The 45,348-nt window shown below is 64.2% G+C and carries 36 protein-coding genes; 7 read left to right on the top strand and 29 right to left on the bottom strand.

What is annotated here, in order from left to right; all coding sequences use genetic code 11:
* Positions 1-1,155: radical SAM family heme chaperone HemW (gene hemW / locus Cte04_RS20450; protein ID WP_066483560.1), on the top strand; the 1,155-nt coding region annotated here is incomplete at its 5' end.
* Positions 1,156-1,217: 62 nt separating this feature from the next.
* On the opposite strand, the gene Cte04_RS20445 is transcribed toward hemW, so the two are convergent.
* Together Cte04_RS20445 and Cte04_RS20440 are read right to left on the bottom strand one after the other, a co-directional pair.
* Positions 1,218-1,574, bottom strand: a complete 357-nt coding sequence (locus tag Cte04_RS20445; protein WP_066483559.1) for an I78 family peptidase inhibitor — start codon at positions 1,572-1,574, stop codon at positions 1,218-1,220.
* A 164-nt stretch (positions 1,575-1,738) separates the two neighbouring features.
* Complete coding sequence (locus Cte04_RS20440; RefSeq protein WP_066483557.1) at positions 1,739-3,091, bottom strand: SPOR domain-containing protein; 1,353 nt, start codon at positions 3,089-3,091, stop codon at positions 1,739-1,741.
* 215 nt (positions 3,092-3,306) lie between these two features.
* On the opposite strand from Cte04_RS20440, the gene Cte04_RS20435 reads away from it, so the two are divergent.
* The 4 genes from Cte04_RS20435 (at position 3,307) to Cte04_RS20420 (ending at position 7,820) form a co-directional block, all read left to right on the top strand.
* Positions 3,307-5,556 carry a hypothetical protein gene (locus tag Cte04_RS20435; RefSeq protein WP_066483555.1) on the top strand — a complete coding sequence of 750 codons (2,250 nt, stop codon included), beginning with the start codon at positions 3,307-3,309 and terminating at the stop codon, positions 5,554-5,556.
* 105 nt (positions 5,557-5,661) lie between these two features.
* Positions 5,662-6,999, top strand: coding sequence for a selenium metabolism membrane protein YedE/FdhT (gene yedE, locus Cte04_RS20430; protein ID WP_281178794.1), 1,338 nt, complete (start codon positions 5,662-5,664; stop codon positions 6,997-6,999).
* Between the two features lie 17 nt (positions 7,000-7,016).
* Positions 7,017-7,256, top strand: coding sequence for a sulfurtransferase-like selenium metabolism protein YedF (gene yedF, locus Cte04_RS20425; protein WP_066483549.1), 240 nt, complete (start codon positions 7,017-7,019; stop codon positions 7,254-7,256).
* A 207-nt stretch (positions 7,257-7,463) separates the two neighbouring features.
* Positions 7,464-7,820, top strand: a complete 357-nt coding sequence (locus Cte04_RS20420; RefSeq protein ID WP_066483545.1) for a DsrE/DsrF/TusD sulfur relay family protein — start codon at positions 7,464-7,466, stop codon at positions 7,818-7,820.
* A gap of 111 nt (positions 7,821-7,931) precedes the next feature.
* Here the strand turns inward: Cte04_RS20420 and Cte04_RS20415 are convergent, their stop codons facing one another.
* The 6 genes from Cte04_RS20415 to Cte04_RS20390 all read right to left on the bottom strand — a co-directional run bounded on the left by Cte04_RS20415 (position 7,932) and on the right by Cte04_RS20390 (position 18,080).
* Positions 7,932-8,969 carry a DNA/RNA non-specific endonuclease gene (locus tag Cte04_RS20415; protein ID WP_066483544.1) on the bottom strand — a complete coding sequence of 346 codons (1,038 nt, stop codon included), beginning with the start codon at positions 8,967-8,969 and terminating at the stop codon, positions 7,932-7,934.
* A 147-nt stretch (positions 8,970-9,116) separates the two neighbouring features.
* Entirely contained in the window at positions 9,117-12,215 is a 3,099-nt protein-coding gene (locus Cte04_RS20410) for a bifunctional diguanylate cyclase/phosphodiesterase (RefSeq protein WP_306302933.1), read from the bottom strand.
* Positions 12,216-12,477: 262 nt separating this feature from the next.
* Positions 12,478-13,557, bottom strand: a complete 1,080-nt coding sequence (locus Cte04_RS20405) for an XdhC family protein (RefSeq protein ID WP_066483541.1) — start codon at positions 13,555-13,557, stop codon at positions 12,478-12,480.
* A 274-nt stretch (positions 13,558-13,831) separates the two neighbouring features.
* Positions 13,832-15,127 carry a c-type cytochrome gene (locus Cte04_RS20400; RefSeq protein ID WP_066483539.1) on the bottom strand — a complete coding sequence of 432 codons (1,296 nt, stop codon included), beginning with the start codon at positions 15,125-15,127 and terminating at the stop codon, positions 13,832-13,834.
* 23 nt (positions 15,128-15,150) lie between these two features.
* The gene (locus Cte04_RS20395) at positions 15,151-17,466 is read right to left on the bottom strand and encodes a xanthine dehydrogenase family protein molybdopterin-binding subunit (RefSeq protein WP_066483537.1); all 2,316 of its coding nucleotides are present in this window, start codon (positions 17,464-17,466) and stop codon (positions 15,151-15,153) included.
* A gap of 2 nt (positions 17,467-17,468) precedes the next feature.
* A complete protein-coding gene (locus Cte04_RS20390; protein ID WP_066483535.1) occupies positions 17,469-18,080 on the bottom strand; it encodes a (2Fe-2S)-binding protein in 612 nt (203 codons plus the stop codon).
* A 386-nt stretch (positions 18,081-18,466) separates the two neighbouring features.
* Here Cte04_RS20390 and Cte04_RS20385 point away from each other — a divergent pair, with 386 nt between their 5' ends.
* Positions 18,467-18,976: a hypothetical protein gene (locus tag Cte04_RS20385; protein ID WP_083526780.1), complete on the top strand. Its 510-nt coding sequence runs from the start codon at positions 18,467-18,469 to the stop codon at positions 18,974-18,976.
* Positions 18,977-18,992: 16 nt separating this feature from the next.
* Positions 18,993-20,315, top strand: a complete 1,323-nt coding sequence (locus Cte04_RS20380) for an EAL domain-containing protein (RefSeq protein ID WP_066483532.1) — start codon at positions 18,993-18,995, stop codon at positions 20,313-20,315.
* A gap of 153 nt (positions 20,316-20,468) precedes the next feature.
* Here the strand turns inward: Cte04_RS20380 and Cte04_RS20375 are convergent, their stop codons facing one another.
* From Cte04_RS20375 to Cte04_RS21845, 21 genes are all read right to left on the bottom strand, one after another.
* Positions 20,469-21,722 carry a glycosyltransferase gene (locus tag Cte04_RS20375; RefSeq protein WP_066483530.1) on the bottom strand — a complete coding sequence of 418 codons (1,254 nt, stop codon included), beginning with the start codon at positions 21,720-21,722 and terminating at the stop codon, positions 20,469-20,471.
* Positions 21,723-21,766: 44 nt separating this feature from the next.
* The gene (locus Cte04_RS20370; RefSeq protein WP_066483526.1) at positions 21,767-23,158 is read right to left on the bottom strand and encodes a sigma 54-interacting transcriptional regulator; all 1,392 of its coding nucleotides are present in this window, start codon (positions 23,156-23,158) and stop codon (positions 21,767-21,769) included.
* 43 nt (positions 23,159-23,201) lie between these two features.
* Positions 23,202-25,058: a pilus assembly protein TadG-related protein gene (locus Cte04_RS20365; protein ID WP_169798072.1), complete on the bottom strand. Its 1,857-nt coding sequence runs from the start codon at positions 25,056-25,058 to the stop codon at positions 23,202-23,204.
* An 84-nt stretch (positions 25,059-25,142) separates the two neighbouring features.
* Positions 25,143-25,616: a TadE/TadG family type IV pilus assembly protein gene (locus Cte04_RS20360; protein ID WP_157082213.1), complete on the bottom strand. Its 474-nt coding sequence runs from the start codon at positions 25,614-25,616 to the stop codon at positions 25,143-25,145.
* Entirely contained in the window at positions 25,613-26,146 is a 534-nt protein-coding gene (locus Cte04_RS20355) for a TadE/TadG family type IV pilus assembly protein (protein WP_066483502.1), read from the bottom strand. Before Cte04_RS20355 ends, Cte04_RS20360 begins: the two co-directional genes overlap by 4 nt.
* A gap of 38 nt (positions 26,147-26,184) precedes the next feature.
* Positions 26,185-26,598, bottom strand: coding sequence for a DUF3613 domain-containing protein (locus tag Cte04_RS20350; RefSeq protein ID WP_157082211.1), 414 nt, complete (start codon positions 26,596-26,598; stop codon positions 26,185-26,187).
* 9 nt (positions 26,599-26,607) lie between these two features.
* Positions 26,608-27,576 carry a tetratricopeptide repeat protein gene (locus Cte04_RS20345; protein WP_066483490.1) on the bottom strand — a complete coding sequence of 323 codons (969 nt, stop codon included), beginning with the start codon at positions 27,574-27,576 and terminating at the stop codon, positions 26,608-26,610.
* Between the two features lie 2 nt (positions 27,577-27,578).
* On the bottom strand, positions 27,579-28,592 hold the full coding sequence (locus Cte04_RS20340) for a type II secretion system F family protein (RefSeq protein ID WP_066483488.1): 1,014 nt from the start codon (positions 28,590-28,592) through the stop codon (positions 27,579-27,581).
* A 55-nt stretch (positions 28,593-28,647) separates the two neighbouring features.
* Positions 28,648-29,634 (bottom strand): type II secretion system F family protein, encoded by a 987-nt coding sequence (locus Cte04_RS20335; RefSeq protein WP_066483482.1) that lies wholly within the window; start codon positions 29,632-29,634, stop codon positions 28,648-28,650.
* Positions 29,631-30,950, bottom strand: a complete 1,320-nt coding sequence (locus Cte04_RS20330; protein WP_066483477.1) for a TadA family conjugal transfer-associated ATPase — start codon at positions 30,948-30,950, stop codon at positions 29,631-29,633. The genes Cte04_RS20335 and Cte04_RS20330 overlap by 4 nt, the downstream gene beginning before the upstream one ends.
* A 7-nt stretch (positions 30,951-30,957) precedes the next feature.
* The gene (locus Cte04_RS20325) at positions 30,958-32,271 is read right to left on the bottom strand and encodes a CpaE/TadZ family protein (RefSeq protein ID WP_066483472.1); all 1,314 of its coding nucleotides are present in this window, start codon (positions 32,269-32,271) and stop codon (positions 30,958-30,960) included.
* A 262-nt stretch (positions 32,272-32,533) separates the two neighbouring features.
* A complete protein-coding gene (locus tag Cte04_RS20320) occupies positions 32,534-33,943 on the bottom strand; it encodes a type II and III secretion system protein family protein (RefSeq protein ID WP_066483467.1) in 1,410 nt (469 codons plus the stop codon).
* A 145-nt stretch (positions 33,944-34,088) separates the two neighbouring features.
* Positions 34,089-35,147, bottom strand: a complete 1,059-nt coding sequence (cpaB, locus tag Cte04_RS20315) for a Flp pilus assembly protein CpaB (RefSeq protein ID WP_066483456.1) — start codon at positions 35,145-35,147, stop codon at positions 34,089-34,091.
* A gap of 111 nt (positions 35,148-35,258) precedes the next feature.
* The gene (locus Cte04_RS20310; RefSeq protein WP_083526778.1) at positions 35,259-35,819 is read right to left on the bottom strand and encodes an A24 family peptidase; all 561 of its coding nucleotides are present in this window, start codon (positions 35,817-35,819) and stop codon (positions 35,259-35,261) included.
* A 9-nt stretch (positions 35,820-35,828) separates the two neighbouring features.
* Complete coding sequence (locus Cte04_RS20305; protein WP_066483446.1) at positions 35,829-36,041, bottom strand: Flp family type IVb pilin; 213 nt, start codon at positions 36,039-36,041, stop codon at positions 35,829-35,831.
* A 91-nt stretch (positions 36,042-36,132) separates the two neighbouring features.
* Positions 36,133-37,824, bottom strand: a complete 1,692-nt coding sequence (locus tag Cte04_RS20300; RefSeq protein WP_066483566.1) for a TolC family protein — start codon at positions 37,822-37,824, stop codon at positions 36,133-36,135.
* Positions 37,824-39,182 (bottom strand): HlyD family type I secretion periplasmic adaptor subunit, encoded by a 1,359-nt coding sequence (locus tag Cte04_RS20295; RefSeq protein WP_066483444.1) that lies wholly within the window; start codon positions 39,180-39,182, stop codon positions 37,824-37,826. Before Cte04_RS20295 ends, Cte04_RS20300 begins: the two co-directional genes overlap by 1 nt.
* Positions 39,179-41,014 carry a peptidase domain-containing ABC transporter gene (locus tag Cte04_RS20290; RefSeq protein ID WP_066483440.1) on the bottom strand — a complete coding sequence of 612 codons (1,836 nt, stop codon included), beginning with the start codon at positions 41,012-41,014 and terminating at the stop codon, positions 39,179-39,181. Before Cte04_RS20290 ends, Cte04_RS20295 begins: the two co-directional genes overlap by 4 nt.
* A gap of 280 nt (positions 41,015-41,294) precedes the next feature.
* Positions 41,295-44,318 carry a UDP-N-acetylmuramoyl-tripeptide--D-alanyl-D-alanine ligase gene (locus tag Cte04_RS20285; protein ID WP_157082207.1) on the bottom strand — a complete coding sequence of 1,008 codons (3,024 nt, stop codon included), beginning with the start codon at positions 44,316-44,318 and terminating at the stop codon, positions 41,295-41,297.
* Positions 44,319-44,356: 38 nt separating this feature from the next.
* On the bottom strand, positions 44,357-44,872 hold the full coding sequence (locus Cte04_RS20280; protein ID WP_066483562.1) for an OmpA family protein: 516 nt from the start codon (positions 44,870-44,872) through the stop codon (positions 44,357-44,359).
* 82 nt (positions 44,873-44,954) lie between these two features.
* Positions 44,955-45,348: hypothetical protein (locus Cte04_RS21845; RefSeq protein WP_176573169.1), on the bottom strand; the 394-nt coding region annotated here is incomplete at its 5' end.

Raw genomic sequence — 45,348 nt, 5'->3', positions numbered from 1 at the left:
CTGCAGCTGGGCAGCCTGCCGCCGCTGTCGCTCTACGTGCACCTGCCCTGGTGCCTGAAGAAATGCCCGTACTGCGACTTCAATTCGCATGCCTGGAGCAAGGGCGACGCATTGCCCGAGGACCGCTATATCGATGCGCTGATGGCCGACCTGGAAAGCGCGCTGCCGCTGATCTGGGGGCGCACGGTGCACAGCGTCTTCATGGGCGGCGGCACGCCCAGCCTGTTCTCGCCGCAGGCCATCGACCGGCTGGTCGCGGGGCTGCGCGCGCGGCTGCGCATGGAGCCCGATTGCGAGATCACCATGGAGGCCAACCCCGGCACTTTCGAGAAGGACCGTTTCAAGGCCTTCCGCGCGGCCGGCATCAACCGCCTGTCCGTCGGCGTGCAGAGCTTCGACGACCGCCATCTGCAGGCCGTGGGCCGCGTGCACGATGCGGCGCAGGCCAGGGCGGCCGTGCGCGAGGCCGCCGACAACTTCGAGACCTTCAACATCGATCTGATGTATGCGCTGCCCGGCCAGACGCTGATGGACCTGCAGCGCGACGTGGACACGGCCCTGTCGTTCGCGCCGCCGCACCTGTCGATCTACCACCTGACCATCGAGCCCAACACCTATTTCGCCAAGTACCCGCCCGTGGTGCCCGAGGACGACACGGCCTACGACATGCTGGATCTGATCACCGCGCGCACCGGCGCGGCCGGCATGCAGCGCTACGAGGTCTCGGCCTATGCCCGGCCCGGCCACCAGTGCTTCCACAACACCAATTACTGGCAGTTCGGCGACTATCTGGGCATAGGCGCCGGCGCGCACAGCAAGCTCAGCTTTGCGCACCGCATCGTGCGCCAGGTGCGCTTTCGCGATCCGGCGCGCTACATGGACATGGCGCTGGCCGGCACGCCGCTGGCGCAGGACAGCGAAGTCCGGCGCGCCGACCTGCCGTTCGAGTACATGCTCAACGCGCTGCGCCTGCGCGGCGGCTTTGCGCTGCAGGAGTTCATGGAGCGCACCGGCCTGCCGCTGTCGGCCATCGCCGGGGGACTGGACCAGGCCCAGGCCAAGGGCCTGATCACGCGCGAGCTGGGCCGCGTGGTGCCGACCGAGCGCGGCTTCGACTTTCTCAGCGATCTGCAGGAATTGTTTCTTGCGGACTGACGAGGCCGCGAAGCCAAGAAAAAAGGACGCCTGGAGCGTCCTTTTTTGTCTGGACCACTGGTTCAGCCGCAGCGCGCCGCCGTGATCTGGCCGGCGCTGTTGACGATGAGGTTGAGCCGCTCCTGGTTGTATTCCATGGTCGTGGGCTGGTTCTCGCCGAGCACGCGGGCCACATAGGAGCCGGACTTCTTGCGCGCGGCTTCCACGGTGGCGGCGGTATTGCTCTTGCCCACGAAGGACTGGGCGGCCTGGGCGTTGCAGACCTGAAGCGGGCGCGGCGGCTGCGAGGGCTGGCCGCCACCCGGGCTGCCCATGTTGGCGCAGCCTGCGGCCAGCAGCGCAAGCGCGCCCAGGGCGGCGGCCCATGCCGCACGTGTTGCCTTGCGGGGCTGCTGGGTAGGGGTGAAGCGAGATGGCATGAATGCTCCTTGAATCGCGGACAGGATCGAAGACCCCGAGCTTAGTGGGCCTGGGCGGCCGGTGCTGTCAGCATTGTTTGCAAGACGCCTTGCGCGCAAAAGCATAAAAAGGGAGCGGCTGACGCTTGCTGCCCCGTCATTCCAAGACGAATGTGCATTGAAAATCAGGATTTGACGGCGCTGCCAGCTCTCTTTTCATGAGCGTCAGGGCTTGCATATTGAAACACCGTCGGCTCCAGCTTGTGCGCGCGCAGCTGCCGGGCGGCCTTCTCGGCCTGCCTGGCCGAGGCAAACGGGCCGGTGCGTATGCGCGTGACTTCGCCCTTATTGCTGTGCAGCGTCTGCGCCATGGGCGTGAGCCCGGCGTCCTGCAGCAGCGCCGCGGTGCGCTGCGCATTGGCCTGGTCGGAGAACACGCCCACATTCAGATAGAAGCGCCCGGGCTGCAGCTGTGCCGCAGGGGCTTGCGCACCGGCCTGGGCGGGCTCGGGTGCTGCGCCGGCCTTCGCCGGTTGCGGCACGGGCGCCTGGGCCTTGGGCGGGGCGGATGGGTGTTCCGGCTGCGGTTTCGATGCGGGGGCGGGATCGGGCGGCGGTTCTGCCGCGGCCTGTGGCGCGGGCTGTCCGGCAGGCACTGCAGGCGGTGCGGGCTCGGCATCAGCCGTGGCAGGCCGGGGCACTGGTGAAGGAGCCGGCGCCGGGGCCGATGCGGCAGGTAGGGCGGCGGGAGCCGGGCTGGCAGGAGAGGGTGCAGTTGGCGGCGCGGCATGCTGCTGCGCCGTCAGCCAGGCCAGGCCGGCGCCGGCCGCCGCGGCGATCGGCAGTGCGGCGACCAGTCCGGCCAGGATCTGCTGGCGGGGCGTGCCGGCCTGTGCGGCCAGCTTCTCGTGCGCTTGGGCGACGGTGGCCGAGCCCGTGATGGCGCGCAGTGTCTGCGCGCGGACCTGGCGCCACAGCCAGCCATTGCCCATGAGCCCGGGCACGGCCACGGCGGCCAGCCATAGCGCGGCGGCCACGCCATAGGCCATGGGCGCAGGCATGGATGGCCGGATGCCCCACCACCAGGCAAGCGCCGCCACGGCCACGCAGCCCAGGTAGCGGCCGGCTTCGGTCCACAGGCCGCGCCAGCAGCACCAGGCCAGGGTGAAAAAACCGGCGGCCGCATTCCAGCTGGGCAGTCCCTTGTCCAGCGCGTCGAAGCGCGCGAACTGGCGCAGGTAGTAGGCGCGCGAAGAAGCGCGCGTGCGCGGCCCCAGGCGGCTGGCATAGAGCTGGGGCAGCAGCCCGGTTTCCTCGTCGTAGGGCGGGCCGGCGGGGGCATCGGATGCCCCTGGCGCGCCGCCCTGCGTGCTGTGCTGCAAGGCATAGGCAGCGGCCGCAAAGGCGCCGGCCACCGAGGGCGGCAGGCGCGAGGTGCCGGACGCCGCGCCGGATGCTGCGGCATGGGCGTCGGCAGCCGTGCCGGAGGCAGGGGGGTGCGAAGAGGCGAGGGAGACGGTGTCCGGAGCGGAGGCCATGGGCGCAGATTGTGGCATGCCGCCATGGCGCCGCCATCGGGGCCGCCCGCAGGGTGGCGGCCGGCAAGCCCTTCAGGATTTCACAAATGTCACCAATTCGGCGGCCGAAATGACTTTTAAACTCTTCGCCTTTTGTAGCACGCGCCCATTGCGGAACATGCCCGGGCGCGATGGACAGGGTCAACAGGGCGACATGCCCGGGAGTTTGGGTTTTCATGCAGCAGCAGTACGAGTGGCAGTTCTTCCGCGCCGGCGAGGTGGACCAGGTGGTGATCCGCACCGGCCAGGACATTGCCCACATAGGAGAGCTGGACCAGAAGCTGTGGGTGGCGCTGGCCTGTCCCACGCGGGGCATCGAGTTCGACAGCGCGACGCTGGATCTGATCGATACCAGCAAGGACGGGCGCATCCGCCCGCCCGAACTGGTGGCCGCCTGCGAGTGGGCCGTGTCCTGCGTGCGCGATCCGCAGGTGCTGGCCGATGGCGGTGATGTGCTGCAGCTGGCCAGCATCAACGCCGACACCGAGCAGGGCGCACTGCTGCTGTCCGAGGCGCAGCGGGTGCTGGCTCTGGCCGGGAGCCCCGAGGCCACGTCGCTGACGCTGGCCCAGGTGCAGGAGCGCCTGGCTTCGCTGCAGGCCCTGCGCTTCAACGGCGACGGCGTGATCAGCGCCGCCACGGCAGGAGGCGACGAAGCGCTGGCCGCGCTGATCTCCCGCATCCAGGAAACCTATGGCGCCGTGGACGGCTGCGATGGCGTGCCCGGCATCGACCGCGCCAAGGCCGAGGCCTTTTTTGCCGATGTGCAGGCACTGCAGGCCTGGTTTGCCCAGGCCGCCGAGCTGGGCTGCCATCTGCAGCCGCGGGCGCGTGCGCTGGCCGCGGCCGAGGCCGTGAATGCAGTGCAGGCCAAGGTGGACGACTTCTTTGCGCGTGCGCGGCTGGTGGAGTTCGATCCCCGGGCGCAGCTGCCGCTCAATCCCACGGAAGAGGGCTATGCGGCCCTGGGCCAGAGCGTGCTCAGCGGCAGCTCCGAAGCGATTGCGGCGCTGCCGCTGGCTTCCGTCACCGGCGAACGCCGCCTGCCGCTGGTGCAGGGCGTCAATCCCGCCTGGGCCGCTGCGCTGCAAGTCCTGCGCGAGCAGGCGGTGGAGCCGGTGTTCGGCCATGCGCTGACGGTGCTGGACGAAGCGCAGTGGGAGCAGCTCAAGGCCAGGCTGGCCCAGTGCCAGCAATGGCTGGCCGCGTGCCCGGCCACGCCGCTGGGCGCGCTGACCGAAGCACAGGTGCAGGAACTGCTGGACAGCGGCCTGCAGGCCGCACTGATGGCGTTGCTGGCGCAGGACGAGGCGGAGAAGGAGCACAGCCTGCAGGCGCAGGCGCTGGAAAAGCTGATCCGCCTGCAGCGCGACCTGCTGGCGCTGCTCAACAACTTCGTTTCGTTCTCCTGCTTCTACCGCCGCGAGGGCGCGGCCTTCCAGGCCGGCACCCTGTTCCTGGACGGGCGCAGCTGCGACCTGACCGTGGAGGTGGCCGACGCGGGTGCGCACGCGGCGCTGGCCGCCATGGCCAAGACCTATCTGGCCTATTGCGAATGCCGGCGCGGCAGCGAGAAGAAGACCATCGTGGCGGCCTTCACGGCCGGCGATGTGGATTTCCTGTTCGTGGGCCGCAACGGGGTTTTCTATGACCGTGCCGGCAACGACTGGGACGCCACCATCGTCAAGCTCATCGACAACCCCACCAGCATCGGCCAGGCTTTCTTCTCGCCGTACAAGAAGTTCCTGCGCATGGTGGAGGAGCAGGTGGCCAAGCATGCGGCGGCCAAGAACGACGTGGTCAATGCCAGCCTCGGCGACAGCGCGGCCAAGCTCGCGACGGCGCCCAGGGACCTGGCGCCTGCGGCCGCGCGCAAGACGGACGTGGGCACGGTGGCCGCCATCGGCGTGGCCCTGGGCTCGCTGAGCGCCGTGGCGGTGGGCATCTTCGGCAAGTTCATCGAGCTGGGCCCGTGGATTCCGGTGGCCCTGCTGGGCATCATCCTGGCTATCTCCGGCCCCAGCATGATGATCGCCTGGCTCAAGCTGCGCCAGCGCAGCCTGGGCCCGATCCTGGATGCCAGCGGCTGGGCCATCAACGGCCGCATGAACATCAACCTGAGCCTGGGGCGCAGCCTGTCGCAGACGGCCAAGGTGCCCTTGAACGCGCGCCGCAGCCTGGCCGATCCCTATGCCGACAGGCACGGCCTGCGCAACACGCTGTGCGCGCTGGCCGTGCTGGCCGCGGCCCTGCTGCTGGCCTGGCGCATGCACTGGCTGGACGGCGTGCTGCCGGCGGGCTGGCAGCACGGTGCTTCCACCGCCGCGGCTGCGCCCACGGCCGAGCCGGCGCCGGCCGCTTCTGCGGTATCAGTTGCACCCGCTGCAGCGGCTCCGGACGCCGCCGCGGCACCCGCTTCTAAGTAAGGCAATTTGATAAGGCAAGTTCTTCGCCGGCACGATGGCGGACCTGCCGGCGGATAATGGCCGCTCATGTGAGCCGAGGGTCCGCAAGGGCCGGGCTCGCAGCCCATGGATGGGCACCTTTTGGTAGCCGTTCGCCAGAACCTTGAAAGCGCAGAAATCTCCGTGGTTTTTGCGTTTTTTCTCTGGTGCTTCGGAAAATGCGCCGCGCCCACCCGCGCGGCGGGAAAGCAAGGCATGAGCTGGCAAGACTTCAAACACCAATACCTGGTGCGCTTCTGGTCGCCCGTACCCGCAGTGATTGCGGCAGGCGTTCTCTCCGCGTACTACTTCGGCATCACCGGCACCTTCTGGGCCGTGACCGGCGAATTCACCCGCTGGGGCGGGCATATCCTGCAGTTCCTCGGCGTGGACCTGTCCGGCTGGGGCTACTTCAAGGTCATCGGCCTGCAGGGCACGCCGCTCACGCGCGTCGACGGGGTGATGATCATCGGCATGTTCGTGGGCTGCTTCTCGGCCGCGCTGTGGGCCAACAATGTCAAGCTGCGCCTGCCCAACCACCGCATCCGCGTGTTCCAGGCCATCGTCGGCGGCATCATCGCGGGCTTTGGCGCGCGGCTGGCCATGGGCTGCAATCTGGCGGCCTTCTTCACGGGCATTCCGCAGTTCTCGCTGCATGCCTGGTTCTTCGCGATAGCCACGGCCATCGGCTCGCTGGCAGGCGCCAAGGTCAGCCTGCTGCCCGTCTTCCGCATTCCGGTGAAGCTGCAGAAAGTCAGTGCGCCGCAGCCGCTGGGCCGGCGCGAAGCCCAGGCCCGGCGCCGCTTTCGCATCGGCATGGCGCTGTTCCTGGCCTTCGTGGTCTGGGCCGTGGCCAAGGTCTTCGACGCGCCCAAGCTGGGTTTTGCCGCGCTGTTCGGCCTGGCCTTCGGCCTGATCATCGAGCGTGCGCAGGTCTGCTTCACCTCGGCCTTCCGCGACCTGTGGATCACGGGCCGCACGCAGATGGCCAAGGCCATCATCGCGGGCATGGCCGTGGGCACCATCGGCATCTACAGCTATGTGCAGCTGGGCATGGATCCCAAGATCTTCTGGGCCGGACCGAACGCCGTGATCGGCGGCCTGCTGTTCGGCTTCGGCATCGTGCTGGCCGGCGGCTGCGAGACGGGCTGGATGTACCGCGCCGTCGAAGGCCAGGTGCACTACTGGTGGGTGGGCCTGGGCAACATCATCGGCTCCACGCTGCTGGCGCTGGTCTGGGACGACATCGCGCCCGTGATCGCCGTCAACTACGACAAGGTCAACCTGCTGCGGGAGCTCGGCCCCCAGGGCGGGCTGCTGGCCACCTATGCGATGCTGGGCGTGGCGCTGGCCCTGGTGCTGTGGTGGGAAAAGCGCTTCTTCGCCCAAAAGCAGCGTGCGGCCGCCGCGCTGCAGGCAGCCTGAACAACCAAGGAATCCTCATGAGCCAACCGCAATACGTGCCCGATTTCCGCCTCGACATGGTGGGCGAGCCCTGTCCCTATCCCGCCGTGGCCACGCTGGAGGCCATGCCCCAGCTGCTGCCCGGCCAGATCCTGGAAGTGGTGTCGGACTGCCCGCAGTCGATCAACAACATTCCGCTCGACGCCAAGAACCACGGCTACGAGGTGCTGGAGATCCAGCAGGACGGGCCGACCATTCGGTACCTCATCCGTAGATGAGGTTGCTCCCCCGAAGCGGCTTTGCCTGGGCGGCCCCGCCGCTTCCCCCTAGCCGGGCGCTCTCTTTCTACGCGCTGCGCGCTACGGGAGGGGGACGATGCCTTCAGCTAGGCGCCCCCGCCGCGAGGCGGCTCTTGGTCGGCATCTCTGAGTTGGGTCGCGCCGGTTTAAGCGCTGTGCTCTGAATCACCGTTCGAGAATTTCGCCATGACACAAAAAATCGTTGTGATCGTCCATGCCGCGCCTTATGGCAGCGAGCGCTGCCTGTCCGCCCTGCGCGTGGCCATGGCCTTGCGCGGCCACGATGCGCGGCCCGAGGTCAAGCTGTTTCTGATGTCCGACGCCACCGTGGTGGGCCTGCCCCATCAGCACGACGGCGCGGGCAGCGGCCTGCAGGCCATGGTCGAGCAGCTGGTGGCCGAGGGCGTGACCCTCAAGCTGTGCCGCACCTGCGCGCTGGCGCGCGGCCTGGCCGAGCTGACCCTGATCGGGGGCGTGGAAATCGGCACGCTGCCCGAGCTGGCCGACTGGACGCTCGAAGCCGACAAGGTCATCACCTTCTGACCGGTACTCTCAAAAAAGAGAGCTGCCTGCGCCCGTTTCTTCTCGTCTTCGTGGATGAATCCATGCCAACGATCGGGATGAAAGGCGCCGGCAGCTCATTTTTTATGAGCATCAGGCGCGGGGCAAGTGCACGTTGGCCAGCAGCGGCATGCCCGTGCGGCGCGTGAATTCCTCGTAGCTGATCGGCGGACCCATGCGCGTGTCGGCGCTGTTGGCCTGCCAGTAGACCCAGCTGCGGCCCGTGGTGGCGTCGTAGACCAGCTTGAACAGGTAGTCCGGCACATGCACCTGGTTGGCGCCGATGGTCTGGACCGGGCCGCTGAACACCGGGCCCGTGAACACGAACACATCGCCCTGGGCGCGCAGGGCGTACTTGCGCGTGTCCTCCTCCACCTTGGCCCACACGCCGGCGTTGTGCACCTGGTTCTGCGGCACCATGTTGGCCAGGCTGAAGCTCTGGGCCATGGCCTCGGGCGAGGCCATGTCCGCGGCCGGCGCCATGTGGCCGCGCGAGAAGCCCGAGCGCTTGTAGTCGTCGAGCTCCGAGCGTTCCATGCGCGGCAGGCGCGCATCCGCATAGAACTTGTCGGTGCGCTGCAGCCCCTGGCCCTGCAGCAGCAGCTGGCGGTTGAGGCGTTCGGCCACGAAGACCGGCGTCTTGGTCAGCCCGCTGTGCAGCACGGCAAAGCCGCTGAAGCATAGCTCGCGCTGCTGGGGCTGGACCTGCAGCGACGGCGCGCGGCCGCCGGGAAAGAACTGCGGGCAACTGGCGAAGGAAGTGGCCGACGAAGCGGCCGTGCGCGTGGGCTGGCCGGCCGTGGTGCCCGACGGCCTGTGGTGGCCCGCGCTTGCCGTGCCCTGGCCGGCGTGGCCTGGTGCAGGCCGGTGCGTGTTGCCGGTGTCCGCAGGCCAGCCGGATTTGCGCAGGCTTTCGAGCGCCGGAATATGGATGGCCGAAAGCGCGGCGGCGCCGAGCTGGCCAAGGCTCCAGTGCGGATTGAAACTGCAGCTGGCAATCTGGAAGCTGGCCAGCGCCGCGGCCAGCGCCGAGGCGGAAAACTTCTGGAAGCGGCTGAAACCCGAGCGGGTTTTCTTCTTGGCGGAACTGCGCTTGCGCGCTGGCGTATTTTTGTTCTTGGCGGTCGTCATGCAGTCGGCGATGGTACGCCGACAATGCCTGTGAAAACCGCTGCTGCGCCTTTGCAGACGCAGTTTGTTGCTATGGTTATGAAACCGTGTGTTTCATCGGCCGCCGCGGGATGCCGGCGGCGCACCGCCCGGCTGCGGCATGCTCCGTCAGCGGGCCCCGCTTTCGCGCAGCCGGGCCTGGACGGGCAGCCCGTAGGTCAGCGGCAAGGCCCCGAAGCGCTCGGCCGAAACGGGCGGGCTCAGCAGGTAGCCCTGCCAGGCATGGCAGCCATGGGCCTGCAGGAACAGGCGCTGCGCCTCGGTTTCCACGCCTTCCGCGATCACATGCAGGCCCAGGCTGGTACCCAGCGCGACGATGGTGCGCGCAATGGTGGCATCGTTGGGATCGGTGAGCACGTCGCGCACAAAGCCCTGGTCGATCTTGAGCTGGTCCAGCGGCAGGCGCTTGAGATAGGACAGCGAGGAGTAGCCGGTGCCGAAGTCGTCCAGCGCAAACCCCACGCCATGGGCCTTGAGCTCGCCCATCTTCCGGATGGTGTCCTCGAGGTTGTCCAGCAGCAGTCCTTCGGTGAGCTCCAGCTTGAGCTTGTGCGGGCGTGCGCCGGCGCTGGCCAGCGCGGCCAGCACCTGGCCGACGAAGCCCGGCTGGCGGAACTGGCGCGGGCTGACGTTGACGGCCAGCGTGAGATGGGCCAGCCTGGGCTCCTGCGCCCAGGTGGCGAGCTGCCGGCAGGCGGCCTGCAGAACCCATTCGCCCAGCTGCAGGATCAGCCCGGTTTCCTCGGCCAGCGGAATGAAGACCGCCGGTGAGACGTAGCCTTCGCGCGGATGGCGCCAGCGCAGCAGCGCTTCGCAGCCGCAGACGGAGTTCCCCTCCACCTGGGGCTGGTAGAACAGCTCGAACTGGCCGCCGGCAATGCCGGCGCGGATGTCCGCCACGAGCCGGGCCCGCGCCCGCACCACGGCCTGCAGCTGCGGGTCGTAGAACTCCAGCGCATTGCGTCCCGTGGCCTTGGCCTGGTACATGGCCAGGTCGGCGCGCTTGAGCAGGTCGGAGATCTGTTCCTGCGCTCCCGAGAAGACCGTCACGCCGATGCTGGCCGTGGCATGGAAGGCCTCGCCCTCGAGCGGATAGGGCTCGCGCAGCAGGGCCAGGATGCGCGAGCCTTTTTCGCGCGCCAGCGCCTGGGCCTGTCCGGGGCTGTCGGCCAGGTCCTCGAACACGACCACGAACTCGTCGCCGCCCAGGCGCGCCACCATGTGGCGGCCGGCAGTCCCGTTGCGCAGCCGGCGCGCCACCTCGCACAGCAGCGCATCGCCCTGGTCATGGCCGCGCGTGTCGTTGAGTGTCTTGAAGTTGTCGATGTCCAGCAGCAGCAGCGCCCCCCAGCCGTTGCGGCGCGCCTGGGCGTCGAGCACCTGCTGCAGGTGGTCGCGCAGCATGCGGCGGTTGGGCAGATGCGTCAACGGGTCGTAGTAGGCCAGGTGGCGGATCTTGTCCTCGGCGGCCTTGCGCTGGCTCAGGTCCACCATGGTGACCAGGTAGTCTTCGTCCAGCGCTATGCCGGCGATCTCCACCAGCCGCATCTGGCCGTTCTTGCAGCGGATCTCGTATTCGCGGGCGGGAATGTGGCCGTTGCTCTGGCGCGCCTGCATGCAGTCGGCGAGCCAGCTGCGGCGGGCGTTCTCGCGCACCTGCGGATCGGGATAGACCTGGCGCCACCATGCCTCGGCATTCGGTATGTCCTCGACGCTGTAGCCGCAGATCTGGACATTGCAGTCGTTGCTGAAGGTAAAGCGGCCGTCCTCTCGCACGATGCTCAGTCCCACGGGCAGATGGCGCAGGATGTTGCGCAGATAGCGTTCGCTGTCGCGCAGGGAGTCCTCGAGCAGCCGGCGCGCCGTGATGTCCTGGACCACGGCAATGTAGTACAGGCCTTCCTCGTCCTGGGCGCCCATCGACGAGACGGAAAGGTCGATCCAGATTTCGCGCCCGTCCTTGCGCCGCAGGCATTTTTCGAGCTGGTATTCGCGGATCTCGCCGGACTTGAGCCTTTCCAGCTGTTCCAGGTCCCTGTCCAGGCCCTGGACATGGGAAAGGTCCAGGAAGCTCATGGCGTAGAGCTCTTCCAAGGTATAGCCGAGGATGGTGCTGTAGCGCTCGTTCATGCGCACGGCCCGCCCCGTGGCCATCTGCACCTGGGCGACCCCGACGGCCGCCTGGTTGAAGATGGCGCGCAGGCTGCTTTCGCTTTGCTGCAAGGCCTCGCTGGAGATTTCCGCTTCCTGCAGGGCCTGCATGCGCAGGCGCACCAGCAGCGTGACGAGGGCGGCAAGCAGCAGGGAGATCGCCATGCCCATGCCCGCGATCCAGTGGGGTGCGAATTTTTCCGTCGTGGACAGCGCCACGCCCACGGGCCTGAACACCAGGCGCCAGCGCCGGCCATGCAGCTGCAGCTCCTGTGTCTCCTGCGGTCCGGCAGCGGGCCAGTCCGCAGAGGCATACAGCGGCTGGGGCGGCGCATGCGGCCGGCCCATGGGCCCTGTGTCGTCGATGCGCACCGCGACGTTGTTGAGAAAGCCGTTGGCATGCACGGCGCGGACCATGTCGGCGACACGGATGCTGACGGCCGCCGTGCCGAGGAAGTCTTCGCTGAGGCTGGCTGCATTGCCGGTCTTGAAGACCGGTGCCCTGAGCACGATGCCGGTGGGAAGATCGCTTTCCTGCACCAGCGTGAACGGCGCCGACAGGGCGGTGCGGCCGGTGCCGCGCGCCACCAGCTGGGCTTCGAGGTTGGCCGGCTGCGACGTGATGTCCAGGCCCGGCACGCCGCTGTTGCCTTCCATCGGCCACACATATTCGTTGATGTGGTAGTCGGCATGCCAGTAAGCGGGATGCACGGGATTGAACGCCTCGCCCGCCGGGGCCTGTGCGCGCCGCCGCAACTCGAAAGCGCTCAGTTGCTCCAGCGGAACCCAGCGCGCGAACGAGAGGTTCTTGATTTCAGGATAGTGGCGCTGGAGATTGCGCTCGGCCACGATGCGGTCGAATTCGCGCCGGCTCAGGTGGGGCTTGAGCAGGAACAGGTCCCGCAGGCCGTTGACGACTTCCGTATAGGCATTGAGGCGCTGCGAAAGGGCGTTGGACGAGGCGCGCACCTCTTCGGTGAACCGCAGCTGCGCCAGCGTCTCGCTGGATTTGCGCTGCAGATGAGCGAGCCAGAAAGTCAGAGCCAGTCCCAGCACGGCCACTGCAATACCTGGCAGCCACTGTGTTCGTGCGCGTCTGGAAGTAGGGACTGTCATGGGCAGGGTGCCGCAGCATACGGCGCGCGGACAAGGCCTGTGTCTGGAGCTTTTGTTTCATTGTGACACTTTGATTGTATTTTGATACATATGTAGATACCCCAACCCGCAAGCTGCCAGGAGCTGCGCCCGTGCTGGCGGCCCCATGAAAAAAGCCCTGCGGGTCGGGGCCGGCAGGGCTTGCAACATCCAGGGTCGTGCCTCAGTGGCGCCGGGCCGTCGCCTCGGGATCCAGGATCTGCGGCAGCGCGCATTGCAGGCCGCTGTCGCTCATGGCGATGTCGTGTTCCTGCTTGGCGGTTTCCACCGACATTTCGCGTGGCAGGGGCACGCCGTTCTTGACGGCCAGGATTTCGGCCATCACGCTGACGGCGATCTCGGCGGGCGTCTTGCTGCCGATGTACAGCCCGATGGGGCCGCGCAGCCGGGCCAGCGAGACCTCGGTCTCGCCGAAGTGCTCGATCATGCGCTCGCGCCGCGTGTGGTTGTTGCGCCGCGAACCGATGGCACCCACATAGAAGGCGGGGCTGTGCAGGGCTTCCAGCAGGGCCAGGTCGTCGAGCTTGGGATCGTGCGTGAGCGCAACAATGCAGCTGCGCGCATCGGGCCTGAAGGCCGTGACGGCATCGTCGGGCATGTCCGTGATCTTGTGGACCTGGTCCACCGACCAGCTGCCCATGTATTCCTCGCGCGGGTCGCACACCGTGACCGTGAAGCCGTTGAACAAGGCCATGGTGGCCAGGTATTCGGCCAGGGCGCCGGCGCCGATGAGCAGCATGCGGTAGCCGGGGCCCAGGTGGTTGACCAGCGTGTGGCCGTCGAACTCCAGGGCTTCGGGCTGCCCGGCCGCCTGCAGCGTGACGGCGCCGGTTTCGCAATCCACACGGCGCTCCACCAGCGAGCCGCTTTCGAGCCGGTCGACCAGCTGCTGCAGGCTGGCCGCGTCGGGGTTGAATTCCAGCAGCAGCTCCAGCGTGCCGCCGCAGGGCAGGCCGAAGCGGTGGGCCTCGTCGGCGCTCACGCCATAGCGCACCAGCTGGGGCGTGCCCTCGGGAATGCCGGCACCGCCCAGTGCCCGCGTGTGGCGGGCGATCAGGTCGTCCTCGATGCAGCCGCCCGATACGGAGCCGATGGCACGGCCGTCTTCGCGCAGCGTCATCATGGAGCCGACGGGACGCGGGGACGAGCCCCAGGTGCGCACCACGGTGGCAAGCAGCGCGCGCTGGCCGGCCTGGCGCCAGTCGCGCAGGGCCTTGAGCACCATGACGTCGATATTGTCCATTTGGGGTCCTTTGTCGCAGGGGCCGCAGCAGTGCAGCGGCGGGGCAGTCCAAGGCATTTTCCCTCAGCCCTGATGGTCTGTGCAGGTGGCGGCCCACCGGCCCTGGGGAGAGCATGTCTGCAGCCGGAGTGTTCGCCGTACGGCCGGGCAATGCAAGAAAAAAGGCCTTTCCGCCAACCCCAGTCTTGGCCGCAGCTGCGGCAGGGGAGCGAAAAGGCCGGTTGCGCTGGCCCTGGCTGGCCATCGGCCGGCGCAGGGCTGGGCCTGCCAGGGATCAGTGCGCGGCCGTCTGCTGGCGCAGCTGGCCCACCTTGGCCGGCAGATCCTTCCACTCCTGCAAGCCATACTGCGCGCGCATGGTGTTGAGCAGCGTGGCGATCTGGGCGTCGCTCAGGCTGTGGCGGAAGGCCGGCATGGTGCCCAGGTCGGGGTGGGCAGGTTTCTGTATGCCCTCCAGCACGGACAGGATGGCATTGTCGGGCGAGGCGGCATGCAGGCTGGTGTTCAGCGCCAGCTGGGGGCGCACGCCGAAGGTGCTGCCCGAAGGATCGGCACGGTGGCAGCCCATGCAGGCGCCCTGGTAGAGGCGGTAGCCTTCGGCGTCCAGTGCCAGCTTCGGGGTGGCGGTCTTTTCCCGGATCAGCGCCTGGGCGTCGCCGGCAGGCGCCTTGGCGTCGCGGTAAGACATCAGATAGGTGGCAATCGCGTTCAGGTCCTCGTCCGACTGCTGCGACAGGCCATGGGCCACGGGCGCCATGGGGCCGGCCGCCACGCCGTGGCGCGGCGAGAAGCCGTTCTTCATGTAGGTCACCAGGTCCGCATGCGTCCACGGCAGGGGCGAGGGCGACTTCGCGGTCAGGGCCGGCGCATCCCAGCCTTCGGCGCTGCCGCCGGCAAAGTGGAATTCGCCGGTCTTCTCGGCCGCCAGGCCGTTGCGCGGCGTGTGGCAGGCGCTGCAGTGGCCCAGGCCTTCGACCAGGTAGGCGCCGCGGTTCCATTCGGGCGCCTGCGTTTCGTCGTCCTTGACCACACCGGGCTTGAGATACAGCCAGTTCCAGGCGGCAATGCCGCGGCGGATGTTGTAGGGGAAGCCCAGCGCGGTCTTGGGCGGCGTGTTCTGCACCGCCGGCTCGCTCATCAGGTATGCATAGAGGGCCTTCATGTCCTCGTCGGTCACGCGGCTGAAAGCCGTGTAGGGGAAGGCCGGATAGAGGTAGTTGCCCTCGCGGTCCACGCCATGGCGCATGGCGCGCTCGAAGGCTTCGAAGCTCCAGCTGCCGATGCCGGTCTGCGCATCGGGCGTGATGTTGCTGGTGTAGATGGTGCCGAAGGGGCTGGGCATGGCCAGGCCGCCGGCATTGCGCTGGCCGCCGGCAGCGGTGTGGCAGACGGCGCAGTCGCCCATCTCGGCCAGCAGCTTGCCCTTGGCGATCTGCTGGGGCGAGAACTCGGCCGTGGGAATGCCGGCCTGCGGAGCGATTTCGCCCTGGTGGGTAAGCGCCAGGCCGGCTGCGGCCAGCACGGCCACAAGGGCCAGGCCGCCGGCAACGATTTTCTTGAACGTTCGCATGGTTGTGTTCTTTGTCTTGTGGGTCACTTGGACGAAGCGGCAGCCGGTGCTGCAGCCTTGGCGGCCTTGAGCGCTGCCAGCACGCGGCTGGGCGTGAACGGCACTTCGAACAGCCGCACGCCGGTGGCGTCGAAGATGGCGTTGCCCACGGCGGCGGCGCTGGGCACGGAGGCCGATTCGCCGGCGCCCATCGAGGGCTCGTCGGGACGCTCGACCAGCAGGGAGTCGATCTCGGGCAGCTCGTCAAAGCGCAGGATGGGGTAGCCGCCCCATTCCAGCGAGGTCACGCCCTGCTTGTCGAAGGTCACGAACTCCTTGAGCACGCGGCTGGTGGACTGCACCACGTTGCCGTGCACCTGGTGGCGCACGCCGGCGGGATTGACCATGGCACCGGTATCCTGGGCGACAAAGACCTTGTCCACCTTGACTTCGCCGGTCTCGCGGTCCACGGTCACATCGACCACCCAGGTCGCCCATGCCGCGCCATAGCCCGGGAACTTGCTGTGGAAGTAGCGGGCATAGGCAAAGCCGCGGCCCTTGACCAGGCGCTGGTCCGCGGGAGCCGGGTTGCGGTGGGCCGGGCCTTCCACCCAGCCGCACTGCTTCCTGGCTTCCTGGATCAGCGCCACGGCGCGCGGATCCTTGAGATAGCGCAGGCGGTACTCGATAGGGTCGGCCTTGGCCAGGTAGGCGCATTCGTCGATCCACGATTCGTGGGCGAACACATTGGGCAGGGCCGAGACACCGCGCATCCACGAGGCGCGCACGATGGGCACGGCGTCCTGCGAGATCACGCGCATCTTGGGGTATTCGTACTGCGGAATGGCCGTGCGGTCGCCCATCTGCTGCGGATCGACCTTGGCCGAGACCTTGCCTGTCAGGATCAGGGCCAGCGCAGACGCGTTGTTGGACGGGTAGCAGGTGCGCAGCTCGTAGGCTGCCACATTGTTGTGCTCGTCGAGGCCGCCGCGGATGCGGATCAGCTGGCCCGTGCCCTTGGGCTCCCAGCCGGCTTCCTGCTCGCGCATCAGCTGCACGCGCACGGGCTTGCCCACGGCGGCGGCCAGCAGCACGGCGTCGGAGGCCACATCGTCGGCGCAGTTGCGGCCGTAGCAGCCCGAGGCTTCCATGCGGGTGACGTTGATGTTGTCGGCCGCCACATCCATGAGCTTGGCCACGTCGTTGCGCACGTCATGCGGGTTCTGCGACCCGGTCCAGACCTGGATCCTGCCGCCGCTCACTTCGGCGACGGCGCAGGAGGGACCGATGGAGCCGTGGATGTGATAGGGCCACACATACTCGCGCGCCAACGGGGTCTTGGCCTGCTCCAGGGCTTGCAGCGAGCCTTCGTCCTCGCGCAGCATGCGGTCGGTCTTGGGATGGTCGGCCAGCGTCTTGTGCAGGCCGGACAGCGACAGGTCGGGCAGGCCGGCCCATTCCTTCCACTGCACCTTGAGCTGGCGCATGGCGGCAATGGCCTGCTCCTCGCGCTCGGCCACCACGCCCACGAAGTCGCCCTGGACCACGACCTTGACGATGCCGGGCAGGTGGGCAATGGACTTCTCGTCCACCGACACCAGGCTGGAGCCCAGCGGGGCCGATGCATCGGCGCCCGTGTAAGGCGGGCGGATCACGCGGCCGTGCAGCATGCCGGGCACGCGCAGGTCATGGATGTAGGTGAGCGCACCCAGCACCTTGTTGGGGATGTCCACGCGCTGCACGCTCTTGCCGATGTATTCGAAGCCCGACTTGCGCAGCTCGATCTTGTCGTCGATGGGCAGCTGCAGGTCCTGGCCCTGCACCAGCGCGCCGTAGCCAATGCGCTTGCCCGCGCCGAGCACGAAGCCTTTTTCGGTGGTGAGGCGCTCTGCGGGCACGCCCAGCTTCTCGCTGGCCAGCTTGACCAGCAGCTGGCGCACCTGGGCCGCCGCCTTGCGCATGGGCAGCGAGGACACCTGGATGGTGTTGCTCGCAATCGTGGGGCCCAGGTCCGGCGTGCGGGCCGTGTGGCCCAGCACCATGGTCACGGCGGCAAAGTCCACATGCAGCTCGTCGGCCACCAGCTGGCCCAGGGCGGTGCGCACGCCGGTGCCCAGGTCGACGTGGCCGTTGTAGGCCGTCACCGAGCCATCGGCGCCGATGGCGATGAAGCTGTCCACCAGGTTGGCGGCCGGCACCGGGAAGGGGCCCTTGGCTGCTGCTGCTTCAGGAGCGGTCTGCGCCATCAGCAGATGGCCGCCGGCAACGGTGCCGACCATGAGCATGCCCCCGGCCTTGAGCAACTGGCGGCGGGTGAGCTGGGCGGGATGGGAGGTTTGGTTCGAAGCGAAGAATTTCATGGTCAGGCAGCCTTCGCGACGGTGGAAGAGGAGGTAATTGCCGCGCTGCGGCCCTGGGCGATCAGCTCGCGGGCACGGGCCGCGGCCTGCATGATTTCCACGTGGGTGCCGCAGCGGCACAGGTGGCCGGACAGCGCCTGCTTGACCTCGTCGTCGCTGGCCTGGGGCTTGTGGTTGAACAGGCCTACCAGCGCCATGATCATGCCGTTGGTGCAGTAGCCGCACTGCGCAGCCTGCGCATCGATGAAGGCCTGCTGCACCACATGCAGCGTGTAGGTGCGGCGAGGCTGGGCTTCGCTCTTATCGCCATGGCCTGCGGCGCTCACGTCCAGCACGGCGCGGTCGTGCAGCGCCTGCTCGCCGGCGGCCTTGCTGGCTTCGGGCGACAGTCCTTCCAGCGTCGTGACCTGCTTGCCTGCCACCACGCTCACGGGCACGGAGCACGAGCGCGCCACCTTGCCGTCGATCAGCACCGCGCAGGCGCCGCATTCGCCCAGGCCGCAGCCGAACTTGGGGCCGTTGAGCTGCATGTCATTGCGCAGCACATAGAGAAGAGGAGTGTCGGGAGTGGCGCCCTGGGCGTCCACTTCTTGACCATTCAGGGTGAATTTCATGGCAACAAGGAGCGTGGGTTCTGGGAAGGATTGTCTTATATGTATAGTCAATTATAAGACCTATCAAAAAAATGTCAGGACAACCCGAAATGCCGTGCGGACCCGCCGGCGTGCTGCAGGGAAAGCGAGCGTGCAGGCAACGTCCTTCCATGTTCCGTTGTGGTGGTCGTTACATCCTGCTGTTACGTGACACCAACCGTAACAGCGCCTGCATCCATCAGGCACAGCCTCGTACCCGTTCCATATAAATCAATGACTTGGGAAGAGGGTGGCAGGCAGGCCCGCGCGGTGCGGCAGATGGCATGCATGTTGCAGCGGAATACACAAGGGGCTGTCGCGGTGACCGTCCCCCGTGTGTTTTCCGCTTTCCGGCCCCAGGAGGTTCCATGTCCGCCCTCTCCGCATCTCTTCCCAGCACGCAGCCGCGCATGTGGGCGCAGGTCGAAAAGTCTTGCCTGAAGCCCGGGAGGTCTTCCGTGGTCTCTTTATCTCCCTCCGCACCGTTGAGCGACGAAGGTCTCAATGCCATGCTGATCCAGTGCAGCCCGGATGTGCAGATCATGCGCCACGGCCGGTTGCTGGCCGCAGAAGTCGGCCAGGTACTGAAATTGGGCGATCGGGTGGTCGTACCCCCGGCAGGACATGCGCAGGCCGTCTTTCAGGAGCAGGAAGGCCAGGCCGTGCTCGGCACCTTCGAGGGCGGGTGCGATGCGTCGCTGGTCTATTTCAGCAAGAAGAACGGCGCCTGCTCGGTGGTGTTTGACGTATTCGCCGGCAAGGTCGAACTTTCCCTGTCGTCCATCAGCGAAGGCCGATTGGGCGGTCGAGAGGCTGCTCATGCGGGGCGCAGGGCGGTTGGCTTCCATTGCTATTCCAAGTCCATCGCCGGCCGTTGAGCAGGAGGCGCAATCCATGCGAAACGATCACCAGAATCTGGGCAAGGTATCCCGGGAATACATGGTCTGGCTTTGCAATCTGGAGGAGCTCAGGCTGGTGTACGGACCCGAGTTGCAGCAGCAGGCACTGGAGGTGGCCGTGGAGCGCCTGCAGAGGCAAGGGCTGTCGGCGCGACTGGCGGAGCCGAAAGGCTGCTCTCTGCTGGCGTCGGAGTCGCTTTGCCCGACCGAAGGCGCGGAGACCGAGGACCAGGCACAAGACAGGCTGGAGCGCATCTGCTCGGCCATAGGCCGCGAACCCGTGACGCTGGGCGCTAAAAAGGCCTACCTGCAGGTCGAGGCGCAGGCCCTGGGCGGTATTTCCCTGCGCAGCATGAGCGAACTGCATGGACGCTCGCGCTCGATCGCCTGCCGCAGGCAGCAGCCGGCAGCCAGAAACCTGCGGCCCAGATGGCGCCAGGACTACCAGCAGGACATGTATCTGGCATGTCGCCTGCTGGATGACCTCAGGCTCGGCATCCTGGCGGTGGCGTTCCAGCCCGTGGCCGCACTGAACTCCGCGGGACCGGGGCCGTCCATGTATTACGAATGCCTTTTGCGGCGCAATATATCGGCCGAGAGTGACGGCTATGGGGTGCCGGACGCCATCCAGGCGCTGGAGCGGCTGGGCCTGGTGGAGCGCCTGGACCGCAGCGTGTTGTGGACTGCACTGGATGCGCTGGCTGCCAATCAGGAAGTCAGCCTGGGCTGCAATGTTTCAGCCCGATCGTTTGCCAGTGCAGCCTGGTGGACCGAGGTGCTGGTCTACCTGGAGGAGCACCCGGGCGTGGCGCAGCGGCTGGTGGTGGAAATCACGGAGACCAGCAGCTTCCCCGACGAGAAAAGCGCGCAGGCGCTCATACGCCATCTGCAGATACTGGGTGTTCGTGTGGCGCTGGACGATATCGGCACGCAATGCGGTTCGCTCGACATCCTGGACAAGGTGCGTGCCAACATCATCAAGCTCGACAAATCCGTGCTGGAAAAGGCTGCAGGCGGCCAGCCCACGATGAAAATGCTGCAAAGCGTGGTGGGGGTTTGCACGGACCGCGGCGTGAGCGTGATCGTGGAAGGCATCGATTCGGCGGCCGCGCTGGATACCGCGCTGGGCGCGGGGGCCAGCGGCGCCCAGGGCTATTTCATCGCGCATCCGTCGTTGCATCTGCATGGCCTGTTCGACCAGATACTGCATGTGCCCGATGTCCTGCTGCAGATGGATGCCGTGGCCTATGACTGGGCCCATATGCTGAACTGGAGCCGCCCGGACAGCTCCACCATGCCCGGGCAGAGAATGGCCTGAGGCCGCGCGGGCCGGGCATCGGGCAAACCACAGCCAAGTTGCTGTGGTTTTTTCATAGCTGCATGCGCTTTTCCTGCAAGGGATTCAGTAGTATTCCGCACTGAAATACTTCAGGATATTGCGCTGATAGCTCCTTTTTCAGGAGCGCTATTTCTATCTCTGGCGTACCCGGGACCGGCGCTGGGCCATCGCAAGGTGGAACAGCTCCATGAAGCGCGGCGCCACATTGGAGATATGGAAACGCTTTCCGGTCTCTATGGCCGCCCGGGCATAGCGCTCGCGCCGGGCCGGATCGGCCCTGAGCTGGCGGATGGCGTGGATCCAGGCATCGTCGTTGTCGGGCAGCAGCAGGCCGTTGACATCGTGTTGCACCAGCTCCGGCACAAAGCCCCAGTTCGACCCCAGCACGCAGCCGCCGCGTGCCAGGATTTCCATCAGGCCCCAGTTGGCAACGCCATAGCGCAAGGGGTAGAGGAACAGGTCCACGTCGGCCAGCATGCGGGAGAACTCCGCATACGGCAGATGCCCGGGAAACTCGACGACCTGCGCCGCGGGATACACCTTGAGCAGGTGCTCCTGGAAGCTGGCCACCTTGTTCTGGTAGCGGCGCTGCACCCATTGCTGCTCGTATCCGTAGGTGACGGCCTTGGCATCGCCGATGGCAATGAAGCGGGTGTTTTCGCCATCGCCCTCGCGCACCATGCGGTCCACCAGGCGGATGTAGGTCTCGAACCCTTTGGCGCTGGACAGGTCCCGGGCGGAAAACGCGATCGTGAAGCGCTTGCCTTCCTGCGCCGCGGCGGCATTGTTTTGCAGGGGCGGCTGGATGTCGAAGCCTTCGAACTGGACGGCAATCCGCTCCTGCAGCAGCGGCGGGAACATCGAGCGCGCATGCGCGCTGGGCACGATGGTCAGGTCGCTGCACAGCACCTGGTGGTAATGCAGCATCTCGGTGTTGCGGTCGGCCAGGCGCTGCGACATGTCGGGCGGATAGGCTTCATCCCAGCCGTGGGCCAGATAGCTCGGGAATTCGATATAGCTGGCGATGGCCGCATCCAGCTCGTCATACAGCCAGTTGGGCGAAGCCCACAGGGAGTGCGCCACCACGAGGTCGATGCGCTTTCCCTTTTCCTTCTCGAACGCCAGCAATGCCTGCAGCATGCCCTTGCACAGGCGCGCGGAGCGCTCGACCTTGCTCGAGTAGTAATAGCTTTGCGGCCCCATGATGTCCCCGTCGGGCCTGAAGGCAATCAGATGGTCCACCGCGGCGGCATGGCGTTCGACATGCCCGGGCATGGTCATGAACCAGCTGTCTGCCATGCCCTGGGCACGCAGGTGGCTGCACAGCAGGCTGTACTGGCTGGGGTAGACCGCACTGATGAAGACGATGACGGGTTTTTCCTGCATGGTCGGATGGGGCTATGAAGTCAAGACAAGGCGGGGTTGGGCATTCAGCCGGGCATCGGAACCTCGGGCTCTCCGTCGCTGATCTGGTACTTGCGCATCTTTTCCCACAACACCTTGCGGCTGATGCCCAGATGCTGGGCCGTGTTCTGGCGTTTCCAGTCATTGGCGCTGAGCGCCGCGATGATGCGGTTGCGCTCGTCCATGTCCCAGTTGCTGCGGTTGGCCAGCAGGGTTTCTCCGCCGGTTTCCGGCGGGAAAGTGCTGGCAGAAAGGCTCTGGGCATGCGTGAGGATGCGCTCGGTGGCTCCATCGGCGGCCCAGTCGCGCGTCTGGCGGGCGGCGACGCCGATACGCTCGGCCAGGTTGCGCAGCTCGCGCACGTTCCCGGGAAAGTACATCTGCGCCACGGCATCCAGGATGAAGAACGGCGGATCGCCCAGTTCGGACATCATGTCCTCGCCGACGACCTTGCGCAAAATGCTGTGGAAGATTGCCAGCTTGTCCGGCTCGCCGCGCTCTTCCAGGCTGGGGATCTGCAGTTCGATCACGGCCAGGCGAAAGAACAGGTCGGCGCGGAACTTGCCCTCGTGCACCAGCTCGCGCAGCGGCTTGTTGGTGGCAGCCACCAGGCGAAAGTCCAGCCGCACCGGCGAGGCCGAGCCCAGCCGCGTGACCGTGCGTTCCTCCAGCACGCGCAGCAGCTTGACCTGCTGGTACAGCGGCAGGTCGGCAATCTCGTCGAGGAACAGCGTGCCGCCGTTGGCCTGCTCCAGAAAGCCCTTGTGCGCCGTCACCGCGCCCGTGAACGAACCCTTGGCATGGCCGAAGAACAGCGACTCGAAAAGACCATCCGGAATCGCGCCGCAATTGACCACGATGAACGGCCCCTGGCCGTAATGCGAGTTGCGCTCGTGCAAGCGTTCGGCAATGCGCTCCTTGCCCACCCCGGTCTCGCCGACGATGAGCACGCTGTGTTCGCAGTCGGCAAAAGTGTCCACATCGTTGAGCAGGCGCTGCATGCAATCGGCCACGGCGATGATGTCGTCGGAGCGCTGCACCTGCCGCTGGTTGCTCTGCATGCGCCGCAGTATGCGTATCAGCATGGCGCGCAGTTCCGCCCCGGTGAAGTCGAACGGCAGCACATGCGAATACTCCATTGCATAGCTGCCCGGGCTGGCTTCGCGCTGGCTGGCACTGACCCACAGGACCGGCATGCCGAAGGTGCCTTCCACCCCCTGGCGCGTAAAGCGTGCGCCTTCGAGCACCGTGACGCTGACCACGGCAATCGCATTGCCCAGCTCGCTGGGGTCGGCAGGCAGGGTAAGGCCATCGGCGCGGATCACGTCCACGCCCAGATTGAGCATGCAACGCTCCACGCGCTCGGCAATATCGGCTTGGCCTTCCCAGACATAGATGACCAATTCGTCCAGATTCACGGTATCTCTCTTTTTCGGATGGTATGAAGAATGTTCTGTTTGCTCACTCGACGAGCTGTGCCGGGTTGCAGGCAATGTCGTGCAGTTGTACGTCGGCATAGCCGATCTGCACGCCGAGCAACTGGAGCAAAGGGCCGAGCACGGAATCGAGCAGTGCAAGGATGGGATCGAGCACGACTCTGACGATGGGAAGCAGTCCGCCGACAATCTTGACGACGTTATTGACCAGACCATTCAGGATTTCCGTTAGGAAATCCAGCTTGATATTCAGTAGCTTGAGGCCAGATGTATCCAGCTCCACATCAAGAAGGTTCTTGCCAAGCGCGTTGCCTATGGATTGGCCAATTTGCTGTCTGGATCCGGCAGTTTTTGTCAGAGCGGCCGCCTGATCGCTATAGGGCTTGTCCATGGCGTACTCGTACTCCAGCAACTGATAGGAATTGGTGTTCTCGATGGGAACATCCAGCTTTGCCATTACTTTGACTGGAGCATCCAGAATTTTGAGAATGTCCAGCAATGCGCTTGCCTCCACTCGCAGATCAAGCAGATGGAAACGATCCTTTTTCAGGTTCGTCCAGGCTTGTGTTGTATTGGTCATGGCTTCTGGCATATCTGCCAGCGATATATAGGCCAACCCTGGTTTCGTACCGATACGGGCTTTGTGCGTACTGGCTTTGACATGGCACATGATCTCTTCCAGGCGTGCGTCTGCCGAGCCAACTTCCAGGTTTACTGGCAATTCCAGCAAAGCACCAGTTGATGGCATGGACACCTTCAGATGTATCAAAAGCAGGTTCAGATCCAGCAGGTTGTTGTCCTTGCTCAAGGCGGTCAGAGCCTTCAGCTTGATGAGCGCGCGAATCTGTCCGTTATGTGCCTTGGTGATGTATTGACCAGTGGCTTTATCTATGCCAGCCCTTCCTGACGCAATGGTGGGAGGCTCGATGATTTTGACTTGGACCGTGGCATCGGCCACTGGCTTGAGGTTCAGTACGGTGCCGGGAATACTGATGGCGGAATCCTTGTTCGCCACCTGCAGGCCTACCATCAGAATGTCCAGAAGGCTGGTGTTGGCCTGCAGACCCGCAAGAGGGTCGTTGGAGTCGACCCCCAGTTCAAGTAGGCCTTTCTGGATGCCGTTCTTGAGCAGATTCAGTCGCAATCCGTTCAGGTCGACAGGCAAGGCCAGACCGAGCAGTTTTTCCAATGCGTTGATGCCCACGTCTGCAGTGCTTTCACCGCTGCGCGCTGCTGCCTGGATGCTGGCTTGCAGCAGCGTTTTCAGGTCGACGGTGGTTCCCAGCAATTCGTCATAGCTGCCGGCGCCGAGATTCAGCGCCTCCGTCAACCACAGAAGATTCACTTTGGAGTTGGCCAAGCCCTGATAGTCGGCAAGGCTCAGATTGATCTTGGTGCCCAGGAGCGAGGAAAGGAGCGCGTTAAGCAGGCCGTCGTTGAGTTTGACCACACCCGCGCCCACGGAGAAGGTCGCTGTGGCGTCGCTGGGTGGAAGGGCTGCCGTAGCAGTCGCCATGACTTCGGAGTTGCCCGTGAACGGGACAAGCTTGAGTGTCTGGCCGACAAGGGTCACACGTGCGGCATTGAATACGCCATTGTTTTGCTGGTTGCCTTTGTAGCCGTCCTTGGCAGTCCAGTAGCCGCACTCCACCTGCGTCTCTTTGTTTTTGGCCGTGATCTCGGGGGGCCATTGCGCATTTATGCTTTTCGTGCCTGCTTTCTGGGCGTCGGTGCAAACGGAGGCATTCTTGAAACCGTTGACTGACTCCAAAGCGGCCAAGTCCGCAATGCGCTGCAGGTCGCGCTTGGCCGAATACATGTAGCCGATCTGGATGACGCCCAGCAAGGCTAGCAGCACCAGCGCCAGCAGCGCAAATTGCACCAGCAGAGTTCCTCGCTGCACGTGGTATGCGCAGCGGGGGACGGCTCGAGGTGCGTGGAAGGGCATATATGTCTCCCGCATTTTCTAGAGCACCTTGAAATGCACGACGATGCGGTCACTGATGTGCAGCTTGGTCGGCTCGGCCAACCAACTGCTGCTGCCGCCCAGCAAGGGGTGCAGCGTGTATTCCACGTCGAATTTGAACTCGCCCTTGCTGCAGTCCCATGTAGCAGGGCTTGGCATGGAAAACTGGTTCGCGTCCAGGCCGCTTTGCGTGAGATGCTGCCGTATGGTTGTCTGTACCTTGGATTGGATAACGACACGGTTGCTGCCTGCATTGCTGCCATCGCACGGTGGGGAAGTGCTGGTGATCAGCGTCAGCGCATGGCGTGCCCCATCGCCCGCTGCACGGTTCAGTGATTGCTGTGTCTGGAATGCACTCCAGAACACCAGCAGCCCCAGCAGCAGGACAATCATGAGTGTGGCGATCAGCGCAAACTCGATGGCGGCGACACCACGCTGACGCAGGCCAGAAACAATGATCCGGCGTGTTATCACAGCATCCTCCTGTCTACCAGCAGGCTGGCGCTGGCCTGCAGAGCAACCGGCAGAACAAGGCCCAGACCCGGAATGGCGGGAGCAATGGCGTTATCGCGGTAACCGGTAATGGTGTAGGACACCAGGACCATGCACGGAGTGCGTATATCGCAGACCAAGCCGGCGTTCAGGCTGGTGTCCTGCGTGCAACTCTTGTCATCGAGAGAGCTGACGCGGCAGACCGTGAATTTCACATTGCTGGCATTGGGCCGAAGGGTGGCAGGGAGCCAGGCCAGAGCGTTTGCCACGGTTTCCCGTGCATTCACCTCACGGTCGGCCCAGGTGGGGGCATACCGCAATGCCGCCCTGGCACCTTCCTCGACGGCATGCTGCATGGATGAGCGCACCAGAAATGTCAGGCCATAGCAGATGATTCCATACAGCAGCGCAAAAAATACCGGGAAGATGATGGCCCACTCCAGCGCATAGACGCCGCGCTGGCGGCCGCGTGGGGCTGCGCAGATGGCTGTGGAACTATGTCGCGGGAACATGGGATCGCTCCTTGAAAAAGGTATTGGCAAGAAGTGCGCTACTTGGCGCTTACGCCCGTTTCGTATTGCTCGGGGATGGTGGTCTCGAAGCTCTTGAGATAGCGCTGGTAGCTGCGGCTGGCCTGCTCGCCGTCGATATGGCGTGGGCGCAGGCCCGGCAGGGTGCTTTGCATTTCGAAAAGCCGTTGCGTCGCGCTGCCGATGGCAATGCGGTGCAAGGGCTGTGCGTGAGCCTCCCGGTGGTCCGAGGCAGCAGTTGGGGCTGGCGCACTCGCATGGTGGCTGCTGCCTTCGGGTATTGGAGTGGGCACAACATCGGCCTGTACGGAAGCCACGGTACGCTCCGTGGCTTCCTGCGTCTGGGCACTTGCTGCGGTTGCGGCAGATGCCAGCAGCATCGACAGCAGCAGGGGATGCAGCCGGGTCGACGGAAAGGCGAAAGGACGGGGCATGGCTGGCTCCTAAAGCGGGTTGTCGCGTGTACGGCTTTCCGATGCCAGTGCGGAAGCAGGCGCAGTGGTGGCATCTCCGGAAGGGGTTGCGAGCTGGCGGGTGGCCTGCAGCTCCGGACCGGCTTGCTGGATTTGTGTCTGCTGCAGCATCGGCACCTGTACCGGCACCGAAGGCCCAGCCTGTGCAGGACCTGAATCGGCACGTGCCTGCACAGCCTCACGTACGCTGGCAAGCTGGGTCTGCAGCGTCTGCAGGGAGTGCTGGTCTATCAGTGCGGGTGCATTCTTGCCCTGGGGCTGCGAAAGGCGTTGCAGCAGGCGCGTGGCTTCTGGCTGGTTGCCGCTGGCCAGCCAGTAAAGGGCCAGGTTCAGCTGCACGCGGGCGTTGGCAGGCGCCAGCTGCGCGGCCTGCAAGATGGGCAACTGAGCGGCCGCCAGGCGGCCGTCCAGCATATGCGCATAGGCCAGGTCGCTGAGCACGTTGGCATCGATGGGGTTGAGCTTGCGGGCCATTTCCAGCTGCGCCACAGCCTGGCCGTACTGGCCCTGGCTCGCATGGAGCAGCCCCAGACCGCGTCGTGCACGTGCCGTGGTGCTGGTGTCGCCTCCTGTCAGCAATGCGGTATAGGCCTGATGGGCCTGCGAAAACTGGCCGGTATTGCGCAATGCGTCGGCTCGCAGAAGCCGGATCTGCGGTGTGCTGCCGTATTGCTGTTCGAAGGCTTCGGTATGCGCGAGAGATGCATACCACTGGCCGGCCTGCTGCATCTGCGTGATCAGATCCAGATAGGTCTGTGCGGTATCGACCCTGGTGGCCTGTTCGGCCTGCAGCATTTGCTGCCGCGCCTCGGCAGCCGTGTTGTCCTGCGTCACGCCATAGCCCTGCGGCGGTGCCTTGCTGGCGCAGCCCGTGGCTGCTGCGGCGGCCAGAATCACGGCAATCAGCCGGTGCTCGGGCCGGAGGTGTTGGTTTGGCATGCTTAGCGTCCCCCCATGCTGGAAAGTGAGCGGATCACCGCCATGAAGCCGGGGCCTGCCGTGATCACCAGGAGTGCGGGCAGCAGGGTCAGCACCATCACGCCCGTCATCTTGACGGTGATGGATCCGATTTTTTCCTTGAAGCCGGCCTGGCGCTTTTCGCGCAGGCGTACGCCGAATTCGCGCAGCGGCTCCTGGACGGCGCCCCCATGGCGGTCCACTTGCACCAGCAGGTTGACGACGGCGCTCATGTCTTCGTCGGCGCTCAGGTGCGTGAGCCGCTGGAATGACTGTTCGCGGCTGCGCCCGCTGGCATAGAGCTGATTGGCCAGAGTCAGTTCGCCGCTGAGTACCGGCAGTACGCTGCCGAATTCAGTGGCCAGGATCTGCAGGCTCTGGTCGATGCTCAGGCCCACGCCCTGCAGCAGCCGCAGCAGGTCCACAAACAGCGGCAATTCTTCCACGACCTGCCGGCGTCTTTGGCGGGCCTTGGACTGCATCAGCCATTTGCGCAGCATCAGCCCGAAGCCGAAGCTGAGAAATCCATAGATGAGAGCCTTGCTGCCGCTAGGCTGAAGCACCAGCAGGGCCAGCAAGGGCAGTGCCGCTGCCAGCACGATGCGGCTGCCTATGTAGGCTACGCTGCCGTTGCGCAGGCTGATGCCGGCTTGGTCCAGCAGCTTGCGGTCCTCATCGGCCAGCAGCGCCTTGGCAATGCCTTTGTCCAGCCAGGCGGGTGGCTGCACGCTGGCCGCCAGGTCGTGGAATGCAGCAGCGCCGCCATTCTGTACCGCGCCGGGCATGGAGCTGCTGCCGGGCAGGTTGAACGGATGGGCCGCCGAAGCCGCTGCGGAGGCCGGTGCCTGTGCACTGGCCTCGCGGGCGTGTAGCAGGTTTTCCACACGCTGGGCCGCCAGCGCCGAACGCCGCAGGCGCCAGATCATGTTGCCGGCCAGCAGGGCAATGCCAAGCGCACCCAGGCTCAGGCTGATGGTCCATAACTGCTGGGGCGTCATGAGCTGCCTCTTTCCGCACCGGCGGGTGCCATGGTGCCTTTTGCTTGCCGGGCTGTCATTTGAGCCTCGCCAGACGGTAGAGAAGGAACGCGCCCAGGGCTTCCAGTGCCGCTGCTGCCAGAACCATCTTCCGGCCGCTGGCGTCCTGCCACATGCGCATGAAGTAGCCCTGGTTGAGCACCATGATCAGGGTGCCCACCACGATGGGCAGCAGTGCCAGCACCCAGGCCGACAGGCGGATTTCTGCCGACAGCGCATGCAGTTCGCGCTCCGCCGACTGGCGATCCCGGATATAGGCCGACACGCGCTCCAGCACCAGATCGGCGCGTCCGCCATAGCGCACGCTCATGCGGAACACGGCCGCCAGCAGTCCGAACTCCGGCAGGCGCCAGTTGCGTTCCAGCTGTCCCATGGCCTGCCCCAGGTCGGGCAGGGCACTCAGGCTGGCAGCAGCCTGCTGCAGCGCATCGCCAAGCGGCGCAGGAACATTGTTCACCGCCATCTGGAAAGCCGCATGCGGCGAGTTGCCAATGGTGATCAGGCGCACCATGTTGTCCAGAAAGCCGGGCAGTTGCTGCAGCAGCTTTTCACGGCGCTTGCTCAGCCGGCGCCAGATGCCGAAGCCGCACAGCAGGCCGTAGGCAGCCAGGGCCAGCAGTCCCAGCAGCGCGCCGCCTTGCAAGGCGGCGAGCACAGCCAGCAGCAGGCCGCCTGCCGCAAGCAGGGCCAGCATGCGCGGCGCGATACCCCAGGCATCGATACCCAGGTGGCGCTGCAACAGGGAGTGCAGCCTGCTCCAGGTGCCATGCGGCGTGGAGGACGAAACCGCAGATGCCGATGCGGCCTGCTGCACTCCCGGCATGGACTGCATGCCGCCGATGGCCGTCTGGCTTGGGAGAATGTCCAGACTGCGCTGCAGATGGCTCTGCACGGATCTGGCCTGCTCCTTGCGATGTGCGCGCGCAAACATCCACAGGGCAACGGCCAGCAGCAGGCAGGCCATTGCACCCAGGATCAGCGTTGCGGGGGCCATGTCTGTCATCGCACGCCTCCCTGGCCTGCCTGCTGCATGCGCCACCAGCTCAGCAGCTTGGGCGAATGCGGGGAAATGCCCAGCGAAATCCAGTGGTCGATTTCCTGGCCGTCTGCGGTGACCTGGGGTTCGTAGCGGTACAGTTCCTGCATGGAGATCATGTTGTCGGTCATGCCCGTCACTTCGGTCAGCGACAGCAGGCGACGACGGCCGTTGGACAGGCGCCCGATCTGCACGATGAAATCCACGGCGTTGGCAATCTGGCGGCGCAGGCTGACCTCGCTGCCCTGAAAGCCGGCAAAGCCGGCCAGCATCTCGGCCCGGTACAGGCATTCGCGCGGCGAGCTGGCATGGATGGTGCCCATGGAACCATCGTGGCCGGTGTTCATGGCCTGCAGCAGATCCAGCACTTCACCGCTGCGCACTTCGCCCACGATGATGCGGTCGGGGCGCATGCGCAGGCTGTTGCGCAGCAGGTCGCGGATGCTGACATGGCCTGTGCCGTCGAAGCCGCCGGGGCGGCTTTCCAGGCGCACCACATGGTTGTGGTTGAGCGACAGCTCGGCCGTGTCCTCGATGGTGACGATGCGCTCGCTGCCGGGTATGAAGCTGGCCAGCGCATTGAGCAGCGAGGTCTTTCCCGAGCTGGTGCCTCCGCTGACCAGGATGTTGCAGCGCGCCTGCACGGCCATTTCCAGAATCCGGCAGATATCGGAATTGAAAGTGCCCAGCTGCACGAGTTCTGCCGGCGTCAGGGGATCCTTGCGGAACTTGCGTATGGACACCGAGGGACCGTCGATGGACAGCGGCTCGATGATGACGTTGATGCGCCCGCCGTCGGGCAAGCGGGCGTCCACCATGGGGCTGGATTCGTCCAGGCGTCGGCCCAGCGGCGCCAGGATGCGGCGCACGATGCGCAGCACATGCTCGTCATCCTTGAAGTGCAGGTTCTCACGCTGCAGTATGCCGCCGCGCGAGACATACACATTGCTGTGCCCGTTGATCAGGATGTCTTCGACACGCGGATCCTCCAGCAGCGGCTGCAGCGGCCCCAGGCCGGTGAGCTCGCGTGTCAGTGCATGGGCGACCAGCAGTGCTTCCTGCTCGTTCACCGGCACGGAGTGCAGGCGTATGTAGCTGTCCAGCTCCATCAGCACGAACTGTGCGATCGCGGCCTGCGACCAACGGCCGAATTCGGCGCCGAGTTCCTCGATGCGGCTGAGCAGATGCTCGTGCGTACGGTGCTTCAGATCGGCAAACAAAGGCGTGTGCTCGAAGTCGCTGGCCGGAGCTTGCGTCGTAGGGGCGTAAACCGTGGTGGTCATGGTGCGTTCAGCTTCTTCTGATGCGTTGGATGATGCGGCCCAGGGCGCTGGCATGCGCCTTGCCGGCGAAGGAGTCCAGGGGCGCCAGGCCGGAGGTCTTGCGCTGCCCGGCTGCGATGCCGGGGTGGTATTGCGCCAGCAGGCCTGTCACCAGCCTGTCCACGGCCTGTACATAGGGATCGCGCCGCTGCTGCATGCCCAGCAGCTTCCCCTGGTTCACGGCCTGGGCCAGTTCGCGCCGGTGCTCCGGGATGACGGCGAGCAAAGGAAGCTGCAGCTGTCGCGCAATCTGCCGGGCATCCAGCTCGAGCTGGCTGTCATGGCGGTTGACGATGAGCCTCATCCGTTCGCGTTCTATCTGCATCTCTTCCAGGCGCTTGAGCATCTCGGTCGTTGAAACGACGCTGGCCACGCTCTGTTCGCAGACCACCCAGACCTCGCTTGCCCGCCTGACTACGCGCATGGCCAGCTGGGTATGGGACACCGCGCCCAGATCGGCGACCACATGGCGGAAATACTGCCGCAGGCGTTGCACCAGGGCATCGGCATCGGAGTACGACACGTCGCGCAGCAAGGCAGCCTGGCGCGGCAAGGGCAGCAGGCGCAGGCCGCTTTCGTGGCGGGTGAGGCCCGATGAGGCCAGGCGCCGGTCGAAACGGCGCAGATTGCCCACCGCCTCGAGAAAGTCGAATTCGCCCAGAGTGTTCAGATACAGCGAGCAATCGCCGTTGGGGTTGCCCAGGTCGATCAGCAGATTGTCCAGGCCATCGCTGCTGTTCGCGCTGTCCGGTTTGCCGCGCGCCGCGTTGCACAGCTGCTGCTGCAGATACCAGGCCAGATGCGAGGCCAGCAGACTGCTGCCCAGGCCCGCGCGCGCCGCGATGATGGCCGTCAATGGCGCGGCGGGGCCCTGGCTGGAGATGGGCGGATGGCGCTGTATCAGCTCGCGCAGCGTCTGCTGGGCCGCCTGCAGGCTGCCATCCACATCCAGGAAATCCTGCACGCCGGCTCGCAGCGCCGCAAGCATGGATTGCGGATGCCGGGTGCGGCCCACGGCCAGGCAGGGCAGGTGGGGAGATGCCGTGCGCAGCTGTGCCACGAGCTGGGCCGCAGTCTCTGAAGAGCCGGGATCGAACTCCACCAGCACTGCCTGGGGCATGAGCTGCAGCGCCTGTTCGGGCACATTGTTCTGAAAGCCTGTGGTGTGCAGCTGAGCGCCGCTTTGCATGCGCTGCAGCCAGGCCTGGGCCATGGCACTGTCCGGTGTGCCGGCCGCAACAAACAGCAGGTGTATGTTGGCAATGACCTCCTGGGAATCCAAGGAATCCGCAAGAGCCGGGCCTGCAGGGGGCTGTGCGTTATCCAGGGAACTCGGGACCCTGGCATCTGCCGCTGCCGCTGCCGCTGCTGCGCTGGCGGAATTGGGTGCGTGGGGCCGCAGCGACAGCAATGCCTCCAGCGTCGCAGGCGACGTCAGCGAAAGAGAGGAGGGCCGGTCTGCCGAGCTGTCCGCGGCTGGACTGGTAGACGGTTCCGGCGTGAAAGGCTGGGTACTCATGAGCTGGCGTGGGAAGCTATGCATATCAGTACGAAAAGCCGGGCAGTGCCGCACCGGTCTGTACGCCGCCTGCCAGGTACGGACCCCATACCTGCCCCGCATCAGGCTGTTCCGAACGGTTGCCGGGCAGCAGGGCTTCCAGATTGGTATTGGGCGGAAGCGGTTGCACCAGACGTGGCGTGACGATGATGACCAGCTCTTTTTCGTCCTGGGAGTAGCTGAGATTCTTGAAGAACGTGCCCAGGATGGGCAGATCGCCCAGCAGCGGCACCTTGTTGACGCTGGAGGAGGTGGCGCGGCTGACCAGGCCGCCGATGACAAAGCTCTCGCCATCGGCCAGCTCCACCATGGTGTCGGCGCGCCGGGTGACCAGGGCGGGCACGGAAACGCCTGAAATCGTCACGCCGCTGGTGTAGTCCAGGTCGCTGGCTTCCGGAGCGACCTTGAGCGCGATGCGGTCGTCCGAAAGAATCGTGGGCGTGAGCTGCAGCTTCACACCGAATTCCTTGTAGCGGATGGAAATGTTGTTGCTGGCGCTGCTGGGCACGGGAATCGGTATTTCGCCACCCGCCAGAAAGCTCGCGCTCTGGCCGGTATGCGCCACCAGCGTGGGCTTGGCCAGCACGCGAACCAGGCCGTTGCCCTCCAGAAAACCCAGCTGGGCGCTCAGTCCATGGCCGCCAAAGGCCTTGCCGAAGCCCAGCACCAGATTCATGGCGCTGGACAGCGCCGTGGGATTGCCCGACGGAGAGCCGTTGTCGCCGCCCGAAGAGCCTGAAGAACCGGAAGAGCCCGAACTGGTGCTGGTACCCGGCGTGTACAGGCCAAAACTGAAGCCGTGGCTGTTGGGGCCGCCGCTGACGAGGTTGATGCCAGCACGTTTGAGGGCGGATTTCTTGAATTCCACCACCTGCACGTCGACCTGGACGGTATTGCTGCGCACGGCGACTTGCGAACGGTCGATCAGCGCTGCCTGCTGCGGGCCGTTCAGGCGCAGCTCGGCCAGAGCACTGGCATGCTCGGTTAACGATGCGAGCCGCTTTTCCAGCAGCAGGCGGGGGCCGCCTACCCTTACCAGCCACTGCTGGGGCAAACCTTTGGGCGGCCAGATGGCCAGCGTGGTGCTGCCCGGTGCTTTGGGGGTCAGCAACAGTTCTGCATTCTGGGTGCTGCCCGCCGATGCTGCGCGCAGGACCTTGACATCCAGCACATTGGGATCACCCACGGCAATGCGGCCCAGCGCCATGCCGGGCTGCAGCACATGCTGGCGGCCCACCGAAAGCTGCAGCGCAGGTTCTGCCGCTTCCGGAAGCGCGCCTACGGCAGCCTGCGGCGCAGCTGCCGGCTGTGCCATGGCCGGCATGGAGCCGCACAGCAGAACGGCACCCGCCACAAGGCTGAAGAAGGTGGTTGGCGAGGTGTGTGCGGTCGTCATGTTCTATCCCTCTGGGGCAATGCAGCTTCGGCGTGGATCTGCGCTGTCTGCTTGTTGGTCTTTTGAGTCATCAATTGATAGCTGTAGACGCTTTGCAGGCAAGCGTTTGAGTTCGATTTCAATCCAATGCGGCTTCATGGTCTTCTCAGTAGCTCACGGTCTGTACGGCGGCGCCCTGATGGAATTCCACGGTCTGCTGGCGCTGAGCCTGGAGCGTGCGCGTTGCGTTCAATACCGGGGCCGGGCGGCGCGTGTTTCTGGCATCGGCGCCTGTGGCCAGATCCTTGAACCGCAGGCCTGCAAAAGAGCGATCGACGCCTTGCAGCTGCTCTCCCTTGGGCAGTCGCCCTGCCGCGGGCTGCAGCACCGTGGGCAAGGCCGCGAACAGCGATGCATCGGGCATGGAGGTGTCATCGGGATGGCGCAGCGCCAGGGTGAGCTGGCCGTATTTCTCGGCCAGCGTCAGGCGCTCCACGTCGTCCAGCGGCACGGCCAGCACGGCGGTATTGGCCGGCTGGGCCTGGCTTCGGTCGCCATTGCCGCCGCTGTTGCCTCGGCGCATGCTGCCAGTGGCGCTGTTGCTGCCGGACTCTTCTTCCTGTTGGGCTCGCCTGCGCTGCGCAAGCGTCGGTGGCGGGTTTTCGACACTGGCCGTGCCATAGGCCAGCACGCGGCTGCGTGCCAGCAGCAGGCGCGTCTGCGTATCCACGCTGGCATTGTCGGCACCCTGCCTGCCGTCGAGCGTGAAAAACACATCGACAAAATCACCGGGTCGTACATGGTTGCCGGCAGCCATGGGTTCCTTGACGGCAATGGAGACCGCGCGCTGGCCTGCTTCCAGCTGCAGAGACAGGCCGCTGACCAGGTTCTGCTCCAGCAACGGGGCTTCGGCCGCGATGGCCGTGAGCGTGGTGCGGCCCACCGCCGCATCGACGGACTGGATGCCATCGGCAATCGGCGCAGACAGCTGCACGGTCTTGAGGTCCTCGGCCTCCAGGCGCTGCCCGGCCGCCACAGGCCTTGCCGCCACCACGGCACCATGTAAGGGCGCCTGTCTTGTGCTACTGGACTCCGTCTGCGGGATGGAGGATGCGGGTACCGCTGCCACAGGCCGCTGCGGCTGGCGGCCCAGCATCCATGCCATGATGGCCAGCCCGATTGCCACGACCACCAGCAGTCCGGCGAGAATCTTGGTGAGGTTCATGGCGTGTACTCCCTGCGTCGTTGTTCTGAAAGCGTTGATACAGAAGCTTTGCGATCACCGCACATGGCGGGGGCGGTGATGGCAAAGCACCCGTGAGGATGCTCGGCCGGGCTAGCTGGCCGATTGCGGCCCGGTGCGGATCACCACCCAGATGGCGGCCAGTGCCATATAGCCTGCATAGGGAATGCTGCGCTGTATGGTGCGTCTGCCTTCGGGCATGGTGGAGTGCGGCGCAGGCATGGCGAAGGCGACAGCCAGCCGTCCGGGCAGCCATGCCTGCAGCAGGGCCCCATAGTTGCTGCGCTGCAGCCCGCGCCAGGCCAGTACCACCAGGCCATGCAAGCCCGCCAGCAGGCTGCCGCCAATCCAGATGAGCAGCAGGTAAGGCGAAAAGCCGAACCACAGGCCCATGACGGCAGCAAACTTCACATCCCCGGCCCCCATCCAGCGCAGCGCATAGAACGGCAGCAGCACGGCAAAGGCCGCGAGCATGCCGGCCAGTCCGTCCCAGGGCTCTACCCAGAACGGCTGCACGCCGCTGAACAATGCTGTCGCGCCCGAGGCCAGGCCCAGCAGCACCATCCAGTTGCGTACCTTGCGAGTGCACAGATCCATGGCTGCTGCAGCTATAAGCCATAACAGCAGAAAGTGTTGGTATAGCTGGGGAGTCATCTCTGAGGTTTAACCTGTGGTGCCAGTACCTGTGCCGCCTGTGCCCCCTGTGCCTTTTTTAGGCAACTTGTCAGAGATGCTCTGGAAAATGCTATCGAGCTGTCCTCCCAATGTGGTCACTGTGGCGATGATGGCAACAGCAATCAACCCCGCAATCAGCCCATACTCAATAGCCGTAGCACCTTCTTCGTCCTTCCAGAAGTTCTTGATGAAATTGGTCATGGTGTGATCTCCATTCACAAACAAGGCCCATGGAACAAGGCAGTGGCCGGCGATGGGCTGACACCGGACGCTGCGGAAAAACAGGCGCGCTTCACCACCGTGCGGCGGTGGTGACAGGCTGGTTCTGTGGCAGCGCAAGCAGTTGCGGGTCGAGCCTCGGCTCCATGCGCAGTTGCAGGCGCTGTGCAGTCAGTACAGGGGAAGCTGGCTTGGCAGCAAATGGGGCGGTGGCCAGAGCCGTGGCAATCGAGTCCGGTTCGTGGCGCAAGGGCGCTGGCTCGGTGGGGCTGGGGCCAGACTTGTCGGAAGCGGGCTTGGACTGCTGGGCAAACAGCGAATCCAGCCAATGTTCTGGAAGCTGCCTGGGCAGCAACTGCCCTGTGGTGCGGACGAGGCGCAATTCGTTGATGCGCTGGTCATAGATCGCATCGGCTTCGTCGAGCATGAGCCGTTGCATGTCCAGTTGCGCATCCAGTACCTGGGAGAGGCTGCCGCGGCCGGCTTCAAGCAGGCGCCGGCGGCCTTCAAAGGCAGCCCGGGCTTCACGTACGGCGTCTGCCAGCTGCGCTTCACGCTGGCGGCCAGCCTGCGAACGGCCCCAGGCGGCGGAAGCGGCTTCGCGTACCTGGCGCCGTACGGCTTCCTGCTGAGCCTCCTGGGCCTGCAGCTCATTGATGGCCTTGAGGATACGGTCGCGCAGCTCGAAGCCGTTGCCGAAATTCCAGTTCAGCTCCACCCCATAGCGCGTGCCGTCGACATAGAGCACTCCCTTGGGGTCGCGCGTATGGGCGACGACTGCAGCCAGTGTGGGGAAGCGCTGGGCCTTGCTGCGTTCGACCTCTGCACGGGCGCGCTCGATCTGCTGCGCGATTTCCTGCAACTCAGGGCTGTTGCTTTCGGAGGCCTGCAGTGCGTTGCCCTCATTGGCTGGCATCCATTGCGCAGGTACCTGCAGGTCGGGCAGCCAGTCGTTTTCCGGCGTGAAATTGAAATAGCGCGTGAAGCGCGCCATGGCATCAAGGCGCTGGGATTCGAGCGCATGCTGCTGTGCCAGCGCGCTGGCTTGGCGCGAGGATGCCTGGCGCAGGTCGTTGCGGCCGACGGCGCCCAGCTCTGCACGGCGTTCTTCAAGGCGGGCCAGCTGTCCGATGATGCGGGCCGATTCTGCGGCAATGCTGGCCTTGTGGCCGAAGCGCTGCAGCTCCAGCAAGGCTGTCAGGGCATCGAGCAGCACATTCTGGCGAGTGCCGTACAGCACGCTGGTCTGGGCGGCTTCCTGAGACTCCGCCGAACGTATGCCGGCGCCGATCGCTCCACCGTCGAGCAGGCTCATGCGCATCTCGGCATTGATGGTGCTGTAGGACTCACGACTCTGGCGCAGCTGGGCATTGCCGGAAGAGGTGCCGACCTTGAAGGTGGGCCAGCGCGCGCCACGTGCCGTATGCACATCGTGGCCTGCGGATTCGAGTGCTGCCCGGGCCTTGAGCACGTCAGGGTGCTCGTCGAGCATGGTGTGCAGCGCGTCCAGCAATCGCCGGTTGGCGCTGTCGCCCGCCAATGTACCCGGCGTGAGCTGATGAGCCAGCTGCAGCTTGGGCGGCTTCTGCAGGGCCGCGGCGGGCTCGGCTCCCTGTACTGCGATGGCTTGCGAAGCTGTATCCATGTCTTCGGCCAGCACCGGGAGGGTTACGGCCTGCAGCATGGGAATCAGGCATGCCGCTGGGGCGAGCCGACGCAGCTTGGCCGGCGCCGCAGAAAGTGGGAGCAGGATGCGTGCAATCATCATGGCTCCCTGAAGGCTTCGCTCTGGATGCGCAGCACGGGCCGCAGCAGATACCAGATGAAGGGTTCACGGCCCAGCAGCAGATCCAGCTCGGCCTGCATGCCGGTCGTGATGCGGTTGTCGGTGCGGCCGACCCAGGGCTGCTGCAAGCTGGCCTGGATACGGAAATAGGAAAGGGATTCGGGCTGGTTGGGATCCCGGTCCGCGTCCGGTGCCACCAGCGTGACCTGGCCCGGCACGGAGCCGTAGCGCAGGAAATCGTAGGCTGTGATCTTGACCTTGGTCGCCTGGCCAAGCCGCACGTAGCCGCGGTCAGCGGGACTCAGGCGGGCTTCGACGATGACTTCGTCCTTGTCGGGAACGATCTCCATGATGGGTTCGCCAGGCTTAACCACCCAGCCGGCACCCGAGCTGCGCAGCCCCTTGACCACGCCTTCCGTCGGGGCAAGCACCGCGGTACGCGTACGCTGGCTCTGGGCACGGGAAAGGTCCTCCGACAGGCTGAGCAGCTCGCGCTCGGTCTGGGCCAGTTCCTCGGAGGCTCTGCGGCGGAACGCACCCTGGGTCTCCAGCAGCTTGGCTTCGGCCTGCTCGACCTTCGCCCGGTTGCTTACCAGGGTCTGGCGTGCAGCCGCCAGCTCGGTACGCACCTGTTCGAGGGCGCGCTGCTTGTCAATGACTTCCAGCTGACCAATGAGCTGCTCGGCAGCCAATTGCTTGGAGATGGCGGCTTCTTCCTGATGCAAACGAAGGCTGGTTTCCAGGCCCTGAATGCGGGCCTGGATCTGCGCAACATCGCCGCGTGCCTGCAGTTGCTGGGCCTGTGCGGATGCCATGCTGCCCTGATGTTCCAGTGTGCGGGAGGCAAAAGCACCCATTTCCGCCTGCACGATCCTGGGCTCGAGCTCCTTCGGAAAGTCGCTGGCCTTGAGCTGTTTTCCCTGGCTCTCCGCCATCAGGCGCGTCTTGACCGCCTGGGCAGTCGCCATGCGGGCTGTCAACTGTTCAAGGTTGAGACTGTTGCCGCCCAGGTCGATCTCCAGCAACGGCTGCCCCTGCGTAACGGTCTGGCCTTCGCGGACATGAACTGCGGTGACGATACCTCCTTCCAGGTGCTGTACCGTTTGCACGCGATCGGAAGGAATGACCTGGCCGCTGGCGACCACCACGTTTTCCACGGGATAGAAAAGGCCTACGAGCACCAGGATGGCAAGGGCTCCCACGACCAGCTTGCGTTTGCGGGCTGCCTGGGTGCCATCCGCCTCAGCTTGCGGTACGGCGGGCTGTACATCGGTGGCTTCAGCCGTTCGGGACTGGCGCAGCACCAGGGGCAGATCGTCTTCGCGTCGGGCCCTCATGATGCGAGCTCCTGCACCTGGGAGTTGTCCTGTTCGGTTGTTCCGGCACCTGTTTCTGCAGGTGAGGGCGCCGGCTCGCGAGGTGTACCGAATAGCTCGGGGAGCAGTTGTTTGGGCGAACCGTGCTCCACGCTGCCATCTCCTCGCACGTGGTAGATGTGTTGTGCCAGCGAAGCCACACGCACGGAATGCGTGACTACGATGACGGTGTGCTTGAGCGAAATATGCTTCAAGGTCTGCAGCAGTGAGGTCTCGCTTTCGAAATCGAGATCGTTGCTGGGCTCGTCAAGAATCAGGACGGAAGGATTGCGCAGGAAGAGCTGGGCCAGGGCCAGTTTGCGCAGCTCGCCTGCGGAGAGACCGGTACCGCCTTCTCCCAGCACCGTCTGATAACCGTTGGGCAGGCGACTGATGAAGCCATGGGCTCCGGACAGATGGCATGCCGTGATGATCTTGTTGTCGTCGGCTTCGGGATTGACCATCCGAAGGGAGTCGACGATGGGGCCACTGAACCAGTAAACCTGCTGGGCTAGGCAGCCAATCCAGCGGCCCAGGTCGCTGCGTGGAAACTGGGCCATGTCGTATTCGTCAATGAAAATACGGCCCTGGGTCGGTTGGTAAAGCCCGGCCAGCAGCTTGGCCAGTGTGGATTTGCCCGCGCCATTGCGTCCCACAATTGCATGCAGGCCACCGGGGCCGATTTCCAGTGAAACCTGTTCCAGCGAGGCATGGCCTGAAGGGTACTGAAAGCTGACCTGATCGAGGTGGAACAGTCCGCGTGGACGTGGCAGCTCCACGGTCTGTGCTGCTGTTTCCAGGGGCTCTTCCAGAACTGCCTGCAGGCGCTCGGTGGCCTCGTTGGCGCGCGCCATGGATCGCCAGTTGCCCGCAAGCTGGGCAATGGGGCCCAGCGCCTTGCTCGACAGCAGGTTGACGGCCATCAGGCTGCCTATGCTCATCCATTGCGCATTGATGGCGATGGCGCCCATTGTGATGACCGAAATGGAAAAAAGCGTGAGCAGCACATGGCTGGTTTCCCGGGCATCTTCCATTTCGCCATTCTTGCGAAAGCTTTCGGCCAGCCACTGGTCGTAGCCTGCTTGCCATGATTGTTTGGCTGCGGTGTCGTAGCCCAGAACCTTGAGCGTGCCTCGCGCGTTGCAGATCTCGGCAGTGCTGCGGTCCAGCATACGAGCCTGCGCTACTTCCTCCACGCGTCCGCTGCGTACTTCATCCGCCCACCACCAAGCCAGCACGCCCAGGACGACCATGGCAACCAGGATCACGGGAAGAACGGGCCAGGCAATGATGCCGATGACAATCAAGGCCAGCAAAGCCATGGGAAGGTCGAGAACGGAGGTGGCGAGCCCCCCCGACATGCCCGAGCGCATGGAACTGACATCCCGAAACAGCTGCAGCCACTGGCTGGAAGGCCTTTGCTCCAGCGTGGCCAGCGGGTGGCGGAGCATGGCATTCATCAGTGCCTGCGATACATCGCGATCAAGCATGGCGCCGGCTTCGCGCAGTGTCCGGGCACGCTTGCGGCGCAGCCACCATTCCAGGCTCAGAAAGCACAACACGCCTGCAACCATGGCAATCAGGGTGGCCGTGCCGCCGCGTGCAATGACACGGTTATAAACTTGTAACAAAAAGATGGAGGGCAGCAGCCCCAAAAGGCTGATGGGCAGTGATAACCATGCAGCTTGGCGTAGTTGCAATGTTGCCTTGCGGAAAGAATCTGCAATGGCGTTGGAATAGGAGGGGGCTGCTTCTGCTGCCGCCGGATTTGCAGTGGCTGATGCCAGCTGATGGGGAAGCAGATATCGAATCATTGTCTCGAACCGTATTAATTTCCGTTAATGGGAAAGTAGCTTTTTGTTTCCTCTAATGTATCAACATATTTGCCGATCTATGAGATAGCACAAGTTTTTTAACTTTTTCAAAAATTTATCAATGCACATGAGTTGATAGAAATTACTGCTGTCGGGGTAAATTTAGATATATCTGCACTGGTGTTTTTACTAATGCTCACAGCAACCTGAAGTTATATTTCTATGTTGATAGCTTGTTTCTATGAAATATGATTAATTAATTACTTAATTGGATCTATATTCAAGCTATTTCTTGCCCGTTTTCTCGCAAAGCATCGGCTGCAATTGCAAGATTGGTAGCGGTACGGCCGGCCAATAGGACGGTGTCGCCAGCACGAGTTGTTCTCAGCAGGAAGTCAACCAGGCGGTTCAAATCGTCATACCAGTAGACCTGTGGCAAGTCATACAGCGCAGAGGCCAGTCGACGCAGGGGTTCACCGTAGAGCAGTACATGCTTTGCCTGGGTTGACCGGATCAATGGTTCAAGCAGGAGCTGGGAAGATTCCAGATCATTTGCAACAGCCTGTATGCCTGCTAGTGCGATCACCCTGTGGCCGCTGAGCGGAGCATGCGCTTGCAACTGGGTGAATGCTGCTTGCATGGAAACGATATGACTGCTTTGGCTGTGGTCCAGAAGCCGTACGCCATTGGATAGCAATTGAGGCTGTCCCGTACCTTGCAAAGGTTGCCAGTCTTGCAGCAACTCCTGCACTCCTTCCAGATTTTTTCCGAGGCTTTGCAAAGTGGCCAAAACTGCTTGCGCGTTCTGTGCCATGTGATGTCCGTCGGATTGCAGCCTGAGCTGTAGATTACCTTTGCCTGTCGATATTTCCCAGCTCCCCTGGCGGTAAGACAGTTCACGTATATGCGCGCCGGAACCGCGTCCAAACGTGGAAAGCCGAATTTCGGCATCAACTGCAGCCTGAACGATGCATGGCTGGGCTCCCAGCTTGGAATCGATAACCAATGTGGAGCCCTGCCTGAGCGATTTGATGATTTTTTCTATCAAATAATTTCGTTTCTTTTTGTGTAGGAGTAAATCTTTTTCTTTCGTAAGATTTATTTGTTTGTGGTTTTCTATGAAATCCAGATTGGAGATAACGACGATATCGGGCTGGATCCAGGGCAACTCATCAAGCAAAGTGGATAGAGGCAGTTCAATCAATGCACATGGTGCTGCTTCGCTCCAGTTAATCATTTGAATGGGGGCATCCTGTGCCAGCAACGCATCTGCACGTGGATCTTCCATGCCTTGCAAACTGTGGCGCAGCATGCTCAGGATGGAAGTTTTTCCCGCGCATCCGGTGGCTGCCACGACCGGTGCCTTGATTCGGAGCCGCGAGGCTTGGGCCCAACTGCGCAAGCCCTTGTCGATACGGGGTACATAGAGGACTGGCACGCCATAGCCCGACAGGCCATGGGGCTGATTGCTGATCAATGCAGCAGCCTGCAGCGTCTGCAAGGCAGCCGGGGGGATGCCAATGGAAATACCTGCACGCCGTACAAGCACTGCTGAGCCGGGCAGATGGTGCAGGCGGTTGATATCCAGGCCTGAGCAAAGAAGCGCTTGCTGGTGCAAGTTGAACCAGGTGCCACCCGTGATGTGGGCCAAGGTGGAACTGTCCCAGCTCATAGGGGGGCTCGTTTGGTAAATTCGCGAAATTCCGGGGGATTCGGATTGCGTCGAGGCATGAGAAGGAGCCATCATCGCCGAGCGATGCATACGATCCATGCTTTGATCTAGAGCGCGTTCATCTGTCCTGTGTGAGAACTCCTGGACGTCCGGCCCTGGAAAACTTCTCGATGGCTTTGCCCGGGCGCGTTGCAGTTCCAGTGCAGCAAGGGCTGTCATGAGCAGATAGGCCGATGTGCGTGCGTCGGCCAGTAGTTCATCGTGGCCGCCTCCATGGAAAAAGGCGGCCTGTGAACGCGCGGTCGGGGAAAGGTAGATGGCTTGCTCCGGAAAAACCATGCGATGGCTGAGGGCCTGGAGGATTTCTCGCAGGCTTCCCGACCTGTCGCTTGGTGGTCCGATGAAGCGTGGTGGGGAATCCAAACCCAATAGAACACTTTCTATGACGGCCGCTGGCAGCCAATGCACATGCAACAAACGGCCGGCCTGATGTTGCTGGCAAAAATGCTCTATGAAAAAGTCTTGTTGAAATGGAGACCCAAAGAGGGTTCCCGGAGCAGTGCGAAACCCTATGCCTGCATTGCACCGCATGAAGGCGCTCAGTGCCAGGCTGGACCAGGCTCTCTCGTCAGGCCGGGAAGAGTCAGCGAAGGGGAGCAAGCTTGATGCCACTCTTTCCATGGAGGCATGCAAGCTGTCTTTCTCTCCCTCGGCTTTCACTGTTTCCGCGAAATGTAGTTGATGGGCATGGCGGACCATCACCAGCATGGCCAGGGACAAGTGTTCATGGTCATGTGGCAGGTATTGCAGCTTTTCTTCAAGGTGCTTGAAAGCGCGGTGGATGGCGGTGCTCAAGTCTGCCTGCTTTGTGTAGCGTTGTATGAGCAGCAGCGTGTATGTCAGTCCCAGGTGATCCGCAAGACACCGGTTGCACGGCCAATCCCCATCTGGGCGCTGGTGGCTGAGCAGCAATCTGCTCGTGGAGCGTAGAAGGGCCTCTGGCAATATCGGGGATTGCTGGACACCTTCAAACAGGGGATGCATCCGAGGAACAGCAGTTGCTGCTTCTTTGCCTCCTATGAAGACACCTTGCAGGCCCAGTAGAAGAGCGCTGGATTTCGTGAGCGACTCTGGGGATGACTTGTCTTGGAACCCGGACAGCGTTTCATTGGCCTCATTGGAGAGTTGCTGCAACACAAGTCGAGCATGCTCCAGCTCTGTATCTGCCAATGCCCAGTTTTGGGTGGGGTCCGGAGGGAGTCTGAGGAAATCTGAATTTGGCAGTGAGGCGATATTCAGGACCCAGTCAACCCGAAGTTCCACCTTGCTTTGTTTGCGCGCCCAAGCCCACTGGCGAACTCTTGTTGCGCCTTCTCTCCATGCAGCTTCCAGAGTAGCTGCGCGGACATAGAAAACGCAAGCCTGCTGCCCCTGTGCAGCCACGGTGAAAAACAGGATGCAGCCAGGATATGGCTCTGGCAAGAGCACAAGATGCTGCTCCAGATATCGACGACACCGGCACAGCTGCTGAGACAGCGCAATCTCGGTATCGCTGGAGCAGGGACCGATCTTTTTGTTGCTCGGAGCCGTCGCACTGCTGTGGGCTCGCAACTCGAAGATCGGTTCTGCCATGGCGATCTGGCCGTATGCAGATGGCAAGAGCTTTTGCTTCAGCGGTACTCGAACTCCACGCGTCGATTGCGCTGGTGTGCAGCTTCGCTTGTTCCAGGATCTGCCAGCCTTTCCTTGCCATAGCTCACAGCTTCGACCTTTGAAGAGTCGACCCCCAGGATCTGCAGGCTCTTGCGCACGGATTCCGCGCGCTTCTGGCCCAGTGCCAGGTTGTACTCGCTGCCCCCGCGGACATCGGTATGCCCTTGGAGCATGAGCGATTGTCCGGGATGGCTGCGCAACCATTGCGCATGGCTTTCGACAATCCCCCTGTCGACAGGACGAACGGTGTATGAGTCAAAGTCGAAGTAAACAATATGGGCCACATTCTCCGGCCCGCTTTGACCGCGCTGTGGTTTTACTTCCACTGGCGCCACACTGGCGATGCTGGTGGCAGGGCGGCCAAAGGCATAGTGGTGTTCTATATGTTTTGAGCTGCTGCCAAATGAGGTGCTGCAGGCCGCCAAAACAGATGTCAGCAGCAAAGTGGCATAGAGCTGGTGTTTTTTATACATAAGGTTCTCCTTGGCCTCTGCCGGCACATTTCCTGTGAAGGTGCCGGCAGAGTTTTTAATGCAGCCATGGGGCTGCTGTGCTTCAGATCAGTTGGTGATGCTGCAGCTGCTGGGCCAAGTTCAGCGTGTTGACGGCAACATCTCCAGCGCTGCTCGACTGGCTGCTGATGGCTGAGGCAATCGGCTGCAGCTCTGCGACTGCAGCTTCTGCAGCCGTTGGGGTTACTGCATTGCCACACAGCACGCCGCCCAGGAGGCCCCCCGAGTGGCCTAGCAAGCCGCCCAGTAGACCGGCGCCACCATTGAGTCCTCCCTGCAGTCCACCCTCTCCGGTGACACAACCCAGCAGGCCGCCTTCGCCGGTGATGCTGCCGAGCAGCCCTCCTTCGCCGGAGACGCCGCCCAGCAGACCGCCGCCGGAGATGCCGCCGAGCAATCCTCCCTCGCCGGTGACGCTGCCAAGCACACCGCCGACC

It is taken from the genome of Comamonas terrae (assembly GCF_001544075.1).
Lineage (GTDB): Bacteria > Pseudomonadota > Gammaproteobacteria > Burkholderiales > Burkholderiaceae_C > Comamonas > Comamonas terrae.
This window is presented reverse-complemented; position numbering and strand designations above follow the sequence as displayed.

What these genes read in the sequence shown, in the direction of transcription:
- Cte04_RS20445 (WP_066483559.1), bottom strand. Translation starts at nt 1,574, where the DNA reads ATGCCATCTCGCTTCACCCCTACCCAGCAGCCCCGCAAGGCAACACGT.
- Cte04_RS20440 (WP_066483557.1), bottom strand. Translation starts at nt 3,091, where the DNA reads ATGGCCTCCGCTCCGGACACCGTCTCCCTCGCCTCTTCGCACCCCCCT.
- Cte04_RS20435 (WP_066483555.1), top strand. Translation starts at nt 3,307, where the DNA reads ATGCAGCAGCAGTACGAGTGGCAGTTCTTCCGCGCCGGCGAGGTGGAC.
- yedE (WP_281178794.1), top strand. Translation starts at nt 5,662, where the DNA reads ATGGATGGGCACCTTTTGGTAGCCGTTCGCCAGAACCTTGAAAGCGCA.
- yedF (WP_066483549.1), top strand. Translation starts at nt 7,017, where the DNA reads ATGAGCCAACCGCAATACGTGCCCGATTTCCGCCTCGACATGGTGGGC.
- Cte04_RS20420 (WP_066483545.1), top strand. Translation starts at nt 7,464, where the DNA reads ATGACACAAAAAATCGTTGTGATCGTCCATGCCGCGCCTTATGGCAGC.
- Cte04_RS20415 (WP_066483544.1), bottom strand. Translation starts at nt 8,969, where the DNA reads ATGACGACCGCCAAGAACAAAAATACGCCAGCGCGCAAGCGCAGTTCC.
- Cte04_RS20405 (WP_066483541.1), bottom strand. Translation starts at nt 13,557, where the DNA reads ATGGACAATATCGACGTCATGGTGCTCAAGGCCCTGCGCGACTGGCGC.
- Cte04_RS20400 (WP_066483539.1), bottom strand. Translation starts at nt 15,127, where the DNA reads ATGCGAACGTTCAAGAAAATCGTTGCCGGCGGCCTGGCCCTTGTGGCC.
- Cte04_RS20395 (WP_066483537.1), bottom strand. Translation starts at nt 17,466, where the DNA reads ATGAAATTCTTCGCTTCGAACCAAACCTCCCATCCCGCCCAGCTCACC.
- Cte04_RS20390 (WP_066483535.1), bottom strand. Translation starts at nt 18,080, where the DNA reads ATGAAATTCACCCTGAATGGTCAAGAAGTGGACGCCCAGGGCGCCACT.
- Cte04_RS20385 (WP_083526780.1), top strand. Translation starts at nt 18,467, where the DNA reads ATGTCCGCCCTCTCCGCATCTCTTCCCAGCACGCAGCCGCGCATGTGG.
- Cte04_RS20380 (WP_066483532.1), top strand. Translation starts at nt 18,993, where the DNA reads ATGCGAAACGATCACCAGAATCTGGGCAAGGTATCCCGGGAATACATG.
- Cte04_RS20375 (WP_066483530.1), bottom strand. Translation starts at nt 21,722, where the DNA reads ATGCAGGAAAAACCCGTCATCGTCTTCATCAGTGCGGTCTACCCCAGC.
- Cte04_RS20355 (WP_066483502.1), bottom strand. Translation starts at nt 26,146, where the DNA reads ATGTTCCCGCGACATAGTTCCACAGCCATCTGCGCAGCCCCACGCGGC.
- Cte04_RS20350 (WP_157082211.1), bottom strand. Translation starts at nt 26,598, where the DNA reads ATGCCCCGTCCTTTCGCCTTTCCGTCGACCCGGCTGCATCCCCTGCTG.
- Cte04_RS20345 (WP_066483490.1), bottom strand. Translation starts at nt 27,576, where the DNA reads ATGCCAAACCAACACCTCCGGCCCGAGCACCGGCTGATTGCCGTGATT.
- Cte04_RS20340 (WP_066483488.1), bottom strand. Translation starts at nt 28,592, where the DNA reads ATGACGCCCCAGCAGTTATGGACCATCAGCCTGAGCCTGGGTGCGCTT.
- Cte04_RS20335 (WP_066483482.1), bottom strand. Translation starts at nt 29,634, where the DNA reads ATGACAGACATGGCCCCCGCAACGCTGATCCTGGGTGCAATGGCCTGC.
- Cte04_RS20330 (WP_066483477.1), bottom strand. Translation starts at nt 30,950, where the DNA reads ATGACCACCACGGTTTACGCCCCTACGACGCAAGCTCCGGCCAGCGAC.
- Cte04_RS20320 (WP_066483467.1), bottom strand. Translation starts at nt 33,943, where the DNA reads ATGACGACCGCACACACCTCGCCAACCACCTTCTTCAGCCTTGTGGCG.
- cpaB (WP_066483456.1), bottom strand. Translation starts at nt 35,147, where the DNA reads ATGAACCTCACCAAGATTCTCGCCGGACTGCTGGTGGTCGTGGCAATC.
- Cte04_RS20310 (WP_083526778.1), bottom strand. Translation starts at nt 35,819, where the DNA reads ATGACTCCCCAGCTATACCAACACTTTCTGCTGTTATGGCTTATAGCT.
- Cte04_RS20305 (WP_066483446.1), bottom strand. Translation starts at nt 36,041, where the DNA reads ATGACCAATTTCATCAAGAACTTCTGGAAGGACGAAGAAGGTGCTACG.
- Cte04_RS20300 (WP_066483566.1), bottom strand. Translation starts at nt 37,824, where the DNA reads ATGATTGCACGCATCCTGCTCCCACTTTCTGCGGCGCCGGCCAAGCTG.
- Cte04_RS20295 (WP_066483444.1), bottom strand. Translation starts at nt 39,182, where the DNA reads ATGAGGGCCCGACGCGAAGACGATCTGCCCCTGGTGCTGCGCCAGTCC.
- Cte04_RS20290 (WP_066483440.1), bottom strand. Translation starts at nt 41,014, where the DNA reads ATGATTCGATATCTGCTTCCCCATCAGCTGGCATCAGCCACTGCAAAT.
- Cte04_RS20285 (WP_157082207.1), bottom strand. Translation starts at nt 44,318, where the DNA reads ATGGCAGAACCGATCTTCGAGTTGCGAGCCCACAGCAGTGCGACGGCT.
- Cte04_RS20280 (WP_066483562.1), bottom strand. Translation starts at nt 44,872, where the DNA reads ATGTATAAAAAACACCAGCTCTATGCCACTTTGCTGCTGACATCTGTT.